Annotated in this window: 41 protein-coding genes and 1 pseudogene; 10 read left to right on the forward strand and 32 right to left on the reverse strand. The window is 57.4% G+C overall.

All coding sequences use genetic code 11. The annotated features are described in order from the left end of the window. The coding region (locus VG146_22770; protein HEV2395185.1) for a DUF192 domain-containing protein at positions 1 to 339 on the reverse strand (339 nt) is incomplete at its 3' end. A 214-nt stretch (positions 340 to 553) separates the two neighbouring features. On the opposite strand from VG146_22770, the gene VG146_22775 reads away from it, so the two are divergent. Next, positions 554 to 1,996: a Gfo/Idh/MocA family oxidoreductase gene (locus VG146_22775; GenBank protein HEV2395186.1), complete on the forward strand. Its 1,443-nt coding sequence runs from the start codon at positions 554 to 556 to the stop codon at positions 1,994 to 1,996. Between the two features lie 156 nt (positions 1,997 to 2,152). On the opposite strand, the gene VG146_22780 is transcribed toward VG146_22775, so the two are convergent. The 8 genes from VG146_22780 to VG146_22815 form a co-directional block, all read right to left on the reverse strand. After that, the gene (locus VG146_22780; protein ID HEV2395187.1) at positions 2,153 to 2,620 is read right to left on the reverse strand and encodes a response regulator; all 468 of its coding nucleotides are present in this window, start codon (positions 2,618 to 2,620) and stop codon (positions 2,153 to 2,155) included. 461 nt (positions 2,621 to 3,081) lie between these two features. Further along, positions 3,082 to 3,606: a DUF2231 domain-containing protein gene (locus VG146_22785; protein ID HEV2395188.1), complete on the reverse strand. Its 525-nt coding sequence runs from the start codon at positions 3,604 to 3,606 to the stop codon at positions 3,082 to 3,084. A 27-nt stretch (positions 3,607 to 3,633) separates the two neighbouring features. Continuing rightward, positions 3,634 to 4,242 carry a rubrerythrin family protein gene (locus VG146_22790; protein HEV2395189.1) on the reverse strand — a complete coding sequence of 203 codons (609 nt, stop codon included), beginning with the start codon at positions 4,240 to 4,242 and terminating at the stop codon, positions 3,634 to 3,636. A gap of 82 nt (positions 4,243 to 4,324) precedes the next feature. Continuing rightward, positions 4,325 to 4,621, reverse strand: a complete 297-nt coding sequence (locus tag VG146_22795) for a glycogen-binding domain-containing protein (protein HEV2395190.1) — start codon at positions 4,619 to 4,621, stop codon at positions 4,325 to 4,327. 19 nt (positions 4,622 to 4,640) lie between these two features. Further along, a complete protein-coding gene (locus VG146_22800; GenBank protein ID HEV2395191.1) occupies positions 4,641 to 5,123 on the reverse strand; it encodes a response regulator in 483 nt (160 codons plus the stop codon). Continuing rightward, positions 5,120 to 5,611, reverse strand: a complete 492-nt coding sequence (locus VG146_22805; GenBank protein ID HEV2395192.1) for a response regulator — start codon at positions 5,609 to 5,611, stop codon at positions 5,120 to 5,122. Before VG146_22805 ends, VG146_22800 begins: the two co-directional genes overlap by 4 nt. 37 nt (positions 5,612 to 5,648) lie before the next feature. Beyond that, entirely contained in the window at positions 5,649 to 6,158 is a 510-nt protein-coding gene (locus tag VG146_22810; GenBank protein ID HEV2395193.1) for a response regulator, read from the reverse strand. Beyond that, a complete protein-coding gene (locus VG146_22815) occupies positions 6,155 to 6,736 on the reverse strand; it encodes a universal stress protein (protein ID HEV2395194.1) in 582 nt (193 codons plus the stop codon). Before VG146_22815 ends, VG146_22810 begins: the two co-directional genes overlap by 4 nt. Before the next feature lie 437 nt (positions 6,737 to 7,173). Between VG146_22815 and VG146_22820 the strand changes: the two genes are divergently transcribed. The 6 genes from VG146_22820 to VG146_22845 all read left to right on the forward strand — a co-directional run bounded on the left by VG146_22820 (position 7,174) and on the right by VG146_22845 (position 12,749). Then, a complete protein-coding gene (locus VG146_22820; protein ID HEV2395195.1) occupies positions 7,174 to 8,373 on the forward strand; it encodes an ATP-binding protein in 1,200 nt (399 codons plus the stop codon). Beyond that, positions 8,342 to 9,778, forward strand: coding sequence for a sigma-54 dependent transcriptional regulator (locus VG146_22825; protein ID HEV2395196.1), 1,437 nt, complete (start codon positions 8,342 to 8,344; stop codon positions 9,776 to 9,778). The genes VG146_22820 and VG146_22825 overlap by 32 nt, the downstream gene beginning before the upstream one ends. Positions 9,779 to 9,922: 144 nt before the next feature. Then, positions 9,923 to 10,450, forward strand: a complete 528-nt coding sequence (locus VG146_22830; protein HEV2395197.1) for an N-acetyltransferase — start codon at positions 9,923 to 9,925, stop codon at positions 10,448 to 10,450. Further along, positions 10,425 to 10,526 (forward strand): AURKAIP1/COX24 domain-containing protein, encoded by a 102-nt coding sequence (locus VG146_22835; GenBank protein ID HEV2395198.1) that lies wholly within the window; start codon positions 10,425 to 10,427, stop codon positions 10,524 to 10,526. Before VG146_22830 ends, VG146_22835 begins: the two co-directional genes overlap by 26 nt. Before the next feature lie 185 nt (positions 10,527 to 10,711). Then, positions 10,712 to 12,337, forward strand: coding sequence for a tetratricopeptide repeat protein (locus VG146_22840; GenBank protein ID HEV2395199.1), 1,626 nt, complete (start codon positions 10,712 to 10,714; stop codon positions 12,335 to 12,337). A gap of 19 nt (positions 12,338 to 12,356) precedes the next feature. Beyond that, positions 12,357 to 12,749, forward strand: coding sequence for a DUF2203 domain-containing protein (locus tag VG146_22845; protein HEV2395200.1), 393 nt, complete (start codon positions 12,357 to 12,359; stop codon positions 12,747 to 12,749). Between the two features lie 7 nt (positions 12,750 to 12,756). Here VG146_22845 and VG146_22850 read toward each other — a convergent pair whose 3' ends face one another. From VG146_22850 to VG146_22860, 3 genes and pseudogenes are all read right to left on the reverse strand, one after another. Then, positions 12,757 to 13,575, reverse strand: coding sequence for a hypothetical protein (locus tag VG146_22850; protein HEV2395201.1), 819 nt, complete (start codon positions 13,573 to 13,575; stop codon positions 12,757 to 12,759). A gap of 193 nt (positions 13,576 to 13,768) precedes the next feature. Further along, on the reverse strand, positions 13,769 to 14,185 hold the full coding sequence (locus VG146_22855; GenBank protein HEV2395202.1) for a type II toxin-antitoxin system HicB family antitoxin: 417 nt from the start codon (positions 14,183 to 14,185) through the stop codon (positions 13,769 to 13,771). Next, a pseudogene (locus tag VG146_22860) lies at positions 14,182 to 14,419 on the reverse strand (type II toxin-antitoxin system HicA family toxin). The gene VG146_22855 and the pseudogene VG146_22860 overlap by 4 nt, the downstream one beginning before the upstream one ends. Before the next feature lie 254 nt (positions 14,420 to 14,673). On the opposite strand from VG146_22860, the gene VG146_22865 reads away from it, so the two are divergent. Further along, positions 14,674 to 15,954 carry a class I adenylate-forming enzyme family protein gene (locus VG146_22865; protein ID HEV2395203.1) on the forward strand — a complete coding sequence of 427 codons (1,281 nt, stop codon included), beginning with the start codon at positions 14,674 to 14,676 and terminating at the stop codon, positions 15,952 to 15,954. Here the strand turns inward: VG146_22865 and VG146_22870 are convergent. The 4 genes from VG146_22870 to VG146_22885 all read right to left on the reverse strand — a co-directional run bounded on the left by VG146_22870 (position 15,876) and on the right by VG146_22885 (position 23,688). Then, on the reverse strand, positions 15,876 to 18,629 hold the full coding sequence (locus tag VG146_22870; GenBank protein HEV2395204.1) for a glycoside hydrolase family 2 TIM barrel-domain containing protein: 2,754 nt from the start codon (positions 18,627 to 18,629) through the stop codon (positions 15,876 to 15,878). The genes VG146_22865 and VG146_22870 overlap by 79 nt on opposite strands. 10 nt (positions 18,630 to 18,639) lie before the next feature. Continuing rightward, positions 18,640 to 21,177, reverse strand: coding sequence for an alpha-L-rhamnosidase (locus VG146_22875; GenBank protein ID HEV2395205.1), 2,538 nt, complete (start codon positions 21,175 to 21,177; stop codon positions 18,640 to 18,642). A 119-nt stretch (positions 21,178 to 21,296) separates the two neighbouring features. Further along, entirely contained in the window at positions 21,297 to 22,214 is a 918-nt protein-coding gene (locus tag VG146_22880) for a hypothetical protein (GenBank protein ID HEV2395206.1), read from the reverse strand. An 88-nt stretch (positions 22,215 to 22,302) separates the two neighbouring features. Continuing rightward, complete coding sequence (locus tag VG146_22885) at positions 22,303 to 23,688, reverse strand: Ig-like domain-containing protein (GenBank protein HEV2395207.1); 1,386 nt, start codon at positions 23,686 to 23,688, stop codon at positions 22,303 to 22,305. A 486-nt stretch (positions 23,689 to 24,174) separates the two neighbouring features. Here VG146_22885 and VG146_22890 point away from each other — a divergent pair, with 486 nt between their 5' ends. Then, positions 24,175 to 24,522, forward strand: coding sequence for a hypothetical protein (locus VG146_22890; protein HEV2395208.1), 348 nt, complete (start codon positions 24,175 to 24,177; stop codon positions 24,520 to 24,522). A 126-nt stretch (positions 24,523 to 24,648) separates the two neighbouring features. Here VG146_22890 and VG146_22895 read toward each other — a convergent pair whose 3' ends face one another. After that, the gene (locus tag VG146_22895; GenBank protein ID HEV2395209.1) at positions 24,649 to 25,707 is read right to left on the reverse strand and encodes a hypothetical protein; all 1,059 of its coding nucleotides are present in this window, start codon (positions 25,705 to 25,707) and stop codon (positions 24,649 to 24,651) included. A 70-nt stretch (positions 25,708 to 25,777) separates the two neighbouring features. Here VG146_22895 and VG146_22900 point away from each other — a divergent pair, with 70 nt between their 5' ends. Further along, complete coding sequence (locus VG146_22900; GenBank protein HEV2395210.1) at positions 25,778 to 26,311, forward strand: transcription termination/antitermination NusG family protein; 534 nt, start codon at positions 25,778 to 25,780, stop codon at positions 26,309 to 26,311. On the opposite strand, the gene VG146_22905 is transcribed toward VG146_22900, so the two are convergent. From VG146_22905 to VG146_22975, 15 genes are all read right to left on the reverse strand, one after another. Further along, a complete protein-coding gene (locus VG146_22905) occupies positions 26,256 to 28,289 on the reverse strand; it encodes a nucleoside-diphosphate sugar epimerase/dehydratase (protein HEV2395211.1) in 2,034 nt (677 codons plus the stop codon). The genes VG146_22900 and VG146_22905 overlap by 56 nt on opposite strands. Beyond that, a complete protein-coding gene (locus VG146_22910; GenBank protein ID HEV2395212.1) occupies positions 28,286 to 28,885 on the reverse strand; it encodes a sugar transferase in 600 nt (199 codons plus the stop codon). The genes VG146_22905 and VG146_22910 overlap by 4 nt, the downstream gene beginning before the upstream one ends. Before the next feature lie 77 nt (positions 28,886 to 28,962). Then, the gene (locus VG146_22915) at positions 28,963 to 30,177 is read right to left on the reverse strand and encodes a DegT/DnrJ/EryC1/StrS family aminotransferase (GenBank protein HEV2395213.1); all 1,215 of its coding nucleotides are present in this window, start codon (positions 30,175 to 30,177) and stop codon (positions 28,963 to 28,965) included. 5 nt (positions 30,178 to 30,182) lie between these two features. After that, positions 30,183 to 31,136 carry an alpha/beta fold hydrolase gene (locus VG146_22920; GenBank protein HEV2395214.1) on the reverse strand — a complete coding sequence of 318 codons (954 nt, stop codon included), beginning with the start codon at positions 31,134 to 31,136 and terminating at the stop codon, positions 30,183 to 30,185. Next, entirely contained in the window at positions 31,129 to 31,977 is an 849-nt protein-coding gene (locus tag VG146_22925) for an alpha/beta hydrolase (protein ID HEV2395215.1), read from the reverse strand. Before VG146_22925 ends, VG146_22920 begins: the two co-directional genes overlap by 8 nt. Further along, the gene (locus VG146_22930; protein ID HEV2395216.1) at positions 31,955 to 33,250 is read right to left on the reverse strand and encodes a glycosyltransferase family 4 protein; all 1,296 of its coding nucleotides are present in this window, start codon (positions 33,248 to 33,250) and stop codon (positions 31,955 to 31,957) included. Before VG146_22930 ends, VG146_22925 begins: the two co-directional genes overlap by 23 nt. 4 nt (positions 33,251 to 33,254) lie before the next feature. Beyond that, on the reverse strand, positions 33,255 to 33,686 hold the full coding sequence (locus VG146_22935) for a putative colanic acid biosynthesis acetyltransferase (protein ID HEV2395217.1): 432 nt from the start codon (positions 33,684 to 33,686) through the stop codon (positions 33,255 to 33,257). Between the two features lie 221 nt (positions 33,687 to 33,907). Continuing rightward, complete coding sequence (locus VG146_22940; protein ID HEV2395218.1) at positions 33,908 to 35,080, reverse strand: glycosyltransferase family 4 protein; 1,173 nt, start codon at positions 35,078 to 35,080, stop codon at positions 33,908 to 33,910. A gap of 193 nt (positions 35,081 to 35,273) precedes the next feature. Further along, a complete protein-coding gene (locus VG146_22945) occupies positions 35,274 to 35,966 on the reverse strand; it encodes an acyltransferase (protein ID HEV2395219.1) in 693 nt (230 codons plus the stop codon). A 14-nt stretch (positions 35,967 to 35,980) separates the two neighbouring features. Then, positions 35,981 to 37,183, reverse strand: a complete 1,203-nt coding sequence (locus tag VG146_22950) for a glycosyltransferase family 4 protein (GenBank protein HEV2395220.1) — start codon at positions 37,181 to 37,183, stop codon at positions 35,981 to 35,983. Next, complete coding sequence (locus VG146_22955; protein ID HEV2395221.1) at positions 37,180 to 38,418, reverse strand: O-antigen ligase family protein; 1,239 nt, start codon at positions 38,416 to 38,418, stop codon at positions 37,180 to 37,182. Before VG146_22955 ends, VG146_22950 begins: the two co-directional genes overlap by 4 nt. A gap of 17 nt (positions 38,419 to 38,435) precedes the next feature. After that, a complete protein-coding gene (locus tag VG146_22960; protein ID HEV2395222.1) occupies positions 38,436 to 39,683 on the reverse strand; it encodes an ATP-dependent carboxylate-amine ligase in 1,248 nt (415 codons plus the stop codon). Positions 39,684 to 39,787: 104 nt separating this feature from the next. Further along, positions 39,788 to 40,414, reverse strand: coding sequence for a histidine phosphatase family protein (locus VG146_22965; GenBank protein ID HEV2395223.1), 627 nt, complete (start codon positions 40,412 to 40,414; stop codon positions 39,788 to 39,790). After that, positions 40,321 to 41,592 (reverse strand): hypothetical protein, encoded by a 1,272-nt coding sequence (locus VG146_22970; protein HEV2395224.1) that lies wholly within the window; start codon positions 41,590 to 41,592, stop codon positions 40,321 to 40,323. Before VG146_22970 ends, VG146_22965 begins: the two co-directional genes overlap by 94 nt. A gap of 86 nt (positions 41,593 to 41,678) precedes the next feature. Then, a partial coding sequence (locus VG146_22975) for a hypothetical protein (GenBank protein HEV2395225.1) occupies positions 41,679 to 42,151 on the reverse strand: 473 nt, incomplete at its 5' end.

The raw sequence follows: 42,151 nt of genomic DNA on the forward strand, positions 1-42,151 counted from the left end.
AGCAACCGCCATCCCGGTATGAATCCCATGCCGCTGAAACCAGCCCTGTGGGGTCTCCAGGACAAACCGGATATTATCGCTGGCTGCGAGCACGGCGTTGGTGTCAAACGAGTGCAATTCATGCAGCTCCTGAATAATGCCCTCCTCGTCAATGTAAGCCGCTGAAAGGGGCAGCGGACAATTCTTCATCCAGAAGGAAGCCCGTTGAGTGTAAGGCAGCGGAAAGAGCATCCCGGCATTTTCGTCCATGTTGGTGCGGAACATCATTCCAGTGCGTTCCTGTTGGAGAGTCAAAGCCAGCTCAGCTATCATCTCCTGCGGCCCAACATAGATTTTCATTGTTTGCAACCTCGGTTGAGCCTGGGTGGGCTCGCTTGGGTCCGCCGGAGGTGAGGCAACCGCCTCGGGTCTGCCGCACCCGGCGCACAGTGCTCCTGCCAAAAGGAGCACAGAGAGAGAGAGTCCGTTCATTGGCCGATATTATGAAGGAAAGGGCCGGCGTTTTCAATCCGAAAGGCTTGCAATGGCGCCGGGCTCCCGGCAGAGTGGCACAATGAAATCGAGGGTGTTGCCCTTCCGTCCGAATCCCGGGTCTGAGCGCTCTGCGCCGGGGGCAGCGTGGTCGCGCCGGCAGTTTCTGCGGGCCGGGGCGCTAAGCGCTGTGGCTGCGCCCTGGCTGGTTTCCTGCGCAAATCTTCGGCCCGCGCCTCAAGCCAGGAAGATTGCGCCCGGTTCGAAGTTGCAGCATGCCTGCATTGGGGTGGCTGGAATGGGTTGGGGGGATCTCCATAACTTTCTTTCCCATCCGCGAGTCGAGATCGTCGCCCTGTGCGACGTGGATTCCAACAACCTCGATGCCGCAGCCAAAGTGGTTCCGGGGGCGCGGCGTTACTCGGATTGGCGCGAGTTGCTTGAAAAGGAGTCCAACGTGGATTCGGTCAATGTGACTGTCCCGGACCACATGCATTTTTCGATAGCCTACAACGCCGTTCAGAGGGGGAAGAACGTCTATTGCCAGAAACCGCTGTGTCATGATGTGGCGGAGGTGCGGGCTTTGACGCAGGCGGCTATTAGGCGGGGCGTGATAACGCAATTGGGCACGCAGGTCGCGTCGAGCATTCATGATCGTACGGCGGTGATCTGGCTTAAAGAGGGGCGCATTGGAAAGGTGACGCATGCCTATCTGTGCTCGAACCGGCCAGGGGCTGTGGAGACCTACCGGCTCAAGGGACCACGACCCGCCGTCGGCCAGGACCCACCGGCATCGCTGCAATGGAATCTTTGGCTCGGCACGGCCCCCGTGCGCCCCTATGCGCCCGATATTTATCATCCGACCAAGTGGCGGGCCTGGCAGGACTTTGGCACCGGTTGGTCGGGCGACATTGGGTGTCACATTTTCGATCCGGTGTGGAAGGGAATTAGCCTGACCCCGCCGCTCACGGTCAGAGCCGAGGTGCAGCAATCCTGGAAAGATTCTCCCGAGCGGCGCGCCGACAATTGGCCGCAAGGAGACCATATCACCTGGACCTTCCCAGGCAACGAGCAGATTGCCGGCAAGGAACTGCTCCTGGAATGGTTCGATGGCGCCTATTATCCCCCGGAGCACATCCGCAAACTCTACTCCGAAGACCTCACCGAGTATCCCCCCGAATCCTCGATGTTGATTGGAACGGAGGGTTCCCTGCTCATCCCGCACAACGCGCCCCCACAATTGTTGCCGGAGGAAAAGTTCAAGGATGTCAAACGGCCTCAACTCCCGCCGCGCAATCACTATCATCATTTTGTCGATGCCTGCCTTGGCGGCCCCAATACCGAATCGTATTTCGCTCAAACAGGGCCAATGACGGAAGCCATCCTGCTCGGGACCTTGGCGATTCGGATGCCTGAACAAGAACTGGAATGGGACCCGGTCGAGCTCAAGATCAAAAACATGGCGGAAGTAAACCATTACCTTCAACGCAGATACAGGGATGGCTGGCACGTCGGCAAGTTTTAGTTAGGAGAGGGCGCGTCCCGGGCGCAGGAGGCGCCAAAGCACGCACAGCCCAAGCCCGTGGTTCCAAACCTTTGGTGGCGCGCCCCATTGCCATTGCGTTTGGGCGACTGTTGCGCGAAACGCGGTCTCCCTCTCCTCCAAAGGCGGAGGTGCGCTCTAACCTGAGCCTAATTCAAGCCGACCGGCGTCCGGGGTGCGCACTTGCGGGCCAGATTGGAGGGCGGGCATCGCGCCACGGATGCGAGGGCCATCGGGTGCGAGCAAGTCCGAAATTGTCCGGCGCAATTCGCCCAGGGTAAAGGGCTTGGGAAGAATCGCATCAACCGGGTTGTCGCGGCTCCAGACCTGTGCGGCGTACGCGGTAATCATCAGGATAGGCAGGCTGGGCACAAGACACTTGAGGGTTCGGGCCAACTCGTCGCCGCGCATTTCCGGCATGGAATAATCGGTGATGACGAGGTCGAAATCTCCCGGCACAAACAAGTAGCAGGCTTCCTTGCCGTTGGCGGCCTCTTTGACCTGGTGCGCATCGAGGGCAAGGAGGAGCTTGAGGGCATCACGCGTGCCGGGCTCGTCATCGACGATGAGAATCCGCTTTCCAACCACTCTTCCCGGCTCAGGCATAATGTCTGAAACCAGATTGGCACAGCCAGGCCGGGGGCTCAACCAGGGGAAAGCTGAGAATGTTCCCGGGGATTCTCCGGGCGTAAACATAGGGGCCGGGCCGTAGAGACCACGATTATTGGGGAAGACTGGCTGCTGCCTGGCAAAATGGAACGAAAGGTCCGCGGAAAAACCGAAAAGAAAAAATCGGGACGGGAACGTTTTTTCCTACTTGATTCAGTGCCCTAATGGGCGACCCCGTTACACAATCGTTCGCACGTTATGCACCCAAGCAGAAGCACGCACCCCAACTGTATCCCACGGGATCGACAATCGCCCATTATAAAACCGCGCGGTGCTTATAACCAACGGCGCCGAGACGAGTCCCGGCTCAGCATTTGCTTTGGTTCTCATAATGATCTTCCGGTCAATTCCCCCGTGGCAATTCGACTCTCGACGGTACAGGAACGAACACAATCATTTCAGTCGGTGTCCAGCACCCCCGCAGTGCGGCTCGCAGCCTCAGCAGGGGGCGGTTTTGTGGTCGCCACTTGAACGCCGGCACCGTGGCGATACACCAATGCGCCGCCGCGATGACCGGTTTCATATATGCCGTAAGCCGCAGCAACTGAGACCAGCGCGGCCACGACGGCCACGACGGCCACGGCACGTGCTATCCGTGGCCATCGGGCCGTTATCACCGAACCTCCAGCGGCGAACGCAGCTAAAATGCTCATTGCCAAAGTCCGTTTCGCCCACCTCTCATGGTCATCCACCAGGTCATTGACCTGAGGCGCGGTGTTCTCTACGAGTCCCCCATCAGATTCGCCTGACTCCACCGCGCCCCAGGTGCCCACCGCTCCCAGCACCAGTAGGCCCGCTGCCAGCGCCGGGACACCGTACTTGCGCACAAACACCGCAGCGATCGTGACCACAGCCCCAAGCAGCAGCAGCACAATTGGGAAATGGACCACTGCAGGGTGGAGAGGATTGGGCAGAAGATTCATAAAGCAATCCGTTGTTTGGCCGCGGCCCTAGTTGATTCTCTCGTATTCACTCACCGACTCACGGCAACTCGGACAATTGCGGTTTGGCAATTTCGTCGTCGTGTAGCCGCATACTTTGCACACATAAATGGGCCCGTCCTGCTTTTGCCCGAGGCTGTCCAGGGCTTCCCGGTAGAGCTTGGCATGTTCAGCTTCCGCTTTTTCGGCATACAGGAAAGTCCGGGTGGCCTCCTTTGCCTCATCGGCTTTGGCCTGTTTAAGGAAATCGGGATACATCGTGTCCCGCTTATAGCTCTCGCCTTTGATCGCTGCCTGGAGATTCTCGGCAGTGGCGCCGATTTTGATTTCATCGAGCTTGAAATCTTTGATCTTTCCGCCGAGCACCGAAATCGCCTGTTTGTGATTTTCCTTGTGGATCGATTCCGCTCGCGCCGCAGCCCTAAAGAGACGAGCTGCCTGGCCGTGTCCTTCAGCCTCGGCCCTTTTCGAAAAGGCTTCATAACGGTGAGCCGCGTTGGATTCGCCCTGAAACGCGGTGTTCAAATTGTCGAGCGTCTGTTGAGAGACTTTGGCTTCGGCAGCGATAACCGCCGCCACGAGGACGGCGCCAATCAGGAGCAAGAATTGTTGTTTCATAGTGTTAAGCTAAAGTTGGAGATTTCTAGTTTTTGCACAGTCCCGCTGCACAAGAGCGCCAGTGGCGCATCCGGCCTGCTACCTACTCTGTGACCGTGAGCAGTGAGTTCATCCCGCCGAATGGATTGGGAATCCCCTCCTTTGCAAGCGGATCAGGAATCCATTTTCCATCGGCCACAAACAAGTACTCGTACCTACCCGGCGGTAGTATCAATTCTTTCACCCATTTACCCTTTGCTATGAGTTGAGCCGCCTCCGGCTGCCAACCGTTGAAAGAGCCGGCTATCGCGACGACACTGGCCAATGAGTGGTTGAATTCAATTTGAATTGGCTTTGCGCCATTGTTTGGCCGTTTGTGGCTGTTGTTTTTCTTTCGCATAGTTTTGATTGGTGATGTTTTATTCGTTAATTCCCCAGCCGCTATACGCCGCCGGGTAGTCCAATACGCGGCGCGGACGATGGGACGCACTCACGTGTAAGCCGGGCCTCCGTGGAGCCAGGTAGCGAAACTCCTTCCATGGAGACGGATTTCTTAGCAGTTCGCGAACAAATGTGATCAAATTGCCCAGAGCAAAGGGCTTTTCCGCGACTCCGTCCAAGCGCTCACGAACCGCGATCTCGCTGCCCTCGGTTCGTTCCGTAACGCCGATGATTCGCACGCTTGCATTCAATTGGGCCACCCTTGAAAGCCCGTTGGAAATTCTGTCCCCGGGCACGTCCAGGTCGACCAACAGCAGGTCCGCCGTCCTGATGTGGAAGTGCTCCATCGCCTCCTCGATACTGGCGGCATGGAAGACGTCATAATTGTTCGCGATCAATTTGTTGCGCAATTGCGAGTAGCACCGCGGTTCACTGTCAACTATCAAAACATGCTTCTTCATAACTGATGGCGCACCCTTGGCTCTTTCCGTCTCACTCTAAGCGAGCTTTGAACGGACGCTACGGCGGGGGCTGGCTGAAAACAGCGTGTCGATTGCTCGACTCCCACCAGCCGTTTAAGGCGCTTCTCCGGAGGTTCCAGAAGCAGTTCGGCGATGGTCTTGAGGAGCAAGGGAACATCCAATGGCTTTTGCATTAAAGCACCAACGCCCGCCGCAACCGCCAACTCCGATTGCTTGGCCCTGCCGGTAATGATGATGACGGGAACCAGGGGGCGGTTCGAAGTCACCCGCTCGAAAATCTCCCAGCCGCTCTTATTCGGGAGATTCAGGTCCAACAACAGCAGATCGATTTTATTGCGACCTAGTTCATCGAGTGCTTCCGCGCCCTCGGCAGCCGCAACCACCTCGTAGCCCTCGGCCTGCAACAATTTTTGCAGCGATTGACGTATCTGCTCGTCATCGTCCAGCACCATGATTCTTTTCTTCATAGATTGATTCGTCGCACCCTTGCCTTTCGTGTTGTGTCTAATCCTTCTCTGTGAGATGCCACGCGCGGTCGGTCAGGGGGCAAGGCACAGTAAAGCGGTCGTTCAGCATTTGGCGAAACAGCCGCTCGTCACAGGAAAGAAATCTGAAACTGGAGGATCGCCGGCTGGAGCGTTGTGCCCGGATTTCCATCGGCTCAGCCAGAAGTTCGCGGATGGTTTGCAGCAGCAGCGGGACATCCAGCGGCTTTTCCATCAGGGCATCGGCCCGCGATTTTTCGGCCAGTTCACGTTGGTTCGCACGGCCGGTGATGATAATGACGGGCAGCAAAGGATTGACTTTCGCCAGCCAATCCAGGGTCGCCCAGCCGTTTTTTCCGGGCAGATTGAGATCCAGGAGCAGCAGGTCAATTCTTCCGGTTCCGCACCTTTCCACTGCATCTTTACCGGTTTCGGCCACCAGCACTTCATAGTTCTCAGCCCGCAGAACCTTGTTTAGGGCCTCCCGGATCGATTTCTCGTCATCGACCACAAGAATTTTCTCCGTCATATGATTGGCTCTGCTTTTCGGTCGTTGACCGATATCGGCTCTTGCGCAAGGAATTCAGGTTCGTTCTCCCGCACGACCAGCACCGGATACCCGGCGTGCCGCACCACCTTTTCTGCTGTACTCCCCAGCAGCACCCGGGCCACTCCGCTCCGCCCGTGGGTCGAGAGAATGATTAGATCAATCTCCAACTCACTGGCGGCCCCAACAATCTCGCGGTACGGTTCGCCTCGTTTCAGGACCGTTTCAGTCCGTACGATGTGACAAACCGACTTTCGCAAATCCTCCAATTCCGCCTTGGCTTCCGCGGTTGGATCAATGTCGGCCAACTCCAATGTGGGTGGATAACTTTGCAGGACGAAGATGAGCGTAAGATCAGCTCCGAATTGCCTGGCGAACGGCGCTGCATCATGCAGGGCTTTCCTTGAGCAGGCCGAGAAGTCAACGGACACAAGAATTTTTTTCAGTGTGAATCTCGGCACGGCTAGCCCTTCAGCTTGGGCGTGAAGCGGCAGTTGTGCCTCGCGGGTGCTGAGTTCCACCGCTAGTCCGCCCGCCTTTCTGGTTGGTTTGAATTTCATAGCACACCTCACTCAATCGCCGGCACCTGCTGTGCGTCCTGCTGTTTCATGCGTTTCGAACTTTTCATCGCCCTTGGCACTCTTTCTGATACATGATTGCCGTGGTCGAGCCTGCGGGTTTGATCCTAGCTGGACGTGTGCCAGCGGTGATTTCGCTCTCTAGGCCCTAAAAACACTGCAAATATGAGCTTTCCGGGACAGGCGGGACCGCTCTCAAATGACCAGCGGACGTTCATCTGTGGTCAGCGGCTGGTCACATCATGACTGCTTCGCGGAGATTTTTGAGGTTTGGCCTGGCCGTCGCTTTGACGTCGATTTTGGTCGCCTGGGCGGTCCGGACGACTTGGCGTGAAGTCCACCATCTCCGTGCGAGTTTTGCGCTTGTGGAAAGCGACAGTTTCCACCTGTCCGATTATATCGAAGCCCCCATTCGGAACATGAATGAGGCGCTGCTTGACCACGATTTGCGTAGGGATGAAGCCAGCAAGAGGAGATTTCTGGAAGGCGGCGAAAAATTGAAGAAGTGGATAGGCGCGCACGCGGGCTCGTTTACCGCCTCTGACCAGCGCGAAAAACTGGCTCAAGTCGAGGCGGCTCTCGAAGTATACCTGAGCCGGGGAGCAAAACTCATGGAGGAACATGCCACCTCCGATGGGAAACCCGCATTGGAGCAAGTCGAAAATAATGCCGCCCCACTACTCGCGCTGTGCGACAGCCTGGCAGCGACGGAGCGGGTCGCGCTTGCCGAATTCATGCAGGAATCACATCGGTCGCTCAGTTGGGTGGAGGGCCTCCTGCTGGTGTCATTGATGCTGGTGGTCGGTCTCGGAGTGGTAGTAGGCTTGTCGGGCTACCGTGAACTCCTGGCGCCACTGCGCAACCAGTTGCGGCAAAGCCGCGCAATTATCGAACGTCATGAGAAACTGGCCTCGCTTGGCACGCTCGCGGCGGGCGTGGCCCATGAGATCCGCAACCCGCTAACAGCGATCAACGTGCGGATTCACAGCCTCAAGCGCAGCCTGGTCAGTGGTTCCTCCGAACACGAGGACGCCACCGTTATTGATAATGAGATCAAACGTCTGGAGGGTATCGTGCAGGCATTTCTGCAGTTTGCCCGCCCGGCGGAGCCGAAACTTGTGACGGTTTCGGCCGATAGCCTGCTGGTTAGGGTTCGGGCGCTTTTCGGCGGGCAATTGGAAAAGGCTGCGATTCAACTCCTGCTGGAATCCCCTCCTGACCTGTGGGTGAGAGTTGATCCACAGCAAATTGAGCAGGTCCTGATCAACCTGGTCCAGAACGCAGCCGAGAGCATTGAGCGCGATGGAATGATCCGCCTCCGGGCCCGCAAGGAAGCCGCGCGCTTAGGCGGCCGATCCGGCCCGGTCGTTGTGCTGGAGGTCAGCGATACGGGCAAGGGGATTCCGCCAGAGGTGCAGAAGCGGATTTTCGATCCATTCTTCACGACAAAGGAAGAAGGCACGGGCTTAGGTCTTTCAATCGCGACGCGAATCGTCGAACAGCAAGGCGGCGCGCTGCAGTTTACGACCCAACAAGGCCGGGGCACAACCTTCAGCCTGCTCTTGCCGGAAGCAGAACGCCATTCGGATGAAAACTCGACCAAAGATACAAATCATTGAAGACGACTCAAGTATTGCCGAGTCTCTAAAGAAGGAGTTGCACGCCGAAGGCTATGACGTGGCTATGGCAACCAGGGGCGATGACGGCTTAGCTGCCGCTGTCAAGGATTCGTGCGACCTGGTTATTACCGATCTAAAAATGCCCGGCCTGTCTGGTCTTCAACTGGTTGAAAAACTTCACACCGCCAAGCCGAAGCTGCCGATCATCATGATCACCGCCTTCGGCACAACGGAAACAGCGATCGAGGCTACCAAATTGGGCGCTTACGATTACCTCCTCAAACCTTTTGACACGGCGGAGTTGCTGAAGCTGGTTGCTGCCGCTGTCACCAGCAGCCGGATGATGTCCGAGCCGTTGGAACTCGGAAAGGCCGAGCCATCGCAGCCAGCAATTATTGGCTCGTGCCGCGCAATGCAGGCCATTTACAAAGAAATCGGGCGTGTTGCGGCTACTCCGGTTACGGTGTTAATCCGTGGCGAGACCGGAACGGGAAAGGAACTGGTGGCCCGCGCCATTTACCAACATAGCCATCGTGCGGCCCAGCCATTCATCGCGGTGAATTGCGCGGCAATACCTGAGACGCTGCTGGAAAGTGAGTTGTTTGGGCACGAACGAGGTTCGTTCACGGGCGCTCATGCGCGTCGGATTGGCCGGTTCGAGCAGGCCAATCGAGGTACAATTCTCCTGGATGAAATCGGGGATCTGAGCCTCGGCACCCAGGTTAAACTGCTTCGGATTCTACAGGAAAAATACCTTCAGCGGCTGGGCGGCAATGACAAGATCTCTGTCGATGTGCGGGTTCTGGCCGCGACACACCGGGATCTTGAAGCGGCCATGAAGGATAAGCTCTTTCGAGAGGACCTCTTCTATCGGCTGAGCTCGGTTACGATAACTTTGCCCCCGCTCCGCGAGCGCGCCGATGACATCCCGGAGTTGGTGAAATATTCGCTGCAACGCTCTGCGCTGGAAGTTGGGGTGGAATCGCCTTCGATACAACCCGATGCGATTAGCTTTCTCCAGGCACAGCTCTGGCCCGGCAACGTGCGCGAACTGGAAAATGTAGTGCGTCACGCGTTACTTCTCGCCCGCGGCTACCCTGTAACCGTGGAGCACGCCCAGCAGGCCTATGCTGGAGTGCGGAGACCCATACACTACTCAGAGCAGACTCTTTCAGGCTATTTTACCGAATTACTCACTCGCGCGCGTCGAGGCGAGCTGCTTGATGCCAGAGCCTCCATGATCGAAGAAATGGAGCGGGAATTGTTCAGCCGAGCCATCGCGATGGCCAACGGAAACCAGGCGAAGGCAGCGCGATGGCTGGGCGTAAGCCGCACGACGATGCGGGAGAAGCTTGTTCATTTTGGGCTGCACACCGGTTGTGAGGCCCTCGAAGGGCCTGATTAACCGTGCAGATTCACAATAACTTTCACTTTCCGCTTTTATGAGTTACCTGGGAACAGGCTTACAAGAGTCCGATATCAACGAGGCTGTGCATGGACCGCCTGGCGATCACATGCTTGGCCAGCGGAAAAGAGAAAGACGAAACCCATGAATCCGAAGTTCCTTGTCAGGAGCGAGACCGATGCCGATGTGAGCGCGATAAGGGAGGTGACCGTTGCCGCGTTTAGGACCCTGGAGATCAGCAACCACACCGAGCAGTTCATCATCGAGGCACTACGCATCGCCAAGGCCCTCACAGTATCGCTTGTCGCAGAAGTAGATGGACGGGTGGTAGGCCATATTGCGTTCTCGCCCGTGATCATTTCTGACGGCACTCGGAAGTGGTACGGCCTTGGATCTGTTTCAGTGTCGCCGACGTACCAGCGCCAAGGCATCGGCCAAACTCTCATACGGGAGGGGCTGTCACGGCTGAAAGAACTGAATGCGCAGGGCTGCTGTCTCGTAGGACATCCGGATTACTACAGGAGATTCGGGTTCAAAAACATGCCCGAACTTGAGCTCCAGGGAGTGCCGCACGTTGGGAGTTGCTTTTTGCTGCATTCCGCCGCAGAATGGCTAAGCCTGTTGAGCAGGCACATAAAACACCGCTATGGGTTCACTGAAGAAACGTCGTAAATCGAAGATTAATAAACATAAACGGCGCAAAAAGTTGCGCGCCCATCGTCATAAGAAGCGCACCTGGCAGAAGTAGCTCGGGCTCGGGCTACTGATTTGTCTTTCGCTCTCCGCGTTTGAGGAAGGAGGTGTTTGGTCATCATGCTGTGTAATCGCTGGTTTTTGGGGATAATGGCCGGGGTGAGTTTATTGCTCGTCACCGGTTGCCGGTCAGCCCCAAAACAAGGTCGAGATGCAAACGGCCAGACGCCTGGTCCTGTCATGGCGCGAGGTAAAGGGCAAGGCAAGGACTGGCCTGCCGACAAGCTCGCCGAGGCCCACGCCCATTATGCCGCCGCTATCGTCTATGAGATGGAGGAGAATACACAGGCGGCCCTGGAGGAGTATTACCAGGCGGCCCTGAACGACCCGGACAACGAGGCGCTCATCCTGGAGGTCTCGCGCCGGTTATTGCAGCAGAAGCAGCCTGAAAAGGCGCTGGCGGTTGTATCGGCTGCCGCGGCCCGGCCCCGTGCCACCGGCGCGATTTTTGCGCGCTTGGGAATGATTGATGCCCAATTGGGAAAGAACGAACAGGCCGCAGCCGCCAACCGGGCTGCCATCAAGCGTTCACCGGACTCTTTGGCTGGTTACCAGAATTTAGTGTTGCTGGCTCTTCAGAAAAAGCAGTCCCCGGAGGCCTTGAAGGTGCTGGAGGCGGCGGGGCGCCAGCCCAAAGCGGATGCGGATTTTCTGGTTGGACTGGCTGAGCTATGCGCCAGTGTCGCACTGCAGTCCCCGTCCGAGAAAGAGAAACTCGACGCCCAGGCCCTGGCGGCTCTCAAGCGCGCAGACAAGCTCAATCCTGCCGGGATGCAATTGCGCCTCAGGCTCGCAGACAGCTTCGCTGCATTGGGCGAGACCGGCAGAGCGGCAGCCCTTTACCTGGATTTGGTCAAAAAGCTGCCGGACGTGCCGTTCATCCGCGAGCGAGTGCATGCCAAACTTGCCAGTATTTACTTGCGCGGAAGCGACAACAAGAAAGCCATCGAGCAGTTCGAAGCCGTTATTCGCGATGATCCGACCAATCCGCAGGCTTACTTCTACCTTGGCCGCCTGTATTATGAGGCCAAAGATTCAGCCCATGCGGCTGATTGCTTCAGCAAGACCATTGTGCTCAATCCCGGGGCTGAGGAGGCTTATTGCTACCTGGCTCTTTCTCAGATTGGCATCAATCAATCGCAAGAGGCCCTGGCGACGCTGGACAAAGCGCGCCAGAAATTCCCGCAAGATTTTGATGTGGAACTCATCACCGCCCTGGCCTATACCCGGCAGAAGGCCTATCCCCAGGCCATCCGTCATTACACCGCCGCTGAGGTGATTGCCAAAGCAACCGAACCGGCGCGTTTGAATCAGGAGTTCTATTTCGAGATCGGAGCCGCTTACGAGCGCACGGGTGATTACACGCAGGCAGAGGATTATTTCCAAAAATGCCTCCAACTCGCCCCGGATTTCAGCGAGGCGCTCAATTACCTCGGCTATATGTGGGCCGAGCACGGTGTCAAACTCGACCGGGCACGTGGACTCATCCAGAAAGCCCTGCAAAAGGAACCGCAAAACCCCGCCTACCTGGACAGCCTGGGTTGGGTGCTCTTCAAGTTAAAACAGCCCCAGGACGCCTTGGGCTATATCCTCAAAGCGGTGCAGTTGTCCAAGGACCCTGACCCAACCGTCCTTGATCACCTCGGCGATATCTACGCTGCTCTCGATCAGCCGCAGAAGGCACGCGAGGCATGGACCAAATCCTTGACCCTCGAAGCCAATGAACAGGTCCGCCGCAAACTCGAGGTCGTCCCGCCTGCGCCGGGCCAGGCTCCGAATCCCAAAAGCCCGGAGCAGCACGAATAAACCTCAAGGAGAGGGTTGTATGGCTCACCAGTTCCGAAAGCATTATACGCGCGCCCAGGCGCGGCGCTTGCTGCCAGAGGTTCGCCAGTGGCTCAAGCGGTTGAGCGATTTGCGCGCGGCTCTCGAAGAGCTGGATAAACGCCTCGAAATTGTGCGAACACCGGGCGCCGATTTGGGCGGGGATGTGGTGAACAATTGGGTGCGCACCATCGCCGAGCTCAAAAACGTTTTGATGGAGTTTTTCCAGCGCGAAATCCAAATCAAGGACCTCCAACGCGGCCTTATCGATTTCCCGGCTATCATCGGGGGCCGGGAGGTTTTCCTTTGTTGGGAAGAGGGCGAAGAGGACATCGAATTCTGGCACGAGCTGGACAGCGGCTACTCAGGACGCGAGAAGTTGGAAGGGGAGTAGGGTATTGTCAGTAATCCCACTGATAATAAACCTCGTACACATCCACCCTGCCGCCGGGGAAATAGTTATTGGCGGCGAGCAAAAAGGTGCGGCTGGCGCTGTCGAACGTCAGAGTGCGCGGTTCAGAGGGCTGGTTAGGATCATAGATGCTGAACAGGATTTGGTTTCCAGCAGGTCTGGCCTTAAAGACAACGACCGCATGGTTGATGGTGAGGCTCGGAAAACGGACCAAGTGAACGATAAGCGGGTGGGTGGGAGAGAGATGAGCCAGGAGATGTTGAGCGACTCGCTCCTGCTCGCGGCGGGTAAAAGGCAGGATCATCCGCCAGTGACCGCGCTGAAAATAGCATTGCAATGAACTGCCGCATTCGTGCTTGAGGAGCTTTTCCTGCTCGTGGCTGAAGTCACGCAAATCGGCATAGCCCGGTATGACAATCTTTTGATTTTCAGACAGGGGTTTTCGCAGGTTGGTCGCCACCACCCGACGAATAAGCCGCCGATAAGTCCGCTCGTCAGCTATTGTCAGTTGTGGCTCAAAACGCGCGTTCTCAAAAAACTGGACCGCCGAACGCGCCACAACGAAACAATGCTGAGCGTACGAAGGTTTCGGCTCACGGCGGTGGCTCGTCCAGGCGCCGTTGGTATTGTAGCCATACTCCCACAACAGTTCATTCGGGTAAGAGAAAGTGTCCTTGGCGAATTCAAATGGCCTTTGGGGCGGGTCCGCCATCAGACGCGGTCCGGTACAGCCGCAAACCAGCGTCAACGGCAGCAAAACCAGCGCCGCAAAGCCACAGCCTAACGGCGCAATGCATTTGGAATGCACCGTGTCCCGGCCCTTGTTGAGCGTGTTCGCGAGCAGCCTTCGCAGAGCGCCGGCAAACGCCCTTCTCCGGAGGCTTCGCGACGCTCTCTGCCGCTGCACGTATGGTTTCTTACGCGGCTTCAATAATCCTGCTTGCTTGAAGCAAAGTTTGAAGGCTGGCAGGCAAATATAGATCGCGCTGTAGAGACCGCCGTTAAGCGGGTTCTCGAGCAATTGGCATCTTCGAATACACCCACGGGTAGTATTTACTCCTTTCGTGCCGGGGGATTGTTCCACCCGCGACTTGAACCAGCGGGATCGGACAGTTAGGTCTCAATGCTGCTGGATGAGGCGGTCGATTAGTCCGCTGATCCTGCATCCCCACTGCTCGCAATTGCTCCTCTGCTTTTCGCTGTTCGCGTGCGACATCCTCTGCCGTCATCGGCGCGGGGACTGGCCTTCCTTCTTCGGTGGCAACTTCGATCCAAGCACCAATCGCATCGCGCAAATTAGCGATTGCCTGTTCAGGGGTCTCGCCATCGGGCATGCAACCTGGAAGTTGAAATGGAATAGCTAGATACGCCCTGTCTTCAGGGCTCCATAGGATTTGGACTGGGTAATCGTGTTTCATAAATTAAACAGATTGATGATCATGCGAACCTGCCTAACCTGATATGGCTTGGCTTTACCATCGCGTCCGGGCTGTAAAATCACAATAGGCTCGATGCCTTCCTTTGAAAAAATGTGGTGGCTTGCTTTGATTAAATCCCAAACGGGTCACAAGCTGGCACAAATCTTCAAATTGGATGTTAGCATTCGCAGTGCCGCTCAAGATGCGCTGCTTCGTCATTTCGTATTTGCTCATTCCGCCGCTTGGGGTGGATATGATTCTTATCTGCCGCGATCTTAGCGTCAATACCTGTTGGACGAAAAAATGCAGACATCTTTTTAATAATATAGCATGAGGCGATAACAAACGTAATGGGTTTTGATCTGGCCCGTGTCTAATTTGTGGACACCAAACTGAATGGCACCAATGGAGGTTGTCTTTCCTTTGCCGTTTTCATATTTTTCCTCGCTCACATAAAGAACTGATTTAGGCCCGACGTGTAACTGGCAATGCTCTACGAGTCCTGGCGCCGAACGGCGCGCTCCCATCCTGACCACCTCGCCCTGTGGGATTTGGCCCAGAATCATTGCTGGACCTTTGCACAACTGGTCTCTGCCACAGTGAACGGGCCGCGAGCAGCCGATGGGATCGCGTTCCCGTCAGGGGCCTCTGTGGACTTTGTTTTTTCAGTCCTGCGGGCGTGGCGGTCTGGGCAGGTTGTCTGCCCGCTTGAACCAGACCAGGAGCGGCCACAGATTTGTCAAGAGTTGCCGCGCGAAGTCGTCCATCTCAAGACAACTTCGGCTACAACTGGCGTCCCGCGACTGGTGGCATTTACCGCGGCGCAGTTGGCGGCGGACGCCCAAAACATTGTTGGGACGATGGGGCTGCGGCCAGATTGGCCCAATTTAGGGGTCATTTCGCTCGCCCATTCGTACGGTTTTTCCAATCTCGTGCTGCCACTGCTGTTACATGGGATTCCTCTAATCCTGGCCGGGTCAGCCCTGCCGGAAGCGATTCGGCGGGCCAGCGAAGGGCACCCGGCCATTACCCTTGCGGCAGTGCCAGCTCTTTGGCAAACGTGGCAACAGGCCGGCGTCATTCCTTCAAATATCCGGCTGGCCATCTCAGCGGGCGCGCCGCTTCCTCTGGCCCTCGAACAGAATATCTTCGCTCGGCACGGTCTCAAGCTTCACAATTTTTACGGGAGCAGCGAGTGTGGGGGGATTGCGTATGACGCCACAACGGAGCCGCGCCGGGATGCTGCCTGCGCAGGAACCCCGTTGCGCAATGTGCAGGTTTCCATCGCCCAAGACGGCTGCATCGAAGCGCGCGGGCAGGCTGTTGGCTGGGGTTATTGGCCCGAACCTGCCGGGAATCTCTGTGGAGGCGTTTTTCGCTCCGGAGACCTCGGCGAGATTTCAGAGGGCCGGGTTTATTTGCGAGGCCGCGCGACGGACCAGATCAATGTGGCAGGCCGCAAGGTGTTGCCGGAGGCTATCGAGAAGGTCCTGGCCGCTCATCCGCATGTGCGGGCGTGTCTGGCCTTTGGAGTGCCCAGCGCGGACACCCAGCGTGGAGAGACCATTGTGGCGTGTGTCGCCGGGAACCCGCAGGTGACTGGCGAATCGCTTAAACAATTTGCTATGGACAAATTGCCGGCATGGCAGGTGCCGCGCAAATGGTGGCTGGTCGATTCATTGGACACCAATCATCGCGGGAAAATCTCCCGAGCTGAATGGCGAAAGAGGTTTTTGGAGAAGGCGGGAGGAGGTAAAGACGAGGTATGAGCGGACGAACAAATTGCCCGAGGACGAACTCCGCGGGAAAAATGAAGGTAGATCGTCCCTTGATATGGCGCGCTCACCAAGGGCGTGGTTGATTGGGGGCCGAGCTGCGCCGGGACGTGGAATTTGGTTCCCATCGGCGGAATATCACGCACCACAGAAAGATTTCCCGGCGGGCAATTTACCCTCGTCCTTCCAGACAGCTTCGCCGGCGGAAATTTCGGAGTGCCGACGCGCACGAAGGTTTTTTCATCGGGAAGCATCATCGTGAGCGCGCCTTCAGTGGTCGCCAGCTTCAGCCAGCGCACATTGGCAAAGTAGCCGGCGAACTCGGGATACACCCAGTCCTTGTAGCCGGTCTCGGTCGTATTGTAGGCGGTTTCCCACACGCCGAATGTTTCGCCTTTCAGCCGGTTGCGCCAGACGCGGTACGGTCCGTCGCCCAGCCACATTTTATTGAGCATTTTTTCCTCGGGATAATCAAACGCCACCCCCGGGTCGTTCGTCTGCACTGCGGGATCAACGGAGTAGTCCAACTTGAGCCATCCCGAATTTAACATCGTCCACTGCGCATTTGAAATCGGCTCGCTCGTCAGCGAAAAATCTTTTCCATCGACTTTGACACCGAGCAGTTGTCCCGTTGCCGCGGCGACGCGCGCTTCGGTCCCGCCACTCTTTAATTGCAATTCATTGCCCGCATTCACCGTCGCGACCGGCGAACCACTCGGCGTAAAATCATTGTGTGGCCGTAGCGGATAAACCCATGTCCACAATTCCTGACCGATTGGATTGCGTGCCGTCACGCCCAGCGCATCAGCGTTTTGCCAATCTGCCGGCAGGCCAAGCCTCAGTTTCCCGAAATGGCCGGGAGCGACTTTGGGGCTGGTGATCTTGCCCCGGGCAACGTCATGGAACCCCGCCGCTTGTCCGAACTTGCGCAATTGCCAGGTGAACCCGCATTGGGCCAAGCTTGTGAATTGGTAACGGTTTTCCACCGGTAAACTGCCTTTAAAATGCATGGGCAATGCGTCTGGAAGTTGCACAGGCGACCAGACCTGCTTGATGGTGTAGTAGCTGGCTTCCTTTTCGCGGAAAGGCCCAAGAATGCCGTCAGGCGCCCAATTGCCTTTCACGTCGATTGCGTTGTTCAAATCGCCCCGCCGCACGCCCTCGTCGGCGAACACCCAAAGGAACCCGCCGGCAGCTACTCGACTGCCGCGCATCGCATTCCAATAATCCTCCAAACCCGCGCCCAGGCCGCCATCGTAAAGCCCATGCAGAAATTCCGTGGGCATGTAAACCAGAGTGCGCGAAAGCCCCCGCAGCAGAGACCTGTAGTCGGGATAGTGTGGATCATCAATGTTACCAAACTTTGCCCAGGGGTGGTTGACCACCCGGTGCTGCGGATCGAGTTGCTCAAAGTCAGTGTCCAGGTTGGTATTCCAACCGCCTTCGTTGCCGTTGTCCCAGATAATGATGCTGGGATGATTCACATCCCGGGAAATCATTTCCTTCACGTGTTGGCGGCCCACTTGGGTGTCGTACTTGTGCTGCCAGCCGCCGAGTTCGTCCAGAACGTACAGCCCCTTTTCATCACACAAGTCCAGGAATGCCTCGTCAGGCGGGTAATGCGACATGCGCACGGCGTTCATGTTCATGTCTTGAATCAGGCTGACGTCCAGATCGGCAATGCGGTCGGAGGACGAGCGCCCCAGAGTCGGCCACGCGACGTGGTGACAGACCCCTTTGAGCATGGTGTGCCGGCCATTGACAAAGAGGCCTTCGCCCGAGCGCACTTCAATCGTCCGAAATCCAAAGCGCTGGTTGAGTTCGTGCAGAACAGTCGCGCCCTGCTTGAGTTGCACCAGGGCACTGTAAAGCGCGGGCGTTTCCGCGCTCCATAATCTCGGTGCGGAAATCTTCATGGCGACGCGCCCCGCCGCAACCGGGACGGAAACGGGTTTGCCGATGGTCCGGCCCTGTGCGTCTTGCAGCGTGACTTTCACACTGTCCGCGTTGCCTTCGCCGCTGAGATAATAATCCATTTTGAAGGCGCCGCCGGCGCGTGCGTCTATCGCCACGCGCTCTAAGAACTGCGCCGGCTGGGCCTGCAACCAAACAGGCCGGAAAATTCCGCCAAAAACCCAGTAATCGGCATTGCGCTCGGCATTGTTGACCGAAGCGTTTGAAGATTTGTCGCTGACGGACACTTCCAGCAGGTTCTCTTGACCAAACTTGAGCAGCGCGGTGATGTCATATTTGAACCGATAGAAGGCGCCTTGATGCAACGGCCCGGCTTGCTTGCCATTAATTTTAACCGCTGCATCGGTCATGACACCATCGAAAACAATAAAGACGCGCTTTGCACGCCACTCGGCGGGAACACTAAAATGATTTCGGTAGTCCCCACGAATGGGCGTGTAGTTTTTATCCTCAAGGCCGTAACGAAATTTGCCGAAACCTTGCAATTCCCAGCATGAGGGCACGGCGATGTTGGTCCAGAAGCCGCTGTTGCGTCCGCCATCGCAATAAAAATCCCACGGCGCAGTGTGCTCGGCGTCGGTGCCGGAAAGATACTGGCGGATGGTTTCCTGCGCCATGGCTTGCCGCGTTCGGGAGCTGCTTATTGCCGCTGCCAGCGCAATGACAATCAGTGTTTGTGCGCAAAGCCTTCTCATTTCCGCTTTGCTAATGGTCCACTGGGTTCTTGCCTGGAGACAGAGCCTGTTGGTCGCCCTGCCAGGAAAAGACGCCGCTAACGGCGCCGGGCAACTCGATGGCGCCGCGGCAATGGCCGCGTTCAAACGCCAGGTCCAGCCCAATGAAACCCTCGGGATGCGGCGTGCGGCTGCTAATGCGGGGGAGGCTGCCGGGCAGCGGGGCGATACGAGCGGTGCGAAAGCCCGGCGAGGCCGGGCGAACGCCGGCGAGGCTGGCGTGCAGATGGAACAAGGGATGACTGCCCCAGCCGTGGCAATCCGAACGCGTGTTGCCGGGCATTTCAACAGGGGTCTTTAGCCCTTGTTTGACCAGGTCTTTCCAGAACTTCATGCGTTGGACAATCAGGTCGCCGCGTCCGAATTTCTGCCAGGTTTCCAGCAGGTAGAAGCTGAAGTAAATGGTGGCGCGCTTGAGGTCCGGCGCCGTCAGGAGCTGTTCGAAGCAACGACTGGCCTGTGCGCCAGCGACCGTGTCGGTCAGGAGAGCCAGGCACTGCGCGTGCTCGCTAAACTCCGTCTGGGCGAGGTTGTCGGCGATTAAACCCCGCGACTGGTTCCAGAACTTGGCTTGAAGGGCAGCGGCCAACGACCTCGCTTTGGAGCGCAACCGCTGGGCCAAGAGCGGTTCCTGGAGGAAATCCTCCACCTCGGCCGATTTCTGCAAGGCATAAAGGTAGAGCAGGTTGTTCAGGGCCGAGAGGCCGTGTTCGCCATCAGGCGCGTAGCCCTCCTGCCATTGGGGCACCCAATCCATGAACGACCAGCCGGGCAACCCACTCAGAAGCCCATCGCTGTTCACATAAGGGTCGAATTCCTCCAGCATAGAACGCAAGCCGATGACGCGCGCCTTCAGGAAATCGGCATCGTTGTGCCAGAAGGTAAAATCGTTGAGCATCAACGCCCAAATCATCGAAAAGGTGGGCGATAGTTGAGGAATGAACGCAGGGTAGCGTTCATTGACAAAACCCCAATTCCGGCGCGAGAAATCGAACAACTCGAGCGCGCGCTTGATTAGGCGGTCGTCGCGTGTCATCACCCCGGTGGTCAGGACCTCAAGGCGCGTATCGCCAACATACATCAATTGCTCGTAAAAAGGGCAATCCATAAAGGTCTCATGCGAGCACATCTGAATGCCGCGCACAGCAAGCCCGATAACACCCGGGAGCTGCGGGTCCCCGGCGTCAAAAGCCCCTTCGTTCTCGCAAGGATAGCGGCTCTCGTTGAGAGCCAGACCATGAAGGGTCAATGGCGCAGCCGCTGTTTTAATCGAGACCAGGCACCAACGGCCTGCCCGCCACCAAAGCGTCGAGAATTTCCGGTTTGCACCGCCGCCTGGCAGGAAGGTGTCGGTCATCCCACGGAAAGTTTTGCCGATAAACTCGCCACGATTGCCTTTGGCTTCCGAGCCCGGCAGATAAAGCGACTCAGCCCAAGACCAGGCGATGCTTGCCCCGGCGCCGCCGCTGACTTCGCACAGCGGGTAGGCGCAGTAATAATTCTCCAGGTCCCAAAGGACGAATCGCTCGGAGTGGGACGGGATTACGATAGGCTGGCGGCTCTGGAGCAGGGCATCCCACTTGGGGAGGTCCGGGTCTTTGGTCTGCTCGGCGCGGACAGGAACTCCTGACCCGAGCAGTCCCTTGCCCATCGCCACCACGCGGCCCGGGGCAAGCTCGTGGTCAATTTGATCGGGCAACCGGGTGGGAAAAAGCTTCCAACCAGCCGCGGTCTCGCCATATGAATTGCTGCGGACCGGCGAGCGAACAGTCTGGGGTTTAACATACTCGCCCTCCTTCCATTGCGGCCCGCAATCGTGCGCGATGAGTTCGGCGCCCACAAAAAAGACCCCTGGAGCAAACTCGTAACCTTCCAGCCGGGCAACTTCCCAGGCGGCCTTGCCGGTGGTGAGTTGCTCGTCGGATGGGCCTTCGGCCTTGAGGACGAAGCCGCCACGCCAGGAAAGCTGGGCAACCGGCTGGCGCGGGCCGATGCTCCAGACCAGGGCTTCCACCCGGTGGCTGCCTGCCGCCAGCACCATGTCGTAAGTCGCATAAGACCAGCGCTCGACGTCGCAGCGGTCCGGACCGCGCGCGATGCGGATCCCATCCAGGAACAACTCGAAACGTTCATCGGCGCTGACATGGATGCGAACCGGGGAGGCTGGCGCTTCAAACTCTTTGCGGAACCGCAGCAGCACGGGTTGGCTCCAACCCCCATAGAAAAACTCCTTGTGCGCCGGGGCTGGGCTGCCGGGAGCCTCGGGATACCAGAGCCACGCCGCGTCATCAATAGGTTGCACGCGATAGATTCCGGTGTTTCCGAGATGCAGGCGCTGCGGCAAAAAGGCCTTGCGAACTTCAAATCCAGCCCCCCGGCGCGGTGCGAGGGCTTCAGCGCCGGACTCAATCTGCGCTGAGTAGCCCAGCCGGGCGAGGCATGGAGCCAGCGTCGCTCCGGCCACACCTTTGGCACAGGCCGTAAGGAATTCACGCCGGGTGGGTTTCATTCATTCAGGAGCGCGCGAGAGACAAATTTTTGCGCGTGTGAAGTGACAACTGCATGCGCTGAGCTTTGCGCCAGGACGTACGGCCTGTCCAGAAAAACTTCCGGCTATCACCCACACGATCAATCCAAGGGCCCTTGACCTCGCGCACGCAGGCCTTGGGCCAGACCGGACGAAGCGGCCTGGAGCAGCGGTCCTTGCGGAAGTTGCTGCAGCCATTGGCCTGCCGCCTGAGGGTCCTGCGCCGCCCAAATCGCAAGCAAATTCTCCGCAGCGGCGGTGCGAACCGGCCCATCCGGGAACAGCAGCACCCACGCGGCAGCGGCTTGGGGAGCGCTCAAGGCCCACCGCTGAACTACCGCTACGGCAGCGCGCGACTGTTCGCTTCCGGCGGGTAAACTCGCTACCTGCGATGCCGCAGTCGCTGGGTCCTGCACCGCCGTGGCGATGGCGATGCCTGAAACCAAACGCTCCCGCAAATTTGAATCGTCCACAGATGACGCCCACGCCGCCGCTCCCGAGGCATCAATTGCTGTCCACTGGCTGATTGCGTGGACCAGCGCGTTATCACGCGCCTGGCTTGGGGGAAGCGAGCCTGCAAGCTCCAAGGCAGTCTGCGGGTCTATTCTCGCGGCCTCGTTAGCCACCCCAAGCACAGCCGGTTCTTTGCCGCTGTCCTCCGGCAGAGAACCCACCCATTGACAGGCGGCACGCAGGTCCAAGTCAGCCCACGCAATCGCCACTTGTTCCAGAGCCTCACCGCGGAACCGACCAGTCACTTGAGCTGCCCAGGCGGCCGCCGACGCCGGCTCCTTTTCGGCCCAGCGACGAAGCAACACTTGCGGCGATTCCGGACCACTCGAGTGGGCATCATCAAGTTGGCCAGCCGTCAAAACCGGAGCGGAGACGGCGAAAGCAGGAATCTGTGGCTCGGCGGCTTCCGCGCAACGCACGGGGCGAGGCGCCGTCCCGGGTTCGGCCACGTCTTGTTTGCTGGATTTAGCGCGGGGCAAGTGAAGAAGCCAAACCATCACTATCACGGCCAAAAAAGTGAAGGCGCCATTTCGGACCAGGCGAACAATCTGAAAACTGCCCATACAACGTGAAGAAGCAAGTGCAGTGGGCCAGTCAGGGTACGATGGTAGCGTTGGTGAAGGCGACGCTCTCCAGGGCGTTAGTGCTGCCCGAGCACACGGCAAAACCCATGTACACGCTCGAGGCCATCGCTATGGAAGCCGAACTGACCCGCGTCCAATTCGACCCATTGGTCGATTTATAGATGTACCATTTTGAATTGGAGCGGACTACTCGCACCCAGGTATTGGGCAGGACACCTGAACCCGAAGCTTTAGAAGTCGTCGTCCCGGAGGTGCTGCTCCGCATTTTTGAGTCAAACGCCCCCGAGGGCGAGATGCCCATAAACACGTATCGGGCTCCTGGAGTGAGCGTCTCGCGGACCATCACCCCTGCAAGCGCGCCGGTCCCCCTGCTCTGTATCGAGCTGATCTGCGCTCGAATCTCACCATTGCCTGTCATTGGTTGAAACACAAAATAGAAGCTATCGGCCGTGCCGGTCAGGTTCCCGGCCCCGCTCAGCGCGTAAAGGCCGCCATTGATGGATGCGCTCCCGGCCAAGCCCACAGTCCCAATATCCAGGGATTGCCAGGGAGGAGGCAGGGCAGGGGCCTGCGCCAACGCGACGGTCACTTGCGCCGGAGAGGAAGCAACCGTGCCAACTGAGTCAAAAATGGCCGCCGCGCTTAGAAGGTGGCTTCCCACCGTGGCGTTAGTCCACGTGTACGAATATGGAGGCGAAGCTTCCGCCGCGATTAGGTTTGAACCATCAAGGAATTGGACCTGGTTAATCACATGTCCATTCGGCGTTACGGTGGCAGCCAGATTGATCGTTGCCGGAGCTGTATAATTGGCGCCATCCGATGGCGAAGTCAGAGCGATAAACGGGAGCGGATTGGTGACGGTCACAGGCGCCGCTGCTGATGAAACCAAGTTTCCCCCATCGTAGAGCGCCGCCGCGCTAAGCACATAGCTGCCAGCGCTGACGTTGCTCCAGACGCAGGTGTATGGCGCGGCAGCCGCCTGGGCGATCAGGTTCGAGCCGCTGTAAAACTTGACACTGTTGATCGTATGGCCGTTGGCCGTCACGCTCGCAGAGCACGCGATATTCGCGGGACCCATATAGGAAGCACCTGAAACCGGAGCCGTCAGTGAAACCACAGGAAGCGCATTCGACGGGGTATAGGTGATCTGGTTTGAATAGGGGCTCTCCAGCCCGTCGGTGTCGTACGCGGTCACAGCGAAAAAGTACGTCACCCCGCCCGTGAGGCCCGAGACCGTGGCGTTGGTTGCCGTCCCAACACTGAGCACGTTCGTGTAGGTCTGGCTGGCAACCCCTTGATAAACACGATACCCGGCGAGCGTCGGGTCCGAACTTGGGTTCCATGCAAGGGTAACGGAGTTCGCGGTTGGCGCGCCAAAACCGACTAAGGCGAGCATCCAGAAAATGTTTGAGAGCCGGCGGTGGGATAAACTTTTGAGCTGCGCTGCCATACGCTGGTTCTTAGGCAGCGCATGAACTGCTAACCACTAGGAGGTTCCTTGATTCACATTAGGCGATTCCTAATGTCATCCTGGGAAAAGCCTGGGACACAATTTACTGCCAGATGTTCGCCATTGGTTCCGAAGTGCGCTACAGCCCCGGTGTGTGCATGGGCGCTCGCAAGGCCGTGATTTTGGAGAAGGTTATTCCGTCTTTTTTGTGTCAATCGATGGCAGCCCCAACGTGGCGGACTTCTACTTCAGATTATAATCAAACTGTACCACTACCCGAATTCGGAATCTCCGCAGGTTAAGTTGAGAAGGATTGCTCTCCCACACCTGGTACAAGGCAGGATTGATAGCTTTGGGATGACACGAGTACACGAGTGGCAATTACCGGTCGTTCAGCCTGGCGTAGCCGGCGATCCGATTCAACCAAGAGCCATGAAAGTGATCCCCGCAATCAGAAACAGTGATCCCCGCTCGCAACAAGATCCGGCATATTTCCCGCCCCTATTACTCAAAATACCGCAACAGTATTTCACCAACTCTTGGGGCGATATTTTCGTTACCCGTGCTGGCGAAAACGGCAAGGACGTAGCTCTGTTCATCGTGCACTGGGATAACGCCAGAGGCACCTTTTCTAACACCAAGATTCCCTATGGCAACCAAGGTGCACCGTTTTACGGCGAATATATCGAACACGGCGCACCGGGCACTCCCCGCACACCCGCAGCGCGAGTTGGGCCGCTTCGATGGGCGGCAGCCTCCAGTGCTGCGCCAACTCCGTAGTGGTCTTGAAAGCAACAAAGAAAAAAGAAAAAAGCCCCTTCGCTCATGCGAAGAGGCTTATCCAGTAAAACGTTGAAGATCTGTTATGCCTGTTATCTCCCGTTCAATCGACGCGCTTTTAAGCTTTTAAATAGACGCCGCGAAGTCCAAAGACCCCGGGGCATCACTTGCCACACCACTGAGGATGTCTTCGATTATCGCATCTTGCGGCCACAACTGCCGGCTATGAAAGGTCAGCTCTCGATCCCAGAATCCAGGGCACGTTTGTACAAATTCCGCCACAAAGCGGTAACAAACTTCCAATATGACCGGTTGGCGCCCAGGGCCATAGACAAAATCGAACGCCAAACAGCGGGAACCGATCTTGGCCGCGGCTTCCAAAGCGCGCCGCACACACTCCAGGTCCACAGCCCTCGGGTCCCAATCAATCCGGCCACTCCCAGAAGCCCGGAAATCATTGGGCCGCACAAAGCGGCGGTAGGCAAATGCGCGCTGCCCGATGACCGTCACCCGCGTATCATGCGGATTGTCCGGGAGGAAATCCTGGAAGAACACGTAACCTCGCTCCCGAGGCGCTGCGCATCGATAGCGCGCCAGGTTTCGGATGGACTGGGGCAGCCGGCGCAGCACCGCCAGCCAGTCTCGCTGCCTTTTGTGTTTGAACAGCTTGGTCTGAAAATCGCCAAGAAGGGGCTGGACCGGTGAAAACCCGCGGCCAAACGCCCGCTGAATCAACCCTCGCGCCTCTGCTTTGGACCTGACCAGCCTCACGTTGGAGGAGGCCGCCCCGGTTCTCAGCTTCCACACCTTTGGATAATTTGAACTTTGCGCCCATTGGTTTGCCTCCTGTGCGCTGTAAAAAATAAAGGTCGGGCAGCAGGGAATCTCCAGGGCCTTGAACAAGTGGTACTGAGCCACTTTGTCATCATAATGCCAATATTCAGCGGCCCCGGGAAAGACCGCGATGCCCATTAGCTCCAAAGACTGCACCAAGCCGCGCGCCGCTGAGGTCTTGCCATCAAAAAGGGGCAAATCAAACAGCACAGCGTGCGCGCCCGCTTCCCGCACGCGGCTCAAGGTATCCGGAGCAAAGACGTCCAGAGTAACAAAAGGAACCCGGCGCTGCGCGCAATAATTAATCCACCGATCGGACCAGGACCCGGGCACAGGATGAATGCAAATCATGAGCTCAAAACGGCGTCCAGAGGAATTTCTGGACAGCTAAAGGCAACAACCGTAGAAATCTGGAACTCTCATGCCGACTGAATTGCTCAATGACCCTCTGACACCCCCGCCTGATTCTCTCTGGTTTGTCGCCCACACCCGCCCGCGCTGCGAGAAAAAGCTGGCCCAACATTGCCGCCGCGAGAATATCCGCGCAACCCTCCCCCTTTATCGCGTCGTCCATCGCTACCACGGTAAGACCCGAAAAACTGCCGCCTTCCAGAAACCTCTATTCCCGGGTTACGTCTTCCTCCAACTCAACCCGGAGCAACGGCCCAAGGTCCTGCAAAGCGATTGCGTGGCCAAATTGCTTGAAGTGGTCAGCCAGGATTTGTTCATCGAGCAATTGCGGGCGGTCCTCCTGGCTATCGAGTCGAACCTCGAAATTGGCCTCGCTCACGATATCAGAGAAGGCCAGCGCGTCCGGATTGTCAAAGGGCCGCTTCAAGGCCTCGAGGGCCTGGTCGAGCAACGTTTTGGTCCTTCAACGGTCTTGCTGCGAATTGATTTCATTGGGCAGGCCGCCGCCCTTCAGATGGCGCCCGATGAGTTCGAGCCGGTATGACTCGACTCCATAACTTCCCAACCAGGACTGGCTCAGGCTGGTTCGGCTTATTTGGCGACCGTATTTCCTGTTGCTGGTACTCTGGCACGGCCACATTCAGCAGGATTTTTAACTCCTGCGCGTTTGAGGAGTTGAGTCCGCTCTGCAGCAATTCCAGGTTTGCTGCGAGCGTCTCCCGCTCTGGCGGATTACCTCGCAATCTCATGATCTTTGGGTGCGTCGTCCGGCTAACCGACTCTTCCGAATAAGAAATCTCCTCAAACAACTTTTCTCCCGGCCTGGTTCCTATAAATGCGACCTGGATGTCTTTGCCGGGCTCAAACCCATAAAGCTGGATCATTTGCTTGGCAAGATCGACGATTCGCACCGGCTCGCCCATGTCCAGCACAAATATCTCGCCCCCGTTCCCCTCGACTGTGCTCTGAAGCACCAAACCGACCGCCTCGGGTATGGTCATAAAATAACGCGTCATCAACGGGTGGGTGACTGTGACCGGCCCTCCGGCGGCAATCTGCTCCTTGAATAAGGGCACGACGCTGCCCGATGACCCCAGCACATTGCCGAAGCGCACGGCCATTAACCTGGTTGGGGTATGATTGCGCGCCTGCAAGTCCTGAAGAACCATCTCCGCCAGCCTCTTGCTGGCGCCCATCACGCTCGTCGGGTTAATGGCCTTGTCTGTCGAAATCAGAACGAACCGCTCGACGCCGTGCTCGATCGAGAGCTTCGCAACTTGTGCAGTGCCGAAGACGTTGTTCTGGATCGCTTCGTCCGGCTGGCTCTCCATCATCGGGACGTGCTTGTGCGCGGCGGCATGAAACACCAGTTCGGGCAAGTGCGTTTCGAAAATATGCCGCATGCGCCTCTCATCCAGAATATCAGCCACCAACGGACGAATCCCCCGGCTGTACCCAGCCCGGATTAAGTCCTGTTCCACCGCGAAAAGTTGCACTTCCGACCTTTCCACCAGAAGCAACTCGGCCGCCCCGTAACTGGCCGCCTGCCTGGATAGCTCGCTTCCGATGCTTCCCCCGGCCCCGGTCACCATCACGCGACGCCCCGCAAGCAGGCTGCGGATTTCCTCCCGCTGCAGCCGCACCGGCTCGCGTCCAAGCAAATCCTCGATTTGCACGTTGCGCAAATGGCTCACGCAGAACTTGCCCACAGCCAGCTCAGCCAGAGACGGCACGGTTTTATACTCCAAACCGCTTCGCCGGATGAGTTCCAGGATTTCCTTGATCCGAGTGGCGCGCGCCGATGGAATGCTCAGGATGAGTTCATCCATTTGATAGCTTTGGGCCACTCCGTTTGCCAGCAACTCCGGAGGGCCCAGCACCGGAATATCCAGCGCGTGCGCCCCCCATTTGCTGGGGTCATCATCAAAAAAGGCCACCGGTTCCAGGCCCGACTTTGGGTCCGTCCTGAGTTCCTGGGCCAGCAATAGGCCGGCGTTGCCGGCGCCTATAATCGCCACCCGGCGCTTGCGATGCCTCCCGTCGCGTCTCAAGCCCAATAGCCGCGAGAAATGGTCCAGGCGGTAAAGCCGCCAGACATAACACATCGAGCTGAGGAGCAGCAGCCCCAGCAGCATATCGATCAGGATGACCCCGAACGGGAGGGCATAACCCAATCCAAAACGCCAACGCACGAGCGCCAACGTGGCGCCCGACCAAAACATTGCCCAAACCATCCGCATCATCGCCGGTATCCCAAAATACGCCGGCAGCAGATGAAACTGGTGAAAGGCGTATAGAAAGAAAAGCTGTAGAGGAACCACCCCTGCCATGATAGGAAAGAGATACTTGCCCTGCTCAGGCGGCAAATCTAAATCAAATCGCACCTCAAATGCCAGCCATAACCCCAGCGTTAGCGCGCTGCTGTAAATCAGCAGAAACTTTCCGGCCCGCCGCAATCCGACCCCCGGCGGCAGCGCGCTTACCAAATCAATGCCCCTCTTCCGACCCCTTAGGATACTCATAAATCAACCCTTTCCGTTCCCGGCAGCAATGTGCGAAGGATAATCTTGGTGTCTTCCCAGCGGCTGGCTTGTCGCGCATAGGCCAGGCTCAGTTCAATTTTTCGCGGCATAATGTCCTGGATGTAAACCCGGTCCAGGTCCCGAGCGCCCTCGAGGAGCCGCTCTTCATCCCTGAATCTGAGCGCCGCTGGATCGGTAATGCCCGGTTTGAGTGCCAATATCCGGCGTTGGTGCTCGCTATACAAGGCCACATAGCGGGGAACCTCTGGACGCGGCCCGACAAAACTCATTTCCCCGACCAACACATTCCAGAGCTGCGGCAACTCATCCAGCTTCGCCCGGCGCAGCACTTTGCCAATTCGGGTAACCCGCGGGTCGCCGGCTTGTGTGACACTCGGGCCTCTCGCCTCGGCCCCAGGGACCATCGTTCGAAACTTCACGATTTGAAACGGTTTGCCCCCCAACCCTGCCCGGGTCTGACGGAATAAAATCGGCCCGCCATCAGACAGTTTTACCGCAATGGCAATGAGCAGGAATAGCGGCCAAAGCAACAGCAGCCCTAAAGAAGCCAGCACCAAATCGTAAATACGCTTCAAGGCCAGTTCTTATTGACACGCATGCTGATCAATAGCAAAAAGGACGGAGAGCAAAAGACTCGCTGGGGCTTCATCCTTCATCCCTCAACCTTCACCTTTATCCCGGTTTTTAGGTTCCTGGCGATGATCTCGTGTATCGTTTCGGCGATATAGACGATTTGCTCCTCAGTCATTGCCGGGAAAATAGGCAGGCTGACCAGTTCTTCGTATGCTCCGGCTGCGACGGGAAACTCTTCCCGATTGTATCCATACGTTTGGCGATAGTACGGATGCATGTGCAACGGCATCCAATGCACGCTGGCCCCAATACCGCGTTTCTTGAGCTCGCCGATAAATTCCGCCCGCCCAATGCTTAACGCACCCAGCCTTAGCCGAATTGCGTACAGGTGCCAGGAATGAATCCGGTTTGGCAACTCGCGCGGCAATTGCAACTCATCCATATCAGACAAGAGCCGCGAGTAGGTCCGAGCCACCCGCGCGCGTTGCGCGTGCAACCCATCCGCCTTTCGCACCTGGTGAATTCCAATAGACGAGGCGATGTCGGTCAGGTTGTATTTAAACCCGGGCGCGATGATTTCATAGTACCAGGCCCCGTCCGCAGTGAACCGATTCCACGCATCCCGAGAAATCCCGTGCAAGGCCATCACCCGCATGCGCTCCGCGTAATCCGCATTGCCCGTGCATGCCATCCCCCCTTCCCCCGTCGTAATGCACTTGTTCGCGTAAAATGAGTAGCAGGAAATGTCTGAAAAACTGCCCACCGGCAGCCAGGGCGATTGCTCATCGTGCCGGTACTTGCCTGGGCAACAATGCGCAGCATCCTCAATGACCCGTATCCGGCGCGCGCGCGTCAGTTCGAGCAGGCCTGTCACATCTCCAATTTGGCCCCCGTAATGCATTGGGATAGCGATACGCACATCGAGACCCCGCCCGCGAGCTTCCTCAAGCCGCCGATGCGCGTCGGCCATGTCCATGTTCAAATCATCCTCCCGGCAGTCCACCAGCACCGGGGTTGCTTTAAAGTAGCGCACCACCTCGGCAGTCGCGGCAAAGGTCAGCGTTGGGACCAAAACACCCTCTCCTTCTTTTAAGCCGACTGCCTCCAACGCCAGGTGCAACGCCGCTGTGCAGGAATTCACCGCCACAACGTGTTCCAAGCCGATATACTCGCTGAAGGCCTGTTCAAATGCCTTGGTCTTCGGCCCGGTTGTCAGCCAGCCCGACCGCAGCGTGTCCACCACCTCCTTGACCTCCTCCTCGGTAATGGTTGGTTTGAAAAAGGGGATTTGCATTTGCCTCAAGATTCTGCCTGAGCAACCAACCCTGGCTCCGGCGTGGCCCCGAATTCCCCGTTTGTGCTGGACTTGCCATCCAGCCTTCCCAGCCACTTCGTTATAGCTCTCAAAACAGCGGAAGGCCCCTCATTCTCAACAAACGAATGAGTTGTGCCTTGGATTTCTACTTCTTCCAGGTCCCCTGCGCGCGGCTGCTGAACATAACCGGCGTAATCGAATCCGGGCGCAGAGCCCTTTGCGGGTTGGGCTGCGATCAGCAGAACCGGAGTTCCTCGCGCCAGCACAGAATCGAGGGCCTCGAGAAGCTTCAGGTTGGCATCTGCTGGCAGTCCGCCTGAGGCTCCGCTGCCCCGCCATTGCATCACCCTTCGATAGAGCGCGCTGACATAAGGTTCCCATCGGCTCTCGATGACCCAGTCGTGCGCGCGCGCCTTGCTTTCCCGTGCTATCTCGACTGCCCTTCTGCGGAATGATTTTGCTGGCCCCTTTGTGCCAGGAGCTGCCACTCCTCGAGACAGGAAAAAAGGCAAATCCAAGAGGATGAGACCGCTGGTTGCAAGGCTCTCGGAACAGGCGGCTGCGAAGACGGCTGTTATTGCCCCTCCGCAGACGCCAAAAAGCGCTAACTCCGAAAGCCCATTGGATTCACACAACGCCTGAGCCAGAGCCTCGGCAACTGACGCGTGGCCTCCCTGTTGAATATGTCTATACAGCTCCAAGTATTGCCCCGGCAATTCGCCTTCCGAATCGCCAAGCCCGGGCAAATCAAAACGAAAACAGGGCCATCCCTGGTTCGCCAACTCGTCAGCGAGATGGACGTTGAGGTCTCCGCGCCCGGAACGAGGCTGGACGCCGGAATTAAAAAATAATATCCCGCGTTCGCCTGCAACAGGTCCAATATGCCGTGTGCCGTGCAAACGGAGCCCATCCACCTCGATGATCAAGGCTTCACGCATGATTGTGTTCGGGCTTTTGTATTACTCTCTTTAGAATCCAATCCAGATTCCTACCGAAGAATTCCGTAAAATCCGGATTGAGCGGATACTCCGGCACAATCGCCGCCCTGGGGTTCATCGCCCGGAAGAGGTTCACCGAGCGCATCAACGGCGCCATGTTTTCGCCCAGTTCAATATGGTTCCACGGCCGGCCTGTGATTGACTCCACACCCTCTCCCTCTGAAGCGCAGGCGCTATCCAGAGCGAGTGCCTCTGAACTGTTCCACAGCTCCGCGGACCACCGATAGCCATCCACTTCCAGCGGCTCTCCTGCCTTTACTTGTCCGATATATTCCTGAGCTGATTTCCTTTCACAGTGCTTGAGCAGAATCATGTCCATCGAAAGGCGAGCCATCAGTCCCTGTTTCAAAACGTCCCTAGCCCGAAGAGGCGGTGACCACATCAGTAAGGCATCGCCGCTTCCTGCTGCGAAGGCCTTTTGCGCCAGCAACGCACCCATACCCAGCCCGTGCAGCACCAGGCGGCCAGCAGGATAATTTGATCTCAACCAGGCGCTCGCCTGCTGGATGTCCTCGATCCAATCGCGAAAAGTTATTTCGCTGAACTGTCCGGTGCTTTCCCCGGTGCCAGTATAGTCAAACCGCGCTGCCAGCACGTTTCGGCTCGCAAGGAAGCGGCCCCACTTGACCCACCCCGCCAGCGAATAGAGCCGATCTGTCGCAAAGGGCCCGCAAAGCAACACACAAGCCGCTGGCGCCTCGCACTCGTACACGACGCTGTACAGCTCTCTTTGCCCAAGCGCCAAGTACTGCGCCTTTTCAATAGCCGCTCGATACGACATTTTCCTGAGGAGTCCGTAACATGTCCTGGTACCTCCCGCTTTCTGCTGCTCCGATGAGCATGTCACCGAGCCGTTGCACGCCGCGCGTTTTGCTCAGGTGCTCCAACGCGTAGCTCCGCCCGCTTAAACCGCGCTCCGCTAAATCTTCAGGTTCCAAAAAGGTCATTTCCTTCATCTTCTGCGCCAGGGCATCGGCTTCCTCCGGTGGAATCACCCAACCGCAACGGGCGGTCCTGATTAGTCGCGCCGAATCGCTCTGCTCATCCACCGATGCCACAACCGGCTTCGCTGAAAGCATGTAAGACGAAAGCTTGGACGGAATGGAACTAATGGCAGCCCCTCGACGGACCGGCAACAGGCACACGTCCGCCAATGCCTGGAGCAACGGAACGCGTTTCACATTCGGCTCGGAAAGGAATCGTATTTTGCCCGGGCAACGCTTTGCTAACTCCAGGCAGGCTGGCTTGCGAGTTCCTTCGCCCGCGATCACGAGCTGCCCTCCGCTCAAAGACGCTCTGGAGAAGCCTTCGATCAAATGCTCCACTCCGGCGACAGGGCCGATGTTCCCTAAAAACAGAAAGGTGAAACGATCTGTAGGCACACCGTACGCCTGGGCTGCCTCTTCCCGCTCCGGCAGCACCAGGAATGGTGTTTCATCTTGCCACGTCCCCACCACCGCCACGCGCTGGGCCGGCAACCCCCGCGACCTGATGTAAGTCTGGCGCATAGCCTCCGAAATCACCACCAGCGGATTGGACCTCCAGGCGTTCCACCGGTCCAATGTCACGAGGGCGCGTCCGGTCAGCCATTGAACCCACCCGGGCACCTTTAGCAAAGCCGATTCAGGGTAGAGGTCCATGATGTGTGCGATGTGCGCCACGCCGAGACGCGCAGCCCTCCGCGCTATCCAGGCCTGGGCTAGCATCGGCCAGGTCGCCGAATAGACTGCATCCGGCAACGGGCCGCCTTCCCAGACAAACCGGCTCGACCACCGCCCGAAACTCCAACTCTCCAGCATCCGGCCAGCAAACCGCGATTGGGGCGCAACCCTCGATGGAACCCGCACCACTGACACCCCTTCCCGCCTCTCCCGCTCCACCGCCCCGCGGAGGGGCTTGGGGTAATCAAGCGCGCCTGGGCGGCTCGGATAAGGACAAATCACTTTTGCGTCATGTCCTTTTGCCGCCAGGTACAATGCCAGATCACTGGCCATTCTGCCTGAAACCGTCGGCTCCGGCGGGAATTCCGACGTTACAATGACAAATCGGCGCATGACATCAAGACTTGCCCTGAGCTGGTCCTTGGTCTTGAAGCCTCACTCTTGAACGCAACTCCCGCTTTTTAAGAAATCGCGCTGGATTGCCCCCAACTACCTCCCAGGCCTCCACGGGCTTGACCACCACAGCCCCCGCTGCCACCACCGCCCCTTCTCCCAAACGCACGCCCATTCCTACAAAGCAACGTGCCGCAACCCAGGCGCGCGGGCCCAGGCAGATTGGCCTGCTCATCAAACGATTTGACGGGTCGGTGATATCATGACTGGCAGTGCAAAGGTAGGAATACTGGCTGACCACTGCGCCGGGTTCCAAAGTCACCTTGGCCACGTTATAGCAATCGACCTGCTCGGCCATGGCCGTCTGTTCACCCATCTCCAGGTTCCAGGGCGCCCAGATTCTTGTGCTGGGATAGACCAGCGCCGTTTGATGCACCTTCGCCCCAAAACACCTTAACAACCATCGTCGCCAACCAAAACACGGGCGCGGGCTCAGACGGAACAGAATTAGCCAAACCATCCCCCAAAGACCCCGCGCGCATCTGTTCGCAAAGGACCAACTGCTTGTCTGGCCCGGCAGAGCGGCTAACGCCCCCGCCGGTTGATCGATGGCCGGTTCAATGCGCATCTGTTTGTATCACCATCAAGGCTCATCCTTCATCCTCTCAACAGTTCTCTATAAACCCCATCCAACTTTTTCATAAACTCCCTGGCTGAATGATGCAGCTCCACCCGGCGCCGCCCGCGCTTTCCCATCTCATCCCGCAACTGTGTGGAGCCTATCAACCTTCGAATGGCAGCAGTAAGCCCCTCAACATCCCCCGGTTTAACCAGCAACCCGCTGTGGCCTTCCGAGATTATCTCCGGAATCCCCCCCACTGCCGTCGCAACCACCGGCAATTGATAGGCCATCGCTTCCAGGACCGACAGGGGCACACCCTCCCCATACGAAGGCAGTACGAAAATATCTGCACCGCTGAACAGCGCTGCCTTCTCGCCTCCGAAGACAGGTCCTGTGGTTCTAACCAGGTCACCAACTCCCTCTCTTGCAATCAATTCCCTGACCTGTGTCTCTACAGCCACGGAATCCATCGGTCCGGCCAACACCAATTCCAAGTTGGCGGCTCCATCGCGCCTCAATGACGCAACCGCCCTGATAAGGTCAAAAATCCCTTTTGCCCGCCCGATATTCCCGATGAAAAACAAAACAGTTCTTCCTGAAGGCGCTTTCGGTTCGCGCGGCAAATCCGGCAAAGCTGTAAAATTGTACAATACGACCGACTTCGAATTCAATCGGTGGGCATCTGGCGTATTCAAGCGGGCTGCCAACTCGTGTTGGATGCCCTCCGACATCAGCACCATCCGATCAAACGTCCCCAGCAACAGCTTGATCTGGAACCATCGGAGCCAATCCATCTTCCCCGCCAGCAATGTGGCGTAGGATGCATGATGAATATGGCCGGCCACTTTGCATCGCCCGAACAGCTTGACCAGCCAGACCAATGCCAGGTCCTTCAACAACGCCCAATCACGGCTGGTATGGATATGGACGAGCTCCGGCCTCTCCTTGCGGACTCGCTTCACCAGGGCAACCGCGTGACCCAAAAACCGCCGCACATTCACCAGGTTCAACCGATTCACCGAACCATACTCCCGGCGCGTGGTATCCGTATTAAAAGTGCTGACCTGGTATGGAAGGTCCCATGCCTCCAGCATCTGCCTGAGCATCGTTCCAATTCCACCGACGTAATTTCCGGACGGCGGCACCGGCCCCACTTGGAGTATCCGCACCCGCGTCTGTAAATCCTGACCCGTCAGCCGTTCTTGCAAAAGCGATCCCTCACAGGATGGGGCCGTGTGCCTGCAAATCTCGGTGGCTCTAAAACCAGGCGATGCCTTTGGCCACTCCACGCTCGCGGGTTGTGGTTTCTGTGAAAGTTGGGTCATCTTATTATACTGGGAGGACCGCAAGAAGGACTACACACCAAGGACCCTCTTCCAGATTTGGAATTATTTGGAATGGTCAATGTGTATCTCTTCGCGCGCAAATAAAATACGAACTCTCCTCCTCCCCCGGCGTTCTTTGTGTTCTTTGGCGGCTTTCTCGGGATAACTCTTCGAGGTATCCGCGCTCCAACCTCTGGTCCGTTGGGTAGAGTTTCTTTTCATGGGCCAATATTTCCTCCACACCCCACCGGAATCGCACGAGTTTAGCAGGGTTCCCCGCGACGATCGCATAGGGAGGCACGTCGTGGGTGACCACCGAGCCGGCCGCCACAATGGCTCCGCGCCTGATGATGACGCCCTTGAGAATGAGGGCCCGGGCGCCCAACCATACGTCATGCTCGATAATCACGTCCTGGTCGTCTTCCGCCCGCTTGCTGTTCACATCTCGCATCGCTTCCCCAACCACTGATGTGTTGTGGTTCCCCGCAATGATCATCACGCCAGGACCTAACATCACTTTGTTCCCCAGATAAATCCTGGACCTCGCAGCCATGAGCACGGCGCCGCGGCCCAGAACGACATCGTTCCCCAAATGAATGTTTTCAAAGGTGTAATATCCGTCCGGATCAAATCGCAAATTCCTGCCCCGCGTCCCAAAGAGGCTCTGCATGACAGACTCCCGCGCCCGGCGCACGAGCCGTTGCGCGCCAAACAAGCCCCAGGCCAATGGCCATCTCAAATGATCACTGGCTCGCATGGGAATCCGCATTTGTTAGCAGTTCCTCAGCCCTTGCATCCTTGCCCTGAACAAGCGCACTGAACCGAATCGACCAGCCCCGGCTCCGCCGGCCAATGACGCACCGGGACCTCTCGCCCCGTTGCCGCTGCCTCAAGCAGCCTCTGATAGGCGTTAACCGCATGCTCGGGCGAAAAAAGTACCTCCGCTTTGCGCCGCGATTCAACCCCCATCGCGAGCCGGGCTTCGCGGGAAAGACCACAAAAATCAAGGAGCGCTCGCGCCATATCTTCCGGATGTTGCGGCTCGAACAGGAATCCATTCACTCCCTGATCGACAAGAATATCCGCGTCCCCAATCCTGCTCGCCAGCACGGGCAAACCACATGCCATCCCTTCGCATACGGCATTCGGCAATCCTTCCGCCAGTGACGGCAACGCTACCGCATCCGCCTCCTGATACCGCGAAATAATCGCCTTATCCTTTTCATGCAAATGAAATGACCGCGCCAGACCCAATCCCCGGATCAATTCCTGGCACTCCTCGAAATATCTCCTGTCCTCGCTTCCTTGGCGCAGGAGCGGAAACCCCCCATACCAGTCGATTTGCAACTTAAGGGTTGGATGCTGCGATAAGGCCATCGCAACGGCTCGAATCAGACCCAGTGTGTTTTTTCTGGGCTGGTAACTGGCGGCAACAACCAGGCGAATCGGCCCGGAGCCATGCCGCCGGGCCGATCCGGCAGGTTTAAAGCTCTCCAAATCCAGGCAATTGTAAATGGTAGCAATCCTCGCTGCGCTTTTTCCGAGCACCTGCGCCAATGCCCTTCGATTCGCATGTGAGTTTGTCGTAATACAATCTGCCAACCGATGAAATCCCCTCTTCCAATTCGGCGCCTTCCCATTGCCGTTCATTTCCAGACGTTCTGAAACCACCAGGCCCCACGGACGCTTCGGCAAGCCCGCTAGTTCCGCATACAGACAAGGGCCTTCAAGAAAAGCCAGCACGGCATCAGGGGCCTCGCAAAGCAACCGCTTTCTCAATGCCACCGGCCGGCCCAGCCTGCTCCGCGCCCTGAGCCGCTCGACTCCAACCCCGTTCGCATCCAGCATCGGCCGAAAGAACATGTCCTCATGGTACGTGATGAACGAAACGGAATGACCCGCTTTGCGAAAGAAAACCCCCAGCGTTGTCAACTGACGCTGGGCGCCCCCGGCTCCTAAATTGTCGATAAAACAAACGATCTTCACGTCATCCCTGTCCGTTCCTGTAAATACCCGCAAATGCCGGCATACATGGGAACGAACTCCCTCGAGTCAAATAGAACCGCAAATATCGAGAAGATTGTGAAAATGGCCCAAAAGGTAAGAAGCCCCACACTGAAACCGCCACCCAGCCGCCTCATTCGAAAAAGTTGAAGCCCCGGCAGAAAATAAAAAACTGCCAGCAGCGCCATTCCAACCAGGCCCGCATTGCACAATACCTCGCCAAAGGTCGTGTGCGAATACACCCCGAATTCGGAGAGCCTGCTGAACCCCTCAAATCCGCATCCAAATAGCGGATGAGCCGCCCACAATTCAAAAACCCTTGTCAACATCGCAAAACGCAATTCGCTGGAACTGTCAGAGGCTATTCCTCGGCTAAATGGCTCCAGGAGCCTGTCCACAAAAGGCAGTCTGCTGAATAACAAGCCACCCAAAACCGCCATAAGCGCCAGCAGCACCGCCATTTTCACTGGGCGCCACCGGCGCATTCCTCCTTGGCCCGCAGCCATCCAGGGCACCGCCAGGATGAGACAACCCAGTCCCAGCATCGCTTTGCGGGAGCCGCTGAAAAAGCAAATCGCCAGCCCAGCCCCCAGGCCAATGGCCGCAAGCGGCCAGCGCCACCATTTCCGGCAATTAAAAAAGACAATGCACGCGCCCAACATCAACATCACCCCGTAAATGCCTGCATCGTTCGCGTTGTCAAATGTCCCCGCAAATCGGTCCTTTTCGCTAAGAGAAGAGCCGGCCATTGAGGTCCCAAGCGCACGAATCTGGCGCCAGTTCATCCCGAGCGTCACCAACCCGCTCGCGCAATAGGTCCCGAATAACAGCAATAACCGGTCTTTCGAACGGAAAACGATATGACAGGCCAGCGCCAGCACGCAGACCTTGATCAGAGTTAGGTACTCCGGCCAAACCTCCGGGTCTGACAATAGTGTGATGCTCCAAAAAAGCACCAGGACCGCATAAGACACCATGGATAAATGCACGCCCGGAATGCGCTTTAAGAGCGTCGTTAAAGCCAGCCCTGTCCCGAGCACCGCAAAGGCCTGAGGAATAAACGACAAATTCTCGGCCGTCGAAAAGATCGGAACACTGGCTATCGCCAGACTGCAAACAACCGCCGCGATTCGCTCCAATGCGCTCTCATAGGGCATCTCCAGAGCGGGCGCCCTTCCCAAGGCCACCGCTCCACTTGCCATTCGCGCAGTCGTCATTTTTTATGTGGGACCGGCTACCGCGGCAGCGACTTTGACTGCCCTACAACCTCTCTTTCGACCTCTGCGGCTTCCGCCCCTTTCGCATCCTTCGGGGTTCGATGTTCGACGTTGGGTGTCCAATGCTGATCGCCGTTCCCGCCTCTTCCAACCTTTGGAATGTAATCCGCTAACAAAAACTCCCGCAGCGCCAGCTCATGTACCCAGTACCGCCCAGGCTCAAATCGCCAGTTGCCATCTTCGTCAAAGTGGTAAGCGCCTGGTTTGTCATGCACATGCAATTGCTCCGGGGTTTCCACTTGGCAGACGGGTGAAAACTCAATCACGTGAAAGTCCCCTTCGCGGTCTCTCACCATGTCCACCACCAACATTGGGCTGCGCACCGCCCGGTTCAACTCGAGCGCAATGGCCATCGCCCTTCGGGGTAAATCTCTCTTCTCCACCAGGTTCATCCCTGATGCCCGAAAATCCCCCGCAGGGACCTTCCGGTAATAGCCGAAAACCAAGTCCCCGACCACAATCACCCGGATGTCATATCCGTCGTTTGGAATGAAATCCTGAAAATAGACATATCCCTTCTGCCGCGCATAATTGACATGTGTCTTGCGCCCGCCCCAGCTAAACGCTTGGTGAACGATCCTTCGGGCATGTGCCGCGTTGCTCACCAACTCCACACCAATCGAGCCCGACCCGGGCACGATCTTGGACAATGCCGGGTAGCTCAACCCGGCGACCATCCGCAACGCATCTTGGCAATCGTGTGAAATATGAGTCTTTGCAAAAGGGATGCCGCAGGAATTCGCGATATACGCCTCCAGTTTCTTGTCCTCATATAACAAGGCGTGCGCCGCCGACGGATAGGTTGATTTACCTAAGTAGTTCTCCAAAAACCAATACTTCTCCCGCAGCTCCTGCAGGTGATGCAGTTCGCAAGACCAAATCCCGATAATAACGTCGAATCCCCCGGCGCGCTGCAGCCAATCGTGCGCGTGAATATCATAAATGTCGTGCTCGAACCCGTTCTTCTGCAGGAACCGGCAGTACTTTGTCCAGCGCGGATAGGGTTCCAGGTCTCGAACTACCCCCACGCGCGGCCTGGGCAGACTGGCAGGCCAATCGATTCCTACCATTTCCGCGTTTTCAATCTGTCCTCGATCATCCCGCGAACAATCCTCCGAGCCCGGAAAATGCCGGCGCACCCGGCAGTACCAGGCCGTCTTCATTACCCGCCGGACGAAAAATGACTCCTTTAATCTCCGCAACATAGAAGCGATTTCAGGCTTCTTCCGTTCTGTTCAATTCTCCAGAGGGTCGCCCTTCCCAAAACACCGCAAGGCGCTTGGCGCGACCTGGTTCCCAATACTCTGCATCACCAACTCACCACTTCCCCCCGACCCAACCGAACCACGCTCTCACCCGTCAGTTTCTCGCCGGCAAACCGGAAGCGGGCGAGTTCAAGATTACCGGGGAAGAGTGCGAGCGACTCGATGCAATTCAGGCCACGGAGCAGGCCGTTGAAAAGCTGCAGGAACACCCCATGCGATACCACCAACACCTCGCGTCCGCTGTAATTGATGAACAAAAACCGGCGGAACTCTTTCGCGCGTTCCCAAACATCCTCGAGGGCCTCGCCCCCTTTCGGATTCACCGTATGCAAATCATAGCCGACCTGTATCAATAGCACCGGCGGTTTTACCTCCCGCACCTCGTCCCAGGTCAGCCCTTCCAGAATCCCAAATCGTCGCTCGCTGCACAAGGGCGTCTGCACGATGGGTGTGTTTCCTCGGGAGAGAATCCGCGCTGTCTCCAAGGCTCGCTTCAAAGGCGATGTGATTACCGCGTCAAATCGCGCCCGAGCCAGTTTGGCCGCCGCACTGCGGGCTTCGCGCAGGCCCGCTTTGCTCAGGGGGACATCGAGCGTTCCGGCGTAGCGCCGTTGGGCGTTGTAATGGGTATAGGCGTGCCGGATGGTGCTGATGCGGGTTTGTCGTGCCATACAGGTTCGTTCGCCCAGCGCAGAATCGAGTTGAGCCTCATCACGGAGGAATAATCGGTCATGAGCGGCCCGATCTTGATGTAATCCACTCCATAAATACAGCTCAGAGTCGAAACAAACGTCTCTTCGGTGCTGACCGAGCGGTGCGATGCAATCGTTAATTGACCATGCCGCTGGGCGGCCTCAACCGCCCGGCAAGCGGCGGTAATTGTTCCCGCTTGGTTGGGTTTGATAATCACGCCATGGGTGCACCCCCGTATCGACCCATCCTCAATCCGGAGCGCATCGGAGGAATAAAAATTATCACCAATCACATGACAGCATTTCACTGACCCGCTCAATTCTCTCCACGCCTCCTGGTCCTTCTCTCCAAAAGGGTCCTCCAAAAATCCAATCCCGAACTCCCGAATTAATCCGGCCCAATACTCTCCAAATTCCTCGCCCGAATACGAGGAGTTGTCCGTGACTGCCAGTTGGTAGCGTTGCCCTGTCCAAAGGTCCCCCGCCGACGCATCCACCATCAAATCAAACTCGTTCCCCAATCCAAGCTCGCCCAGAATCGCTAACAAAAACTCAAGGCATTCCCGGTTATCCCGCGCTCCGAGCCGATAAACCGGGTTCCCTGACACTAGCTCCATCCCGTGCTTCCGCAGCTTTTCCCTAACCTTCCTCTGCACCTGGCCATGCAACTCGATCACCTTCTCAACTTCATGGCTCCGCGCTACCAGGAGGTATTCAGCAAAATCGCTTAAGACCGGGTTTGTATAGGCATGCCGGCTCCCGTTTAAGATGTTGCAGCACAACCGGGGCGTGCCCGATTCGCGAACCCGCGCTCCCAAGCGCTCCATTCCGGGACATGACACCGTTTTTGCATTGAAAAAGGCCAGCGACAAGCTGAAAACATTGTTCCGCCCGAATTCACCGATGTGCCGTTGCAGAAAATTATCGAATTCCTGCTGCTCCATTTCGAGCCCGATGCACCCTTGCGATTGAATGAGACACAAAACCGCCTCGGGCGACAGCACCCTTTGGTCGCCCTCATAAATGCTAATCGTTTCCCCTTGAGGCGACGCACCTACTCCCAACGAGCCATCATCCAACTCGATAACGAATTCATTCGTGAACTCTACATGCGAGTTGATCACCCGCCTCCACCCAATCTTTTGAATGCCCGCCATCTTGTCTTTGCCTAACCCGACTCTCCCCTATCCTTACAAAACCCGCAATCCCTGCGCTAAATTGAAATTCGACGAAAATCAAAAATCTACAAACCGCTCCAAATCCTCAAATTCCCCGGCGGCGCCAGAGTGTGCTGCATCGCTCCAATATCGGGCAAAGCCCCCCGTGGGACCCCAAAAAAATCGACCGTCACATTCCCCATCGGCAGGGCCGCAAATGCGGCAGGCGACGAGGCCCCAATCCGGAACCAGCCAGGCGACAGTTGCCCTGGCCCTGTTCCACTAACCTTCAGCAAGCCCGGCGAGCCGATCACGTCCCCTCCCCCGCTCGCAGAGGCAGGCGGCGTTTTCGACCAAAGATTATGTGAGAAAGTAATTCCCTGCGGGTTCTGCACCACCGCTACGGGCAACGTGCCTTCCTGTAGAAAAATGTTATTTTCCACAACCGAATTTGTGTGTGTGCCGGTCAACAGCTTCAAACCCGTCTCCACCACTGAATCGGCAAACGTGTTGTATGCAATCACCACGTTCACCAGCCCGCCCCCCGATGGCCCCGACC

The sequence above is a fragment of the Verrucomicrobiia bacterium genome (assembly GCA_035946615.1).
In the GTDB taxonomy this organism is placed as follows: domain Bacteria; phylum Verrucomicrobiota; class Verrucomicrobiia; order Limisphaerales; family UBA8199; genus DASYZB01.

Excerpts from the sequence above, each read along its gene's own strand:
- VG146_22775 (HEV2395186.1), top strand. The coding sequence starts at position 554 with ATGAAATCGAGGGTGTTGCCCTTCCGTCCGAATCCCGGGTCTGAGCGC.
- VG146_22780 (HEV2395187.1), bottom strand. The coding sequence starts at position 2,620 with ATGCCTGAGCCGGGAAGAGTGGTTGGAAAGCGGATTCTCATCGTCGAT.
- VG146_22785 (HEV2395188.1), bottom strand. The coding sequence starts at position 3,606 with ATGAATCTTCTGCCCAATCCTCTCCACCCTGCAGTGGTCCATTTCCCA.
- VG146_22790 (HEV2395189.1), bottom strand. The coding sequence starts at position 4,242 with ATGAAACAACAATTCTTGCTCCTGATTGGCGCCGTCCTCGTGGCGGCG.
- VG146_22795 (HEV2395190.1), bottom strand. The coding sequence starts at position 4,621 with ATGCGAAAGAAAAACAACAGCCACAAACGGCCAAACAATGGCGCAAAG.
- VG146_22800 (HEV2395191.1), bottom strand. The coding sequence starts at position 5,123 with ATGAAGAAGCATGTTTTGATAGTTGACAGTGAACCGCGGTGCTACTCG.
- VG146_22805 (HEV2395192.1), bottom strand. The coding sequence starts at position 5,611 with ATGAAGAAAAGAATCATGGTGCTGGACGATGACGAGCAGATACGTCAA.
- VG146_22810 (HEV2395193.1), bottom strand. The coding sequence starts at position 6,158 with ATGACGGAGAAAATTCTTGTGGTCGATGACGAGAAATCGATCCGGGAG.
- VG146_22815 (HEV2395194.1), bottom strand. The coding sequence starts at position 6,736 with ATGAAATTCAAACCAACCAGAAAGGCGGGCGGACTAGCGGTGGAACTC.
- VG146_22820 (HEV2395195.1), top strand. The coding sequence starts at position 7,174 with ATGAATGAGGCGCTGCTTGACCACGATTTGCGTAGGGATGAAGCCAGC.
- VG146_22825 (HEV2395196.1), top strand. The coding sequence starts at position 8,342 with ATGAAAACTCGACCAAAGATACAAATCATTGAAGACGACTCAAGTATT.
- VG146_22830 (HEV2395197.1), top strand. The coding sequence starts at position 9,923 with ATGAATCCGAAGTTCCTTGTCAGGAGCGAGACCGATGCCGATGTGAGC.
- VG146_22835 (HEV2395198.1), top strand. The coding sequence starts at position 10,425 with ATGGGTTCACTGAAGAAACGTCGTAAATCGAAGATTAATAAACATAAA.
- VG146_22840 (HEV2395199.1), top strand. The coding sequence starts at position 10,712 with ATGGCGCGAGGTAAAGGGCAAGGCAAGGACTGGCCTGCCGACAAGCTC.
- VG146_22845 (HEV2395200.1), top strand. The coding sequence starts at position 12,357 with ATGGCTCACCAGTTCCGAAAGCATTATACGCGCGCCCAGGCGCGGCGC.
- VG146_22855 (HEV2395202.1), bottom strand. The coding sequence starts at position 14,185 with ATGAAACACGATTACCCAGTCCAAATCCTATGGAGCCCTGAAGACAGG.
- VG146_22865 (HEV2395203.1), top strand. The coding sequence starts at position 14,674 with ATGCTCTACGAGTCCTGGCGCCGAACGGCGCGCTCCCATCCTGACCAC.
- VG146_22870 (HEV2395204.1), bottom strand. The coding sequence starts at position 18,629 with ATGAGAAGGCTTTGCGCACAAACACTGATTGTCATTGCGCTGGCAGCG.
- VG146_22875 (HEV2395205.1), bottom strand. The coding sequence starts at position 21,177 with ATGAAACCCACCCGGCGTGAATTCCTTACGGCCTGTGCCAAAGGTGTG.
- VG146_22885 (HEV2395207.1), bottom strand. The coding sequence starts at position 23,688 with ATGCTCGCCTTAGTCGGTTTTGGCGCGCCAACCGCGAACTCCGTTACC.
- VG146_22890 (HEV2395208.1), top strand. The coding sequence starts at position 24,175 with ATGAAAGTGATCCCCGCAATCAGAAACAGTGATCCCCGCTCGCAACAA.
- VG146_22895 (HEV2395209.1), bottom strand. The coding sequence starts at position 25,707 with ATGATTTGCATTCATCCTGTGCCCGGGTCCTGGTCCGATCGGTGGATT.
- VG146_22900 (HEV2395210.1), top strand. The coding sequence starts at position 25,778 with ATGCCGACTGAATTGCTCAATGACCCTCTGACACCCCCGCCTGATTCT.
- VG146_22905 (HEV2395211.1), bottom strand. The coding sequence starts at position 28,289 with ATGAGTATCCTAAGGGGTCGGAAGAGGGGCATTGATTTGGTAAGCGCG.
- VG146_22915 (HEV2395213.1), bottom strand. The coding sequence starts at position 30,177 with ATGCAAATCCCCTTTTTCAAACCAACCATTACCGAGGAGGAGGTCAAG.
- VG146_22920 (HEV2395214.1), bottom strand. The coding sequence starts at position 31,136 with ATGCGTGAAGCCTTGATCATCGAGGTGGATGGGCTCCGTTTGCACGGC.
- VG146_22925 (HEV2395215.1), bottom strand. The coding sequence starts at position 31,977 with ATGTCGTATCGAGCGGCTATTGAAAAGGCGCAGTACTTGGCGCTTGGG.
- VG146_22930 (HEV2395216.1), bottom strand. The coding sequence starts at position 33,250 with ATGCGCCGATTTGTCATTGTAACGTCGGAATTCCCGCCGGAGCCGACG.
- VG146_22945 (HEV2395219.1), bottom strand. The coding sequence starts at position 35,966 with ATGCGGATTCCCATGCGAGCCAGTGATCATTTGAGATGGCCATTGGCC.
- VG146_22955 (HEV2395221.1), bottom strand. The coding sequence starts at position 38,418 with ATGACGACTGCGCGAATGGCAAGTGGAGCGGTGGCCTTGGGAAGGGCG.
- VG146_22960 (HEV2395222.1), bottom strand. The coding sequence starts at position 39,683 with ATGTTGCGGAGATTAAAGGAGTCATTTTTCGTCCGGCGGGTAATGAAG.
- VG146_22965 (HEV2395223.1), bottom strand. The coding sequence starts at position 40,414 with ATGGCACGACAAACCCGCATCAGCACCATCCGGCACGCCTATACCCAT.
- VG146_22970 (HEV2395224.1), bottom strand. The coding sequence starts at position 41,592 with ATGGCGGGCATTCAAAAGATTGGGTGGAGGCGGGTGATCAACTCGCAT.